Here is a 51,403-nt window from a genome sequence, read left to right as displayed (position 1 = left end):
CCCCCCCCCCCCCCCCCCCCCCCCCCCCCCCCCCCCCCCCCCCCCCCCCCCCCCCCCCCCCCCCCCCCCCCCCCCCCCCCCCCCCCCCCCCCCCCCCCCCCCCCCCCCCCCCCCCCCCCTTTCTTGAGGCAGAAGACGGCACCCCCGGTCCACCGGTGACTGGAGTCCAGACGTGTCCTCTCCCGATCCCCCAGGCGCGTCGTGGGGACCACCGCCCCGCCCGCGACCTGCTCGCCGCGACGCGCCTGGGCGGCGAGTGGGAGAACCGCGCCGTGTGGACCCCGCGGCTCGCCGCGTGCGCGCTGCAGAGCCCGGGGTGGCTCGACGACTGGCTCGCCGAGTCGCCCGACGACCCGGACGCGATGCTGGTGCGTGCGGGCGTGGCCCTGAAGCAGGCGTGGGCGGTGCGCACGGGGGCGCGCGCCAAGGACGTACCGCCCGACCAGTTCGAGGCGTTCTTCGCCCTGCTCGACGACGCCGCGCCGCTGATCAGCGACGCCGCGGAGGCGTGCTCGGACGACCCGGTGCCGTGGCAGTTCGCGCTGGAGCACGCGACGGGCAGCCAGTCGCCGCGCGAGGTGTTCGACGCGTACTGGGCGGAGGCCACGCTGCGTGCCCCGCACCACTACGGCTGCCACACCGCGGCGCTGCAGTACCTGTGCGAGAAGTGGCACGGCTCGCACGACGAGATGTTCGACTTCGCGGAGCGTGCGGCGGGCGCCGCGCTGCCCGGCTCCAAGCTGCACGCGCTGCCGCTGCTCGCGGCGTTCGAGCACGACGTGCTCGCCGATGCGACGAGCGGTGACGGCGTCCGCCGCTCGCGGATCTCCCGGGTGCGCGTCGGCGCGGCGGTGGAGCGCGCGCTCGCCCTCGTCTCGACGTACGAGGACGGCGACCCGGAGGTCGCGGACGTGCGCAACCACCTGGCGCTGATGCTGCTGCTCGGTCGGCGCCCCGAGGCCGCGCTCGCGCAGTTCGCCGCGATCGGCACGCACGCGACGGAGTACCCGTGGGCGTACTTCGGCCCCGCGCGTGAGCAGTTCCTCGAGTTCAGGGCGGGCGTACGGCTCCACGTGGCCGCGCAGGTGCCGTTCTTCACCGGGCGGACGATCCCCGCGCAGCGCACGCGCCCGCCGGACGAGGCGGGCGTCGCCGTGGTGTGCGCGTCCACCGGGCGGGTCGCGGAGGCCGCCAGGCAGGCGGGCGCGGAGCTGCGGATAGCCGCGCGCGGCGACGCGACGTACGCGGAGGTCCCCGCGGGCACGCCGGGGCGCGGGGCGACGGCGCGGCGGGCGACGATGATGGGCGAGGACGCCCTCACGGCGGTCACCGCGGGCCTGACGCGCTCGGTGCGCCGCCCGGCGCTGGTGCTGCGCAGGACGGGCGACCGCTACGGCTTCACGCTGCTGCGCCGCGGCCGCCGCCTCGCCGAGCACGAGTGGGACGCGACGGCGGCGATTCCCGACCACGAGAGCGCGTCGGCGACGGCCGACGCCCTCGCCGCCGCGTACGGCATCGCGGACAGCCGTCCGCTGACCGCGCTGCTGCGCGCCTGCGACGCCCCGGCGGCCCGCCTCGCGGCGCTCGTGGCGGCGCTCGGGCTGCCGCCGGTGCCCGCGGACTTCACCCTCGCGCACGACCCCGGCGCCGAACTCGTCACCCGCCGCACGAGGCGCCCGGGCCGCTGGTGGGCGGCCCGCATCGCCGCGATCCTGGTGTGCGCCCCGACGACGCTGTACGCCTGGTGGGCCCCGGGCGTCGGCCGCGTCCGCGCCTGCCTGGCCACGTTCGCCACGCTGTACCTCACCACCCGGCTCACCCGGGCCTGGCGCCACCGCCCACGCCACCTGACGGACGCCTGACGGGCGTCCGACGGGGGCCTGACGGGGGCCTCTGCGAGGCCGGCGCCCGTCCGACCGGCCGCGCGACCCGTTCGTGACCCGGTTGGTGGAGACTGGCACGTGGACGCGGCCGCCGTCGCGTCCGGCCGCCACTGACTGCCCACGGAAGGTGTGACCCATGCCGTCGCAGCACGACGCCCCGCGCGCGGGCGCCACCGAGGGCCGCGCGCTGCCCGTGGACGAGCCGTCCCCGGACGAGCCGATCCCGGACGGCCCGTTCTCCGACGAGCCCGGGGCCGCCGCCGAGCCCGGCGCCACGCGGCACCGGTCGCTGCGCGACGTCGACCAGCGGCTGTTCCTCTCCGGCAGCGCCGTCACGCTGGCCGCGTTCGAGGGCTACGCCACCGTACGGTTCGCCGACGCGGCCGAGGTCCTGGCTCACCCCGACGGCGGCCGGATCCTGACCGGGCCCGACGGGGTGCGCGTCGCCGTCGAGCCCACCCTGTACGCCATGCTGTCGCCCGAGCGCGTTGCCGCGATCGACGCGGCCGTCCCGCCCGCCGCCGTCGTGGCGACGGGGCCACGCGAGCCCGGCGCGATACCCAGGCCGCCCGAGGCGGGCGCCGACGGCGGGCCCGGCCTCAGCAGCCGCACCCGCACGCCCGCTCCCCCGCCCGGGCGCTCCCGGGCCCGCACCGCGGGCCTGTACGCGGCGTGCGTGGCGGTCGCGGCGGCGGCGCTGCTCGCCATCAGGACGACGTTCGCGCAGCTCGGCGCCGCGCACCCGCATTACACGGTCGCCGCGATGTTCTGGGTCCTCACGGCCGGCTTCGTCGTCGTGGCGCGCGACCTGCGCAATCCGCCGAAGGACCGCACGCACATCGCGCGCTGGTGGAACCTCCCGGACCAGTTCAAACGCTGAGGCCGCGCGGCAGGCCCGGCGGTGCGGGCCGCGACGTGACGAACGCGACCCGACGCCCCCGCGCGCCTGCCACCAGAATGGACCCCGTGATCAGCTCCCACGCGTCCCCGTCGTCACCCGCACCCCGCTACGAGCCAAGGCGCAGGACGGAGCACGGGCCGACCCCGTACGTCGACCTGACCCGCTCGCAGTGGAGCGCGCTGCGCGAGAAGACCCCGCTGCCGCTGACCGCGGACGAGGTGGAGCGGCTGCGCGGCCTCGGCGACGTGATCGACCTGGACGAGGTGCGCGACGTCTACCTGCCGCTGTCCCGCCTGCTGAACCTGTACGTGCAGGCCACGGCCGAGCTGCGCGGCGCGCTCAACACGTTCCTCGGCGACGCGGGCGGCGGGCAGGGCTCCCAGCGCGGCACGCCCTTCGTGATAGGCGTCGCCGGCTCCGTCGCCGTCGGCAAGTCGACGGTCGCACGCCTCCTGCAGGCCCTGCTGGCGCGCTGGCCGCAGCACCCGCGGGTCGAGCGGGTCACCACGGACGGCTTCCTGCTCCCCCTCAAGGAGCTCAAGGCCCGCGGCCTGGTGCACAGGAAGGGCTTCCCCGAGTCGTACGACCGCCGCGCGCTCACCCGCTTCGTCGCGGACATCAAGGCCGGCAGGGACGAGGTGACCGCGCCGGTCTACTCGCACCTGATCTACGACATCGTCCCGGCCGAGCGCCTCGTCGTGCGGCGCCCGGACATCCTGATCGTGGAGGGCATCAACGTCCTCCAGCCCGCCCTGCCGGGCCAGGACGGCAGAACACGCGTCGCGCTCGCCGACTACTTCGACTTCAGCGTGTACGTGGACGCGCGCGCCGAGGACATCGAGTCCTGGTACCTGAACCGCTTCCGCAAGCTGCGCGAGACGGCGTTCCAGGACCCGTCCTCGTACTTCACGAAGTACACCAAGGTCTCGGAGGGCGAGGCGCTGGACTACGCACGCGAGACGTGGCGCACGGTGAACGAGCCCAACCTCCAGCAGAACGTCGCCCCGACACGAGGCCGAGCCACCCTGATCCTCCGCAAGGCGGCAGACCACAAGGTCCAGCGCCTTTCCCTGCGCAAGCTCTGAATCGGGGCGGGGGTACGCGCAGGGGGCGCGGACCGAACGGCCCGCGCCCCCTGCCCGTACGTACGTGGCGCCGGCTCAGCCGAGCGCCGACTTCACCGCGTCCGCGAGGCGGGCCGCCACCGAGCGGGCCTGGTCGATGTCGGCCGCCTCGACCATGACCCGGACCAGCGGCTCCGTGCCCGAGGGGCGCAGCAGGACGCGGCCCGTGGTGCCGAGCTCGGCCTCGGCCTCGGCGACCGCGGAGGCGAGGTCCGCCGAGGTGGCGACGCGGGACTTGTCGACGTCCGGCACGTTCACCAGCACCTGCGGCAGCCGCAGCATGACGCCCGCCAGGTCGCCCAGCGAGCGGCCCGTCGCGGCGACGCGTGCCGCGAGCATCAGGCCGGTCAGGGTGCCGTCACCCGTCGTCGCGTGGTCGAGGATGATCACGTGTCCCGACTGCTCGCCGCCGAGCGCGTAGCCGTGCTCCTTCATGGACTCCAGCACGTAGCGGTCGCCGACCGCCGTCTGCACCACCGCCACCCCCTCGCGCTCCATCGCCAGCTTGAAGCCGAGGTTGGACATCACCGTCCCGACGACGGTGTTGTGCCGCAGCCCGCCCTGCTCGCGCAGCGCCAGCGCGAGGACCGCGAGGATCTGGTCGCCGTCGACCTCCGCGCCGGAACCGTCCACGGCGAGGCAGCGGTCGGCGTCGCCGTCGTGCGCGATGCCGAGGTCCGCGCCGTGCTCGACGACGGCGGCCTTGAGCTGGTCGAGGTGGGTGGAGCCGCAGTCCTTGTTGATGTTGAGCCCGTCCGGCTCGGCGCCGATCGTGACCACCTCGGCGCCCGCGCGCGCGAACGCCTCGGGCGACACGCGGGCCGCCGCGCCGTGCGCCTCGTCGAGGACGACCTTCAGCCCGTCGAGCCGGTTGGGCAGCACGCCGATCAGGTGCGCGACGTAGCGGTCGAAGCCCTCGTCGTACACGCGCACGCGGCCCACACCGCCGCCGGTCGGCCGCTCCCACGGCGCGCCCGTGCGGTGCTTGTCGTACAGCGCCTCGATGCGGTCCTCGAGATCGTCGGCGAGCTTGTGGCCGCCGCGCGCGAAGAACTTGATGCCGTTGTCCGGCATCGCGTTGTGGCTCGCGGAGAGCATCACGCCGAAGTCGGCACCCAGCGCGCCGGTGAGGTACGCCACCGCGGGGGTGGGCAGCACACCGACGCGCAGGACGTCCACGCCCGCGCTCGCGAGGCCCGCGACGACCGCGGCCTCCAGGAACTCTCCCGAGGCGCGCGGATCGCGCCCGACGACGGCCGTAGGCCGATGCCCCTCGAACGTCCCCACCTCGGCCAGCACGTGCGCCGCCGCGACCGAGAGGCCGAGCGCCAGCTCGGCCGTGAGGTCCGCGTTGGCGACGCCGCGCACGCCGTCCGTACCGAAGAGTCGTCCCACAGCTCTCCTCCGAATTTGTCCTCTGAGCGCTTGATGCTGTTATACGCCCGGACCTCTGGATAAAAACGAACGCCCCGGCGGCACTGACTGCCACCGGGGCGAACGATGTACGTCGTACGGGGGTCCACCGGTCCCGGTATCTCCCGACAAAGAGAGACACCGGGGAGCCGAATCCCCCGGGGGACGGTTTAGCGCTTGCTGTACTGCGGCGCCTTGCGGGCCTTCTTCAGACCGGCCTTCTTGCGCTCGACGGCACGGTCGTCGCGGCTCAGGAAGCCGGCCTTCTTCAGCGGGCCGCGGTTGTTGTCCACGTCCGCCTCGTTCAGCGCGCGGGCGACGCCGAGGCGCAGCGCGCCGGCCTGCCCGGAGACACCGCCACCCGCGATGCGGGCGACGACGTCGTAGCGGTTGTCGAGCTCGAGCACCTTGAAGGGCTCGTTGACTTCCTGCTGGTGCACCTTGTTGGGGAAGTAGTCCTCAAGGGTGCGACCGTTGATCTTCCACTTGCCGGAGCCCGGGATGATCCGGACGCGGGCGATCGCGTTCTTGCGACGGCCCAGGCCGGCGGCGGGCTGCGGGTCCCCGAAACGGGACGCCATCGACTCGGAGGTGTACTCGCCCTCCACGGGCGCCTCGGACTCGAAGGTCGTCACCTCGGCGAAGGTCTCTTCACCTTCGACAGGGGTCTGCTCAGCGGTGGTCTCGGCCACGATTCTCCTCAGATTTCTTTTCGTCTTAGGTGGTGGCCGGAACTACTGCGCGACCTGGCTGATCTCGTACGGGACGGGCTGCTGCGCCCCGTGCGGGTGGTGGTCACCCGCGTAGACCTTGAGCTTGCTGAGCATCTGGCGGCCCAGGGTGTTCTTCGGGAGCATGCCCTTGACGGCCTTCTCGACGGCCTTCTCGGGGCTCTTGGCAAGCAGCTCGTCGTACCGCACGGAACGGAGACCACCCGGGTACCCGGAGTGGCGGTACGCCATCTTCTGGGTGGCCTTGTTGCCGGACAGGTGCACCTTGTCGGCGTTGATGATGATGACGAAGTCACCGGTGTCGACGTGGGGCGCGTAGATGGGCTTGTGCTTACCCCGGAGAAGGGTGGCGGCGGTGGTCGCCAGACGGCCCAGGACGATGTCCTGCGCGTCGATGATGTGCCACTGGCGCGTGACATCGCCGGGCTTGGGGCTGTACGTACGCACGGTCGTAGCCTTCGCTTCTTCGTGAATGGGGTCCTGTACTGGGCCACCCGGACGATCACGACAGCCTGGAGACAGCAGGTGACGCAACCCGCTCGTGCTCCGCTGGTCATCGGCCCGGTGGACCGGCGTAAGGGCCCATCACGTGAGAATGAACAAGCCAATACGCACAACGAACCAGCAGGATACTCGGGCTGAGCCACACGGGTCAAAACGCCTCCGCCCGGCCCCAGGCCGGACGGGGTCCGCGCGCGCCCGCACTCGGGGGCATCCGCCCGCCCGGGGGCCCGGTCGCCGGGCCGCCCGGCGGGCCGGGCCACCCCGGACCCCTCGACAAGGCGCGGCAGGCACCCGGTAAGCCACAGCTACGCATCCCGCCGATGCCCGCCACGAACGGAGTCGCACGTTGTTCACAGTCGAAAACCGGCAACGAGTACGGGACCGCCTCCTCGCCCGGGCCCGGTCGGACCATGCCATCGTCGGCGCCGCTTTCACCGGATCCCTGTCGGTCGGCACGGCAGACCGATGGTCGGACACCGACATGGTCCTCGCCGTGCACGGCGACCTGACTACCACGCTGGAGCGCTGGACCCGCTGGTTCTACGAGGAACTCGACGCGCGACACCACTGGGATCTACCGGCGGGCGGCCGCAAGATCCGCGTCTTCCTGCTGGCCGGGTGGATCGAGGTCGACATGACTTTCGCGCCGCCTGCGGAGTTCGGCCCACGCGGCCCGCAGTGGCAGACGATCTTCGGCCAGGCCCGGTCGACCCTTGAGCCCTTCACCCCGCCCGACCGCGACACCCTTATCGGACTCCTCTGGCACCACGCCCTGCACAGCCGGATCTGCATCCGGCGACGCCGTTGGTGGCAGGCAGAGCACTGGATCAGCGCCCTGCGCGACCACGTGATCACCCTGGCCTGCCTGCGGCTGGGCCACGAGGCCGCGTACGCGAAGGGCGCGCACCTCTTGCCCGACGAGCTGATGGCACGGCTCGAAGGCACTCTCGTCGCCTCGGTCACGGAACCCGAACTCAACCGCGCACTCGCCGCGCTCACGGCAGTCGCGACGGAAGAGCTCCAACGATCCGCGCCCGCCCTCGCGGCTCGCCTCGGCCCCATGCTCGCGCAACTGGCGGACAGCGCGATGCCGTGACGGGGCACTAACGACTTGGTCCGCGATTGAGGTCGGAGCCCACTGGAACTGGTGATCAGCAGGCCATCCGCATAGCGAGCGCCAGTTCGGTGCTGATCCTCAGCAGATTGCCGAGCGGACGGAACGATCCAAGACCAGGGCAACCGCAGGGTGGGGCTCGTCGCAGCCATCGCGCTGGCGCCGGCACACCGTTGGCTCCGCGTTGGCGGCATCAGGAACTGTCTGAGATTGGAACGTCTCCGCAGGAGAGCTAACGCAACCGATGTCGCGCCGACCCAACCATCAGGGCCTCAGCAGTCCGCCCACCCACCAGTCGTGCGGCTTGCCGTCGTTCGCAACACCACGATTGCGCAGAGTCCCTTCGACGGTGAAGCCGAGCTTCTCGGCGACGGCTCGCGACCCGAGGTTCCCGGCCATGGCCCACCACTCGATGCGGTGCACGTCAAGTGTGGCCCAACCCCAGTCGCACAACGCTTGCGCCGCCTCCACCGAGAAGCCCTTGCCGCGCTGCTCCGCAACCGCCCAGTAGCCGAGCTCCCAGACCCCACGGCTGACCAGGGTCAGGCAGTACGAGCCGACCAGAGCGCCAGTGTCCTTACGGAACGCGCCGAGCGTGTAGTCCTTGTCCTCGGCCCACTGGGCGGGCAGCTTCTCACCGACGAGCCTCTCTGCGTCCGCACGCCGGTACGGCATTGGTACCGGCGTATAGAACTGAATGTCTTCGTCCTGGCAAGCTTCGTACACCGCATCCACGTCGGCAGAGGTGAAGGCTCGCAGCAGCAGACGGTCAGTCTCAATCGTCACCGGTTCCATTGCCGCAGTATGAACACGATGCCTGCGCAACCACCAGCGAATATCAGCCGGGAATCATCGACATCTCTCAGGCATCGTCGCAACAGCCCGGCTCAGCCTATCCATGAGAAGGAGCTACACCTATCAGGTATCGCGGACCGAGTCGTAACTCATACCGCCCCGATCTCCGGGGGCCTCGACTAAATGCGGATGCGCGTACGCCAAGATGTCGTCTCGCGTGCGGCGGCCGAGGTGCACCTATTCAGCTGGCGGACAGGGAAAGCCCGCCACCTTCTCTCCGCTGACCTATCTCCTCAGGAACGGTTCGCTCTTGCGTAGGCGTCTCCGGAGGCCGTGTTGGCCAACCAACATCCATCCCCCACGGGTCGCCAGTCGAGCGACTCACACAGTTCGACGACGCGCCCCGCGATCACGCCCGGTGCCCCGACCCACGCACGGAATCCTTCTTCCTCCAAGGCACCTGCCTCGATGTACTGATTTTTCAGCAGCCAATCGAGAAATAGCGGGAGAGGCTCTTGAACCGTTCCTCACCGCCGGCCTGACACGCCAACACAATTAGACTGTCAACGAGGTTCCAATCGTCCAAACCCTCTTCAAGGAGCTCCTTCGACACGGACATCGCGTGTTTCACCACAAGGGAGGAATGGGCTTCGATGGCGTCTCGCCTCATCAGCTCAGTCCTCGATGACGGGCCTCACTGGAGAGAGGAAGGGGTCCAACCGGATGTCGACCTTGCCGCGCGCCATGACTTTGACTCGGAAAGCTCCCTGCCCGGGCGGCTCTGGCATGTCGGCAGATCGTTCATACAACACCCCGTAGGAGCCAGGGAAGCGGGCTGCGATGTGGTCCAATAGGTCGCCGAGTTCCTCAGCTTCGTCTCGACGCCTGTTGACCAGGCCATTTACCACAACGAAGTACTCACCATTGTGGGTGTTGAGCGCGACATCGCCAGTACTCCAGTCCAGCTGTGAGATCCGTCCACGCAGCTCAATAATTCCCTCCTCAAGCTGTCCGGCGTCCGACTCCTCTGTCGATTCAGCAATACCAAACCAACCATGAAATTCATACATGCCTATCATCCCAATGGATTGGTATCGATTACAGGCTTGATGCCAAACCGTCGCCCGTACTCCAGGAGCTTAGCGACAACACCAGGACCCGACTCACCGTCAAAATGAAAATATGGAGTACGTCCGGATTGTATCGCGTATTCGAAAGTCGCTTTCGCCTGGTTCCGAAGAGCGCTACCCATCTGCATACCGCCAGGCTTCGACTGTGCCACGTACTGGTCGCTTACCGCGTCGATTTCGCGCCCCTTGGGATCGTTTTCAAACTTGACTCGCGACTCGCCACCGAGGCGCTCGGCCAGCGCGTCTGCTGCGGGGTCAGGCTTGTTCACCTTGACCAGGTCGCCGAGGCCGCCGTTGTCATCGTAAGGGCCGGCTTCACCATCGCCTGTCTCGTCTCCGCCACCGGTCGGTGGTTCGTCGCCTCCTCCGCCTCGGCCGCCGACGCCTGCGGGTTCGCGGGCTTCCGTTTCGGCGAGTTCGCGGTCGAGGGTCTGGCTGACCTCTGTCGTTTCAGCGTCGACTATTTCGATTTCGGGGACGCCGTCGGCCGCCGCCTGGAGGTAGGTCTCGACGTCGGCGATCATGTCAGCGCTGATGTCGGTGACGGCGGCGTCCAGGGTGACCTCGACGCTGCCGAGTATCGCGGTGGCTTCCGCGCCGTCCAGGGCTGCCGCGCCCACGTCGGAGCCGCCGCCGGTGAAGACGGTCAGGAGGATGCCGGCAGCCGACGTGAGGCCCGATGGCGATGCCCGCGCCGGCGAGTCTGTGCTCCGTGCTGCTGTGGGCCTCGTCGATGGCGTGGGCGAACTTGTCGCAGGCGGCCGCGAGTTTGTCGCAGGCCTCGCGGGCGGCCGAGAGGGGCGCGTTCTTGGCGCCCGCGCCGTCCTGCCAGATCTTGGCCCAGAAGGCGGCCATGGCGTGGACGGAGTCGTCGGAGTTGTTGTCGGTGAGGGTCATCACCTGCTGGTGCAGGGAGTGGCCGAGCGTGTGGAGCGCGGTGGACGCGGTGCGGTAGGCGGTGGCCGCGTCACGGAGTCTGTCCTGGTGTCCGTTGGGCCAGTACTTCGCGAGAACGGACGGCATGGAGGAGCTTCCGGCGCCGATCGCGGAGTCCGGGTCCGGGTACATGACGTCGGTGAACACCGGGGGCGGCGGGTAGAGCGCGGGCGCGCTCTTGCCGTGTTTCGGGTTGGAGTAGTGGTCGGCCTTGAGGTAGTTGTTCGCCGTCGTCACCAGCGCGCTGGATGCCTGGCCCACGGCGCGTACGGCGGCGGAGAGCGTGTGGAAGAGTGCCTTGGCCGCCGGGTCGTACTTCGCGCCGAACTTGTGGCCGTAGGAGTCGTTGCCTGCCATGCCGGCCGCGTTCTGCAGTGCGGTGTTGAGCGTCGTCGCGATCGTGTCCAGACGGCTCTGCCCCGTGGCGAACTTCCCCGCCACCGAGTCGAGGTCGTCCGGGTACAAGTCGATCGACTCCGGGGACCCGCCCCCGACCGCCGGGCGGCTCATCGCTGGTGCCCGAAGGGCGGGGCAAGGCGACCCGTCTCGTGACGCGCCACGTCCGGCATCGCTGCTTCTCCCCCCGGCTGCACGGTTGCTGGGCTCGCATGCAAGCGTCACAGCAACCAGGCCGACGGGCAAGGCAGTTGTGATCCACGAGACAGCGGGGATCGGCTCAGCAGATCAGGCTGCCGGGCCGCTTGCGTACGGCGCAGCGCATGCCTGATGGCGCGGCCTGCACGTAAGCGACCTCGTCCGACTCTGTGGGGGCACGCGTTCACATGGCCGTGCTCGTTCGCAAGTGGCCGATGAGCGCACTGAATGCACCCAAGCCTATTATCACGTGTTCCTCCGGGTGGACGCTGCTGCGTATGGCAACGCTGCCGCGCTCCCCGTCAATCGCGACTTCGACGCAATTGTTGCCGCCACCACCGCAGAACGTCGAGCGCTGCCACTTCAATCCGGGCACGATGTCAAATCCTCTCAGATCTCACGCGCGATGGATCTGATGAAATTCTGCGAAGCCTCCGGCGAAAGAGCCGTCTCTTCCATCAGATCCAGCAGCGAGCGGTAGTTGGCGAGTGGTGTCGGGGCGTCGACAAACGTTGCTCCAAGGGCCGTGTCAAGCTGGACGGTGTCCAGTTGCGGCACCTCGCCCTCCATGTAGAGGACGGACTGCCCCGCCCCGTGGAACGCTCCCGCGCTGAACGGAATCACCAACAGGGTGATGTTGGGACGATCCGCCGCTTTGGCCAGGTGTTCCAATTGGGCGCGGGCAACCTCCGGGCCGCCGAAGCCAAGACGCAAAGCGGCCTCGTGGATGATGCCGAGGTAGGGCGTCGACTGCTTGCCGAACAGGATGGCTTGCCTGCCCATGCGATGGGCGACCCGCAACTCGACGTCCAATCGGGACAGTTTCGGCACTGTGAACTCGAAGATCGCCCGTGCGTGCTCCTCGGTCTGGAGCAAGCCGGGCAAGTGCACCGTCTGCGCGGTACGGATAAGGGTGGCGTGGTGTTCCAACTCAGAGATATCGAGGTGCCCTTCGGGCAGCTTGCCCCGGTACTCGTGCCACCAGTGCGCAGCTCGCCGGCTGTCGGCGATGGAGGCGAGCGCCTCCACGAGCCCTTCGTCGGGGCACTGGTAATGGCAAGCGAGTTGGCGCACCCGCTCTGCGCTGACGGTTGTTCGCCCCGCCTCCATGTTGGACACCATGGTGCGGTCCGCGCCAAGCATCGCCGCTGCCTCTTGAATGGAGATGCCCGCGTGCTCCCGCAGGCGACGGAGCTCGATGGCCAACCGCAGTTGGCGGCCCGTGGGTGAGTTACGTACTGCCATGAGCCCTCTCTCGTGCGCGGCTCGCAGTCTGCCAGGGAGAGCGCCAAGCGGTCCAGTGAGCCATTGAGTAGTTCACTCATTCGTGAAAAGTAACTCACATATGAGTTGAAGTGCCTTACCTTGTGAGTCGTGCCCGTTCCACGACGACAGGAAGCGCACCGTGCATGCACGCCGTCCAGGCCTGACGGATGTGCGTGGACGGCAGGCCACCTCAGGTGTCGGGGTGTCGTGGCACACGACCATCGCAACCTTCTGCCGCCACCCGGCGCTGCCTTGACGCGCCCTCAAACCATAGGAGAAGCCACGTGAAGCACACAGATCGAGAGCACGACGAGCCACCTTCCCGTGGACACCGCGGACCCGTCGATGCCCCGTACGTCACGGGACCGGCCCCCATCCCGATCAACGAACCGTGGGAGTACGCACTCCGCTGCCCCCGCGACCCGCGCGGCCCCGCCGTGGCTCGGGCCATGGTGACGTCCGTGCTGCGGGCCCATGGGTTGGGCGAGCTCACCGACCGGGCCGAGTTGCTCGCCGCCGAGCTGACCACCAATGCCGTGCGTCACACGCAGGGGCCCGCGAGCATGCGGCTGTGCTGGGCCCATCCGGTACTCCGGGTCAGCGTCCTGGACGACAGCCCCGCCCTCCCCCTGCGCCCGGTGTCGGCCGAGCCGGATGACGAAGGCGGACGGGGGCTGTTCATCCTCGACCTGCTGGCCGACGCGTGGGGTGCGTGCCGTGTCGCGAAGCCGGCGTTCGGGGCGCGCGGCAAGTACGTCTGGTTCGAGCTGGTCCTCCGCGCCGCTCCCCCAGGGGCTCCTGGGAAGGCCAGCCTCGCGGCCTGAACCGCACGGCGCGCGCGAGCGCGGACGGCGTCAGCGGGCTCGGGCCACGCGGGCCTCGTCCCAGACCGGCTGCGCCGTCTCGCGGACCACCCCGTCCGCGCCGAAGACCAGGAAGCGGTCGAAGGAGCGGGCGAACCAGCGGTCGTGCGTGACCGCCACCACCGTGCCGTCGAACGCCTCGAGACCGTCCTGCAGCGCGGACGCCGACTCCAGGTCCAGGTTGTCCGTCGGCTCGTCGAGCAGCAGCGCCGTCGCCCCGCTCAGTTCGAGCAGCAGGATCTGGAACCGCGCCTGCTGCCCGCCCGAGAGGCGGTCGAAGGGCTGGTCGCCCGACGGGGCGAGCTCGTAGCGCCGCAGCGCGGACATCGCTCGGCCGCGGTCGCGCGCGTGCTCCGTCCACAGGATGTCGACGAGGGTGCGGCCGACGAGCTCTGGGTGTGCGTGCGTCTGCGCGAAGTGGCCAGGCACGACGCGCGCGCCCAGCCGCCAGGCGCCCGTGTGCGCGACGTCGCCCCCGGCGAGGAGCCGCAGGAAGTGGGACTTGCCCGAGCCGTTCGAGCCGAGCACCGCGACCCGCTCGCCGTAGTAGATCTCCAGCGAGAACGGCTTCATCAGCCCGGTCAGCTCCAGCCCCTCGCACACCACGGCCCGCACCCCCGTGCGCCCACCGCCGAGGCGCATGCGGATGTCCTGCTCGCGCGGCGGCTCCGGGGGCGGTCCCGCGTCCTCGAACTTCTTGAAGCGTGTCTGCATCGCGTGGTAACGCGACGCCATTTCGGGGCTGTTCGCCGCCTGCTGCCGCAGCCGCAGCACGAGGGCCTTGAGGCGCGCGTGCTCCTCGTCCCAGCGCCGCCGCAGCTCCTCGAACCGCGCGAAACGCTCCCTGCGCGCCTCGTGGTAGGTGGCGAAGCCGCCGCCGTGCACCCACACGTCAGAGCCCGCCGGTCCCGGCTCCACGCTGACGATCTTCTCGGCGGCGCGCGCCAGCAGTTCACGGTCGTGGGAGACGAAGAGCACGGTCTTACGGGTCTCCCGCAGGCGCTCCTCCAGCCATCGCTTGCCCGGTACGTCCAGGTAGTTGTCCGGCTCGTCGAGGAGCAGCACCTCGTCGGGGCCGCGCAGCAGCGCCTCCAGCACGAGCCGCTTCTGCTCGCCGCCGCTGAGCGTGCGCACGAGACGCCACTGCGCCTTCTCGTACGGCACGCCGAGGGCGGCGACCGTGCAGACGTCCCACAGCGTCTCGGCCTCGTAGCCGCGCGCCTCCGCCCAGTCGCTGAGCGCCTGCGCGTACCGCATCTGCGCGCGCTCGTCGTCGACGGTCATGATCGCGTGCTCCGCCGCGTCGACGGCACGCGCCGCGTCGCGGATCCTCGGCTGCGCGACGGATACGAGCAGGTCGCGCACGGTCCGCTCGTCGTCCCCGCCCGCCTCGCCGGCCACAGCGGAGCCGACGAACTGCGGCATCACGCCGAGCCCGCCGCTGACCGTCACCGTCCCGCCGTGCGGCTGGATCTCGCCCGAGAGGAGGCGAAGGAGCGTCGTCTTGCCCGCGCCGTTGGCGCCGACGAGGGCGACGACCGCGCCCTCGCCCACCCGGAACGAGGCGTCACCGAGCAGCACGCGCCCATCCGGCAGGTAGTACTCGAGGTGCGCGGCTTCCAGATGTCCCATGGTGCGCATTGTCGGGGGCTCGCGGCCGCGATGACCAATCGTTTTGGCGGCGGACGACACCCAGGGGCGTGGCCCGACGAGCCGCCGGAGGTCCCCTGGGGCCCAAGTCCCTTGCGCTCTCCGGGCCCTCGCGGGACTCGCGCCAGGCCGTAAACTCGCGGGCATGAGCTTCGGGCAGGGGGCGCCCCGGTGGGGCGGCGAAGGGGAGCCGCGGGACGAGAACCCGTACGGCGGTCAGAGCGGGCAGAGTGGGCACGGCGGGCAGCCGAATCCGTTCGGGCCCGCGTACGGCCAGGACACACGCGGGTCGGCGGGGCAGCTGCCGCAGCAGATGCCGTATGGCCAGGGGGCTCAGGGGTACCAGGGCGCGCAGGGGTATCCGGGAAGCCAGGGCGCGCAGGCCCAGACCCAGGGCCCGGGCCCCGGCGCGGAGCCGCCGTCGGCGACCCCCGACTGGTCGGCCATGGCCGACGCGTCCGCCGCGCAGGGCCGGCGCAAGCGGTGGTTCCTGATCGGCGGCATCGCCCTCGCGACATGCGCGGTCGGGGCCATCGTCGCGACCGCCGTCGTCTCCGCCGGCAACGGTGACAGTGACGCGAGCGCGTCCGGCAGCCCGGCGCCCGGCGGGTCGCGGGCGCTGCCACCGCTGCCCGAGCCGTCCACCTCGCAGCAGCCGTCGTTCTCCAGCGTCGCGCCGAAGCCGCCGCCGAACCCCAAGGACTTCATCGACAGCGCCGCGAAGGACAAGGCGCCGCTCAGCGCGGCGACGCTGTTCCCCGGCAAGAAGCTGACGATAGGCAACCGTACGTACGTCAAGGGCGCCACGGCCGCCACCGGCAGCTGCGCCGCCGCGACGCAGGGCGCCCTGGGCGCCTCCCTCACCGCGCACGGCTGCACGCAGGTCTTCCGCGCCACGTACAGCAAGGACGGCGTGGCGGTCACGGTCGGCGTCGCGGTCTTCGACAAGGAGGCCGAGGCGCTCGCGGTGAAGAAGCAGGAGGCGCAGGGCGGGGTCGCGTCGCTGTCGGGCGCCGGCGTGCCGACGTTCTGCCGGGTGACGGTGTGCCGCACGACGGCCAACTCGTACGGCAGGTACGCCTACTTCACCGTCGGCGGCTTCGAGACGCGCCGCGCGGTGACGGCCAAGGACAAGCAGGTGTTCACGGCGGGCGACGACATCGCGGAGTTCGCGTTCCGCCAGATCGCGGCACGCGGCCAGGCCCAGGCGTCGGCGGCCGCGGCGGCCCAGGACGGGTAGCGGCGCGGGAGGCCCTTTTCCGCGGCCCGGAAGCCGGGCGGCATAGAGTCGGGGAGAGCGAACGCCACCACGACCTTCCACGAGGAGCTCCCGTGACAGACCAGGCGCCCAGCACCGTGCAGCAGGAGATCGCCAGGACTCTCCAGGTGTCCGCGGGCTTCGACCCCGAGCAGGAGATCGAGCGCCGCGTGGCGTTCCTGGCCGAGCGGCTGACCTCCACGGGGCTGCGCTCCCTGGTGCTCGGCATCAGCGGCGGCGTGGACTCCACGACCGCGGGCCGGCTGTGCCAGCTCGCGGTGGAGCGGGCGCGCGACGCCGGGCACGACGCGACGTTCTACGCCATGCGCCTGCCGTACGGCGTCCAGGCGGACGAGAAGGACGCCCAGCTCGCGCTCGGGTTCATCGAGCCCGACCGCGTGCTGACCGTGGACGTGAAGGCCGCGAGCGACGCCATGCTGGCCGCGCTGCTCGAAGGCGGTGTGACCTTCCGCGACGAGCACCACCAGGACTTCGTCCAGGGCAACACCAAGGCACGGCAGCGCATGATCGCGCAGTACGCCGTCGCGGGCGCGCACAACGGCCTGGTCGTGGGCACCGACCACGCGGCCGAGGCGGTCTCCGGGTTCTTCACGAAGTACGGGGACGGCGCCGCCGACGTCGTGCCGCTGACGGGGCTGACCAAGCGCCGGGTGCGCGCCGTGGCGGAGGCACTCGGCGCGCCCGCCGAGCTGGTGGCCAAGAAGCCGACGGCCGACCTGGAGACGCTCGCTCCCGGCAAGCTCGACGAGGACGCCCTCGGGGTGACGTACGACGAGATCGACGACTTCCTTGAGGGCAAGCTCGTCAGCGAGGCGGCCTTCGAGTCGATCGTCCGCCGCTACCACGCGACCGAGCACAAGCGTCAGCTGCCCACCGGGCCGTGAGCGGCCACCGGGCACCGCCCGGAATGGCCCGGAACAGCCCGGAATGACCTGAAAAAGCCTCCCCGCGAGGTGTGTCCTGCCGCGAAACGGGCACCCCGTTGCACACCCGGCAAGCGCCATGGGACACGTCGGGAGGTCGATCACCGGTGCCCGAGCAGCAGAACCAGCAGCAGGAGCAGGAGCAGGACGGGGCCCCCGAGACGTACGAGTACATCGTCGTCGGGGCGGGCACGGCCGGATGCGTCCTGGCGCGGCGCCTCTCCGAGGACCGCACCCACCGCGTGCTGCTCCTCGAAGCCGGGCGTCCGGTCCCCGCGGAGCCTGACCCCGTGCCCGCGCCGGCCGCGTGGCCGTCGCTCCTCGGCACGGCGGCCGACTGGGGCGACACGACCGTCCCGCAGAACACCGGCGGCGCCCCCATCCCGTGGCCGCGCGGCCGAGGCCTCGGCGGTTCGTCCGCGATCGGCGGGATGACGTTCCTGCGCGGCCACAGGTCCGGCTGCGACGCGTGGCCGGAGGGTGGCGCCAAAGGCTGGGGCTACGACGACCTCCTCCCGTACTTCAAGCGCAGCGAGAACGTCACCGGGGTCCGGCGCCGCGACCCCGCCTCGCGCGGCACGGACGGTCCGCTGCGCGTCGCCCCGGCCGCGCGCCGCCACCGTCACCCGCTCGCCCAGGCGTTCCTCGCGGCGGCGGTCCAGGCGGGCCACCCCCGGGCGTGCGACCTGGCCGCGGGGTTGGAGACGGGCTTCGGCTGGGCGGACCTCGCCATCGCGGACGGCGCACGTCAGGACGCGGCCGGCGCGTACCTGCGGCCGGTACTCGGCGAGCGCACGAACATGCGGGTGATCACGGACGCGTTCGTGCAGCGGCTGCTGCTGGACGAGACGGGCACGTCGCCGCGGTGCACGGGCGTCGCCTACACGGTGGCGGACGGGACGCCGCCCGAGGACACGCCTGCCGAGGACACGTCTGCCGAGGACTCGCCGCAACACGCGGCGCCCTCGCGCACGGCGCGCTGCTCCCCCGGCGGCGAGGTGGTGCTCACGGCGGGCGCCGTGGGGTCGCCGAGGCTGCTGATGTCGTCGGGGCTCGGCCCGCGGGAGCACCTGGAGGACATCGGGATCACCGCGCACCTCGACCTGCCGGGCGTCGGCGGCAATCTCCAGGACCACGTCGTCTCGGGTGTCGTCTACCGCTCGGCCCGGCCGGTGCCGGAATCGGAGAACAACCATGCCGAGGTGCAGGGCCTGATCCGCAGCGATCCGCACGCGACGACGTGCACGGCACCGGACCTCCAGCTCGGGATCGCCGACCTCCCGGTGCGCGCCGGCGGCCTGCCGGGTCCTGGACCGGGCGCCGGGTACACGATCGTGGTCGCGCTGCTGTCCCCGTACAGCCGGGGCACGGTGCGCCTCGCGGACGCGGATCCGGCCACCCCGCCGTCCATCGACCCGTGCTACTACGCCGACCACCACGACCTCGACCTGATGACGGCGGGGCTGCGCGCGGCACGCGAGATCGGCATGGCGCCCGCGCTGACGCTGTGGCGCGGCGAGGAGGAGCTGCCGGGCCGCGACATCGCGGACGACGAGGAACTGCGCGCCTACCTCCGCCGCAACCTGCACAGCGCGCACGACTACGCGGGCACCTGCGCGATCGGCACGGACACGGACGCGGGCGCGGTCGTGGACACGGAGCTACGGGTACGCGGCGTGGAAGGCCTGCGAGTGGCGGACGCGTCCGTGATGCCGACGATCGTCTCGGCCAACGCGGAAGCGACGGTCTACGCGATAGCGGAACGCGCGTCGGACCTCCTGACCCACTGACCCCGCGAGCCACGTCCGCGCCAGGACGGCCCCCGGCCCGGCCGTGAGGAAGCCGCCACCTCCGGCGCCGCCCGTACCGGAAACGCGCCGCCCCCGGCGCGCCCCGGCGGCCCGCCGGTAGCGGCCCCGGGGGCGGGAGGTTTTCCGGGCGCCACCCCGGAGGCGGCCGACCCGGCGCGCCACGGAAGACGGCCCCGGCGGCCCGCCGATCGCAGGCGCGGGACACGGAGCCTAGCGCCGCGGGACCGACGCACCCACCGAGCGCAGGCTCGGCGACGCGGCCGCCCCGGCGGCCCCGGAGCCGGTGGCCCCGGAAGCCCGGAGACGGACAACCCGGCGCGCCCCGCCCCGGAGGCGGGCTCCCGGCGCACCGCCCCGGAGGAAGGCCCCGGCGGCCCGCCGATCGCGTGCAGCCGGCGCCGCCCGCCCGAGGGCCTAGCAGCAGCCGCTCGCCGCGGCCCCCGGGAGCGTGCGCCTGTTGCGTGCCTCGCGGTTGCGGGCCGCCAGCCGGTCGGCCGGTGGGTAGCCCACCTCCTCCAGCGTGAGGCCGTGCGGGCGTACGACGTGGACCGCCGAGTCGCGGACGCCCGCCGCGAGTACCTTCGCCGGCCACTCCGGGCCGCGGTGGCCGTCGCCGACGAAGAGCAGCGCGCCGACCAGCGACCGCACCATGTTGTGGCAGAAGGCGTCCGCCCTGACCGTCGCCGTGACGACGCCGTCGGCGCCGCGCGTCCAGTCGAGGCGCTGGAGCGTGCGGATCGTCGTCGCGCCCTCGCGCCGCTTGCAGAACGCGGCGAAGTCGTGCTCGCCCACAAGCCGGGCCGACGCCTCGTTCATGGCCTCGACGTCGAGCGTCCAGTCGTGCCAGAGCACGTGCCCGCGCAGCAGCGGGTCCACCCCGCCAGGGTGGTCGGTGACGCGGTACGCGTAGCGGCGCCACACCGCCGAGAAACGTGCGTTGAACCCGGCGGGAGCCGGCCGTGCCCGCCACACCCGCACGTCGTGCGGCAGCCGCCCCGCGAGCCGCCGCAGGAGCTTGTCCTCGTGGGCCTCCCACAGCGCCTCGGGCAGGTCGACGTGCGCCACCTGCCCGCGCGCGTGGACGCCCGCGTCCGTGCGTCCCGCGACCGTCAGGTCCCACGTCCCGGCCGACCTCGTCACCGTGCGCAGGGCGTCCTCGATCTCGCCCTGGACCGTGCGCCGCGCGGTCTGCTTCGCCCAGCCGGAGAAGCCGGCACCGTCGTAGGAGAGGTCGAGCCGCACCCGTACGAACCCGGGCGCCGGGCCCTCGCCACTCGCACCGCCGAGATCGTCCACACCGTCCACACCGTCCACACCGTTCAGACCGCTCACGCCCCCATCCTCCCAGGCGCGCGGCACGCTCGTTCGGCCTCCCGCACAGCGTTATGACATGTAAGGACGGTACGGTCAGCTCACCGGCACCGTCCGACCCCGCCAGTCCCTCTCGACCGCGAAAGAGACCACCACCCCATGGAGACCACCATCCGCAGGGCAGTGATCCCCGCAGCCGGCCTCGGCTCCCGCCTGCTGCCGCTGACCAAGGCCATCCCGAAGGAGATGCTCCCGGTCGGCGACAAGCCGGTGATCGAGCACACGGTGCGCGAACTGGTGGCCTCCGGCATCACCGACATCACCATCGTCGTCTCGGGCGGCAAGAACCTCATCCAGGACCACTTCCGCCCCAACCCCGCCCTGGTCGCGCAGTTGCGCGCCGACGGCAAGTCCGCCTACGCGGACGCCGTCGAGGAGGTCGGCGAGCTGTCCAGGTCGGGCCACATCACCTACCTCGACCAGCACGGCCCGTACGGCAACGGCACGCCGGTGCTGAACGCCGCACGAAACTTCGGTGACGAGCCGATGCTGGTGCTCTGGCCCGACGACGTCTTCGTCGCCGAGGTGCCGCGCGCCCAGCAGCTGATCCGCGCGTACGAGGCGACGAACTGCCCGGTCCTCGCGCTGCTGCCGATGCGCGCCGCCGACTCGGGGCGCTACGGCGTGCCCGTCGTCAAGGAGGACCTCGGCGAGGGTCAGCTGCGCATCACGGGCCTGGTCGAGAAGCCGGCCCCGGAGGACGCGCCGTCCCTGTTCGCCGCGATCGGCGGCTACGTGATCACGCCGGCCATCGTGGACGAGCTGCGGGAGCAGACGAACCGCTGGTACGAGCACAGGACGGGCGAGATCTACCTGACCGACGCGATCAACGCCTACGCGGCGACCCGGGCCGTGTACGGGCAGGTCATCCAGGGTCGCTGGTACGACACGGGCAACCCCGCCGACTACCTGGTCGCCCAGTTCGCGAGCGCCCTGTCGCACCCGGAGTACGGGCCCCTGCTGCGCGGACTGACGCAGGACCCGGACGGCGCCGCGCCCACTACGTGAGACGAACGGCAGAAGGCCCGTACCCGCTCCTGACGGAACGGGTACGGGCCTTCTCGCGAGCCCAGAGCCAGACGACGAGACCTACTTCGCCTCGTCCTCGGAGGAGGCGGCCTCGGCAGCGGCCTCCTCGGACTTCGCGTCCTCGGCCGGAGCGGCCTCGGCAGCGGCGTCCTTCTTGGCGCTGTCCTCCTTGACCGCGCGCTTCGTCGCGGCCTCGGCCTCGCCCGTCGCCTGCTGGGCGACGGTCAGGGCCTCCACCAGCTCGATGACCGCCATGGGCGCGTTGTCGCCCCTGCGGTTGCCGATCTTGGTGATGCGGGTGTAGCCACCCGGGCGGTTCTCGTAGCGCGGGCCGATCTCGGCGAAGAGCGTGTGCACGATGCTCTTGTCCGTGATCGTGCGCAGCACCAGGCGACGGTTGTGGATGTCGCCCTTCTTCGCCTTGGTGATCAGACGCTCCGCGACCGGACGCAGGCGGCGGGCCTTCGCCTCGGTCGTGGTGATGCGGCCGTGCTCGAAGAGCGACTTCGCGAGGTTCGCGAGGAGCAGCTTCTCGTGCGCGGCACTGCCGCCCAGTCGGGCACCCTTGGTGGGCCTCGGCATGGTGGTTCTCCTATCGGTCTGCACCGGCCGTGTCAGGTACCGGTGTCAGGTCCGGCGAGCGGTCGCCCGCCGAAGCTTTGTGCTCAGTACTGCTCGGTCTCCACGAACCCGGCGTCCGCGTCGTCCTCCGCGCCGAACGCGTCGGCGGCGGCGGTCGGGTCGAATCCGGGCGGGCTGTCCTTGAGCGCCAGGCCCATGCCGGCCAGCTTCGCCTTGACCTCGTCGATCGACTTCGCGCCGAAGTTGCGGATGTCGAGCAGGTCCGCCTCGGAGCGGGCGACGAGCTCGCCCACCGAGTGGATGCCCTCGCGCTTGAGGCAGTTGTACGAGCGGACCGTGAGCTCGAGCTCCTCGATCGGCAGCGCCAGGTCGGCGGCGAGCGCCGCGTCCGTCGGCGACGGGCCCATGTCGATGCCCTCGGCGTCGATGTTGAGCTCGCGCGCCAGGCCGAACAGCTCGACCAGCGTCTTGCCCGCGGACGCCATGGCGTCACGCGGCCGCATGGCCTGCTTGGTCTCGACGTCGACGATCAGCTTGTCGAAGTCGGTGCGCTGCTCGACACGCGTGGCCTCGACCTTGTACGTGACCTTCAGCACGGGCGAGTAGATGGAGTCGACCGGGATGCGGCCGATCTCCTGGCCCACCTGCTTGTTCTGGACGGCGGAGACGTAGCCGCGGCCGCGCTCGACGGTCAGCTCCATCTCCAGCTTGCCCTTGGCGTTCAGCGTGGCGAGCACCAGGTCGGGGTTGTGCACCTCGACGCCGGCGGGCGGCGCGATGTCCGCCGCGGTGACCAGGCCGGGGCCCTGCTTGCGCAGGTACATCACGACGGGCTCGTCGTGCTCCGAGGAGACGACGAGCTGCTTGATGTTGAGGATGAGGTCCGTGACGTCGTCCTTGACGCCCGGCACGGTGGTGAACTCGTGCAGGACGCCGTCGATCCTGATGCTGGTGACCGCGGCACCGGGGATCGACGAGAGGAGCGTGCGACGGAGGGAGTTGCCGAGGGTGTAGCCGAAGCCCGGCTCCAGCGGCTCGATGACGAACCGGGAGCGGTACTCGTCGACGACCTCTTCGGTCAGCGACGGACGCTGAGCGATAAGCATGGGTCAGTCCTTCTGTTGGGGGCGCCCGCTATTTGACGCCCTTCAGTACTGCCAAGGGTACGGGCGAGCCGGCGCATACGCGCCGTGCCCGCCCGTACCCGGTGGAGCTGTTCGCCTCAGACGCGGCGGCGCTTGGGCGGACGGCAACCGTTGTGCGGGGTCGGCGTCACGTCCTGGATCGAACCCACCTCGAGGCCGGTGGCCTGGAGGGAGCGGATCGCGGTCTCACGGCCGGAGCCGGGACCCTTGACGAAGACGTCCACCTTGCGCATGCCGTGCTCCTGCGCGCGGCGGGCGGCCGACTCGGCGGCCATCTGCGCGGCGAAGGGGGTCGACTTGCGCGAGCCCTTGAAGCCGACGTGGCCGGCGGAGGCCCAGGAGATCACGTTGCCCGTGGGGTCCGTGATCGAGACGATGGTGTTGTTGAACGTGCTCTTGATGTGCGCGTGGCCGTGAGCGACGTTCTTCTTTTCCTTGCGGCGCACCTTCTTGGCAGCGCCCTGACGTCCCTTAGGGGGCATGTCGGGTGTTCTCCTACGGAGGGGAGGTGGTCGGTCCTACAGCGAAGACCGCTGGTGAAGCGTGGTGTCCTGCTGCGGACTACTTCTTGCCCGGCTTCTTCTTGCCGGCGATGGCGCGACGCGGGCCCTTGCGGGTACGCGCGTTCGTGCTCGTGCGCTGACCGTGCACGGGCAGGCCACGGCGGTGACGGATGCCCTGGTAGCAGCCGATCTCCACCTTGCGGCGGATGTCGGCGGCGATCTCGCGACGGAGGTCACCCTCGGTCTTGAGGTTGGCGTCGACGTACTCGCGAATCTTGACGAGGTCTTCCTCGGCGAGGTCGCGGACACGGACGTCGGGGCTGACGCCGGTGGCGGCGAGCGTCTCCTGGGCGCGGGTGCGCCCGATGCCGAAGACGTAGGTGAGGGCGACCTCGACGCGCTTCTCGCGCGGGAGGTCAACGCCTGCGAGGCGTGCCATTCATGGCTCCTGATGGATGCGGAGGTCTGCCGCAGTGCCGCTCCCGGGTGGCGCCCGGGTCTCCGGCCTCCGCCGGAGGTGTCAGGGCCGCGCTGTGGGCCCTGGGCTCTGCGTTTCTACTGGGTGCTGTGCGTCGCGCGAAGACGTGCGAGAAGTGCGTACGGACGAGGGTCCGCGTCAGCCCTGGCGCTGCTTGTGGCGCAGGTTGTCGCAGATGACCATGACCCGGCCGTTACGGCGGATCACCTTGCACTTGTCGCAGATCTTCTTGACGCTCGGCTTGACCTTCATGGGATTGAGGTTCTCCGGGTCAGTGCGGGCGCTCCTGCGGACAGGGACCCACAAGATCTACTTGTATCGGTAGACGATCCGGCCGCGCGTGAGGTCGTACGGGGAGAGCTCCACGACGACCCGGTCATCCGGAAGGATACGGATGTAGTGCATCCGCATCTTGCCGCTGATGTGCGCGAGGACTTTGTGACCGTTCTGGAGTTCCACCTTGAACATGGCGTTCGGGAGGGACTCGATCACGGTGCCCTCAATTTCGATGGCACCTTGCTTCTTGGCCACGCTTCGCCCTTCGAATCGGCTGCCTTGATCGATTCCGGCCGCCGTGCGCGGACACACGGGCGCACCAGAGCCGACGCGTCAGTCTACGGCAGGCCCCTCGAAAAGACGAATCCGTTCAGTTTGCCCACGCGGAGAGATCCCTAAGCCACCCTTGGCGCCTCGTGGCGCGGGTCGCGGGCAGAAGGGCGCTCGCGCGGCGCGGGGCCGCGGGGCCTGCGGGCGCCGGCCGCTAGGACAGCGGGTCGGGGGCGGCCGTGACGCCGAGCTCCGCGAGCTTCGCGCGGCCGCCGTCGACGGCGGTCAGGACCAGCGGCCCCTCCTCCGTCAGCGCGATCGAGTGCTCCCAGTGCGACGACCAGGTGCGGTCGAGCGTCACGACCGTCCACTCGTCGGGCATGACCTCGGTCTTGGGCGTGCCGAGCGACACCATCGGCTCGATCGCGAGGCAGAAGCCGGGCACCAGCCGGGGACCCTTGCCGCGCCCGCGCGACACGTAGTTCAGCAGGTGCGGATCCATGTGCATGGCCGTGCCGATGCCGTGGCCGCCGTAGTCCTCGATGATCCCGTACTTGCCGCCGCCCGGCTTCGGCTGGCGGCGGATGTACGACTCGATCGCGCGCGACACGTCGACGAGGCGGTTGCCGCCGCGCATCGCCGCGATGCCGGCCCACATCGACTCCTCGGTCACCCGGGAGAGCTCGACGAGCTCCGGGGAGTGGCCGCTGCCGACGAACGCCGTGTACGCCGCGTCGCCGTGCCAGCCCTCCACGATGGCGCCCGCGTCGACGGAGATGATGTCGCCGTCCTTGAGCACGGTCTCGTCGTCGGGGATGCCGTGCACCACCACGTCGTTCACCGACGTGCAGATCGTGGCGGGGAAGCCGCCGTACCCGAGGAAGTTCGGCTTCGCGCCGTGCTCGGCGAGCACCTTGCGCGCGACCTGGTCCAGGTCCCTGGTGGTGGCGCCGGGCACCGCGGCCTGTGCCGTCGCCGCGTGGATCGCGGCGACGACCAGCCCCGCCTCGCGCATCTTCGCGATCTGCTCCGGGGTCTTGATCTCCACCATGTCCGTTCCTGCGCCTTCCCAGTACGTCCCTGCACCTGAGTGTGCACGTGTGTGCTCGTGCGACCGCAAACGTACGGCCGTGGTGCCCGGTAGGACACCACGGCCGCGGCGGGCCGGCCGACGGGCGCGCGGCTACGCGGCCGCGTCGCGCTTGAGCGCCTCCATGGCGCGGTCCGTCACCTCGGTGACCTTGCCGAGCGCCGAGATGGTGACCACCAGGCCCTGGGCCTTGTAGTAGTCGATGATCGGCTCGGTCTGCGTGTGGTAGATCTCGAGCCGCTTGCGGACCGTGTCCTCGTTGTCGTCCTCGCGCTGGTACAGCTCGCCGCCGCACGCGTCGCAGACACCGTCGCGCTTCGGCGGGTTGTAGCTCACGTGGAACACGTGCGAGCTGTCGTTGCGGCAGATCCGCCGTCCGGCGATCCGCTTGACGACCTCGTCCTCAGGGACCTCCAGGTCGAGGACCGCGTCGAGCGCGAGATCGTCCTCGCCGAGCGCCGCGTCCAGCGCCTCCGCCTGCGCCACGTTGCGCGGGAAGCCGTCGAGCAGGAAGCCGCCGACCGCGTCGGGCTGAGCCATGCGCTCGCGCGCCATGCCGATGGTCACCGAGTCGGGCACCAGGTCGCCGGCGTCGATGAACTGCTTCGCCTGCTTGCCCAGCGGCGTGCCCTGGCTGATGTTGGCGCGAAAGAGGTCACCCGTGGAGATGTGCGGGATCGACAGGTTCTTGGCGAGATACGCGGCCTGCGTACCCTTGCCGGCACCGGGAGGCCCGACGAGGACGATTCGCATCAGCGGAGGAACCCTTCGTAGTGCCGCTGCTGTAGCTGGCTCTCGATCTGCTTGACGGTCTCCAGGCCCACACCGACGATGATGATGATGCTGGTGCCGCCGATCGCGTTGCCGGCTCCGCCGTAACTCGCCAACGCCACTGTCGGCGCGAGAGCGATCAGCCCCAGGTACAGCGATCCCGGCCAGGTGATCCTGTTGAGCACGTAGCTCAGGTACTCGGCGGTGGGACGACCTGCCCGGATGCCCGGAATGAAGCCACCATACTTCTTCATGTTGTCGGACACTTCTTCGGGGTTGAACGAGATCGCCACGTAGAAGAAGGCGAAGAACACGATCAACAGGAAGTAGGCCGTCACGTAGTACGGGTGGTCGCCCTTGACGAAGTTGTCCTGGATCCACGTCTTCCAGCCCGAGGTGGAGCTGGAGAACTGCGCGATCAGGGCGGGGATGTACAGCAGCGAAGAGGCGAAGATGACCGGGATCACACCGGCCTGGTTCACCTTGAGGGGGATGTACGTCGACGTCCCGCCGTACGAGCGGCGGCCGACCATGCGCTTCGCGTACTGGACGGGGATGCGCCGCTGCGCCTGCTCCACGAAGACGATCAGGCCGACCATGACGAAGCCGATCAGGATGACGCCGCCGAAGTTGATCCAGCCGCCGGCCAGCGAACCGGCCTCCTTGATGGACCACAGCGTGCCGGGGAAGCCCGCGGCGATGGAGACGAACATCAGGATCGACATGCCGTTGCCGATGCCCTTGTCGGTGATCATCTCACCGAACCACATGACCACCGCGGTGCCGGCGGTCATCGTGATGACCATCGTGATGGTCGTGAACATCGAGTGGTTGGGGACGATGCTGGATGCGGTCGGGCAGCCCTGGAACAGCGCGCCGCTGCGGGCAGTGGCCACGAGGCCGGTGCCCTGCAGGATGGCGAGCGCGACCGTCAGGTAGCGGGTGTACTGCGTGATCTTCGTCTGCCCGGACTGGCCCTCCTTCTTGAGGGCCTCGAGCCGCGGGATGACCACGGTCAGCAGCTGGAGGATGATGCTCGCGGTGATGTACGGCATGATGCCGAGCGCGAAGAGCGTGATCTGCAGCAGCGCCCCACCGCTGAACATGTTGACCAGCCCGAAAAGGCTGCTGTTGCCCTTCTGGGCCGCGTCCACACACGTCTGGACGGCCTCGTAGCTCACCCCGGGGATCGGGATGTGGGCGCCGAGCCGGTACAGCACGATGATGCCGAGCGTAAAGAGCAGCTTCTTGCGCAGGTCGGGCGTCTTGAACGCCCGGGCGAACGCGGTGAGCACGGTGCCTCCTGCGACCCCCGCGCCAGTGCGTCAGAGGTGACGGTCTTGAGGATCGACGGATTCGGTGCCGGACCGCCCTGTGAGCGGACGGGAGGCCCGGTGGTTACAGCAACAATCCACGCCACCATACCGGGGGCAGTGGCTTCGGCGGAACGACCAACCGGGGATACCCCTTTCACAGAGGTATCCCCGGTCAGATGTTTCAGGCCACGAAGTCCGCTCAGGCGGACTCGGTGACGGTACCGCCGGCGGCGGTGATCTTCTCCTTGGCGGAGCCGGAGGCGGCGTTCACCGACACCGTCAGCGCCACGGAGACCTCGCCCTGGCCAAGAACCTTGACCGGGCTGTTCTTGCGCACCGCGCCCTTGGCCACGAGGTCGTCAACGGTGACCTCGCCACCCTCCGGGTAGAGGGCCGAGAGCTTGTCCAGGTTGACGACCTGGTACTCGGTGCGGAACGGGTTCTTGAAGCCCCGCAGCTTCGGGAGCCTCATGTGGAGGGGCATCTGCCCGCCCTCGAAGTTCTCCGGAACCTGGTAGCGGGCCTTCGTGCCCTTGGTGCCACGACCAGCGGTCTTACCCTTGGACGCCTCACCACGACCCACACGGGTCTTGGCGGTCTTGGCGCCCGGGGCAGGACGGAGGTTGTGGACCTTCAGCGGCTTCTGCTCCGCCATGTCAGTCGACCTCCTCGACCGTCACGAGGTGGCGGACGGTTCGCACCATGCCGCGGAACTCGGGGCGGTCCTCCTTGACGACGACGTCGTTCAGGCGCTTGAGCCCGAGCGAACGCAGCGTCTCGCGGTGGTTCTGCTTGCTGCCGATGTACGACTTCGTCTGCGTGATCTTGAGGCGGGCCATTACGCACCCGCTCCCGCACGCGCACGCAGCAGGGCCGCCGGGGCGACGTCCTCGAGGGGCAGACCGCGGCGGGCCGCGATCTCCTCGGGACGCTGCAGGCCCTGGAGGGCCGCGACCGTCGCGTGCACGATGTTGATCGCGTTGTCCGAGCCGAGCGACTTCGACAGGATGTCGTGCACGCCCGCGCACTCCAGGACGGCACGCACCGGGCCACCGGCGATGACGCCCGTACCGGGGGAAGCAGGCTTCAGCAGGACGACGCCCGCGGCCTTCTCACCCTGGATGGGGTGCGGGATGGTGCCCTGGATACGGGGGACCTTGAAGAAGTGCTTCTTGGCCTCCTCAACACCCTTGGCGATGGCGGCCGGCACCTCCTTGGCCTTGCCGTAGCCGACACCGACGGTGCCGTCACCGTCGCCCACCACGACCAGCGCGGTGAAGCTGAAGCGACGACCACCCTTCACAACCTTGGCGACACGGTTGATCGCGACGACGCGCTCAACGTATGCGGTCTTGTCGGCGGACGAGCCACCGTCACGGCCCTTCCGGTCCCGCCGCTCGCCGCCACCGGCACCGCTACCGCGGCGCTGGGGTCCAGCCATTGGAATTACCTCTCTCTGTTACGTCCGCTGTGCGTGGGAACCGGACTAGAACTTCAGACCGGCTTCGCGGGCGGCGTCAGCCAGAGCGGCGATGCGCCCGGCGTACTTGTTGCCACCACGGTCGAACACGACGGCCTCGATGCCGGCGGCCTTGGCGCGCTCCGCGACCAGGGAACCGACCTTCTTCGCCAGGTCGCTCTTGTCACCGTCCGTACCGCGGATGGAGGTGTCCAGGGTCGACGCCGACGCGAGCGTGTGGCCCGCGATGTCGTCGACGACCTGCGCCACCATGTGGCGGTTGGAACGCGTCACGACGAGGCGCGGACGCTCCGACGTACCCGAGATCCTCTTGCGGACGCGGATGTGACGGCGCTTGATGGCAGCGGCCTTGTACGCGTCGCCCTTGGCGATCTTCACACCGTATGCCATGGCTTACTTACCAGCCTTTCCGACCTTGCGGCGGATGACCTCGCCCGCGTACTTGACGCCCTTGGCCTTGTACGGGTCGGGCTTGCGCAGCTTGCGGATGTTGGCAGCGACTTCGCCGACCTTCTGCTTGTCGATGCCCTCGACCGAGAACTTCGTGGGCGACTCGACCTTGAAGCTGATGCCCTCGGGCGCCTCGACCGTGATCGGGTGGCTGTAGCCAAGCGCGAACTCCAGGTTGGAGCCCTTCGCCTGGACGCGGTAACCGACACCGCTGATTTCGAGCGCCTTGGTGTACCCCTGGGTCACGCCGGTGATCATGTTCGCCACCAGCGTGCGGGACAGGCCGTGCAGCGACCTGTTCTGACGCTCGTCGTTCGGACGCGTGACGCTGATGACGCCGTCGTCGTCCTTGGTGACCTCGATCGGAGCCGCAACGGTGTGCGCGAGGGAGCCCTTGGGGCCCTTCACGGAGACCGTACGGCCGTCGATGGTGACGTCCACACCGGCGGGAACCTGGATGGGGAGCTTGCCGATACGCGACATGAGCTTTCTCCTTCCGTTCCCGAGTTACCAGACGTAGGCGAGGACTTCCCCACCCACGCCCTTCTTGCCCGCCTGCTGGCCGGTCAGGAGACCGTGCGACGTGGAGATGATCGCCACGCCCAGGCCGCCGAGGACCTTCGGCAGGTTGGTGGACTTCGCGTACACGCGGAGACCCGGCTTGGAGATGCGCTTGATGCCGGCGATCGAACGCTCGCGGTTCGGGCCGAACTTCAGCTCCAGGACGAGGTTCTTGCCGACCTCGGCGTCCTCGGTCTTCCAGCCGGTGATGAAGCCCTCCTGCTGGAGGATCTCAGCGATGTGCGACTTGATCTTGCTGTGCGGCATCACGACGGTGTCGTGGTATGCCGAGTTCGCGTTACGCAGACGCGTGAGCATGTCTGCGATGGGATCAGTCATGGTCATGAATTGGCCTTCGGCCTCTCTCGCCGGGGTTTCCTGTATGCGTCGTCCCTCTCCCCGATCCGAGACGGGGCAGGTGTGACGCGGGGACCTACGGCGTAGTAAGCAGCACGTGCGGGACGGTGCCCGCTGATGTCGGGCGGCAGGGGCCCAACCCCACAAGCCTAAGCCATGCGGGGAAGGGCTCCTGCCAACCAGTTGCCTACCGAGAGACTCCGGGTGGTTCTCCGTACGAGGCGGAGGACTACCAGGAGCTCTTGGTCACGCCCGGCAGCTCGCCGCGGTGCGCCATCTCACGGAGGCACACGCGGCACAGGCCGAACTTGCGGTACACGGAGTGGGGCCGGCCACAGCGCTGGCAGCGCGTGTACGCGCGCACACCGAACTTCGGCTTGCGGGCGGCCTTAGCGATCAGAGCCTTCTTCGCCACGTCGGTCACATCTCCTTGAACGGGAAGCCGAGGTGACGCAGCAGGGCACGACCCTCGTCGTCATTGGTCGCCGTGGTGACCACGGTGATGTCCATGCCCCGGACCCGGTCGATCCTGTCCTGGTCGATCTCGTGGAACATGACCTGCTCGGTGAGACCGAAGGTGTAGTTGCCACGGCCGTCGAACTGCTTCGGGGACAGGCCGCGGAAGTCACGGATACGCGGCAGCGCGAGCGACAGCGTACGGTCCAGGAACTCCCACATGCGGTCGCCACGGAGCGTGACGTGGCAACCGATCGGCTGGCCCTCGCGCAGCTTGAACTGCGCGATGGACTTGCGGGCCTTGGTGACGGCGGGCTTCTGGCCGGTGATCGCGGTGAGGTCCCGGATCGCCCCGTCCATCAGCTTCGAGTCGCGGGCGGCGTCGCCCACACCCATGTTGACCACGATCTTGACGAGACCGGGGGTCTGCATGACGTTCTCGTACTTGAACTCGTCACGCAGCTTGCCCGCGATCTCCTCGCGGTAGCGCGTCTTGAGACGCGGCGCAGTGGTGGTAGCCATCAGATGTCCTCACCGGTCCGCTTGGCAACGCGGATCTTGTTGCCTTCGTCGTCGAAGCGGTAACCGACGCGGGTCACGACCTTGTTGCCGTCCTTCTCCACGACCAGCTGGACGTTGGAGACGTGGACGGGCGCCTCGGTGGTGATGATGCCGCCGGTCTGCGAACCGCGAGCGGTCTGGCCGGTCTTGGTGTGCTTCTTGACCCGGTTGACACCCTCGACGAGGACACGGTCCTGCTTGGGGTAGGCCACGATGACCTTCCCCTGCTTTCCCTTGTCCTTACCGGTGATGACCTGGACCAGGTCGCCCTTCTTGATCTTCATACCTACAGCACCTCCGGCGCGAGAGAGATGATCTTCATGAACTTCTTCTCGCGCAGCTCACGGCCCACGGGGCCGAAGATGCGGGTGCCGCGGGGGTCGCCGTCGTTCTTCAGAATGACGGCGGCGTTCTCGTCGAAGCGGATGTACGACCCGTCCTGACGGCGGCGCTCCTTGACGGTGCGAACGATGACCGCCTTGACGACGTCACCCTTCTTCACGTTGCCACCGGGGATCGCGTCCTTGACGGTGGCGACGATGACGTCACCGATGCCCGCGTAGCGGCGACCGGAGCCACCGAGAACACGGATGGTGAGGATTTCCTTCGCACCCGTGTTGTCGGCGACACGCAGTCGCGACTCCTGCTGGATCACGTCTATCTCCTGATCGTCTGCCGGTTCCCCGGGGGCTGCCGCAAACGGCGGCCCCCGGAGCCTGGCGGAACTGTTCCGAGGGGGCGAACTCCCCCTCGGAGGGGGTTACTTGGCCTTCTCGAGGATCTCGACGACGCGCCAGCGCTTGGTCGCCGACAGCGGCCGGGTCTCCATGAGGAGTACGCGGTCGCCGACGCCGGCGGCGTTCTGCTCGTCGTGGGCCTTGAGCTTGTTCGTACGGCGGATGACCTTGCCGTACAGGGCGTGCTTGACGCGGTCCTCGACGGCGACGACGACGGTCTTGTCCATCTTGTCGCTGACGACCAGGCCTTCACGGCTCTTGCGGAAACCGCGCTCGGCGGTGTTCGTCTCAGTCACGTTGCTCTCGCTCATCAGGCGCTCTCCACCACTGTCTCGATGCCCAGCTCGCGCTCACGCATCAGGGTGTAGATCCGCGCGATGTCCTTACGCACGGCCTTGAGGCGGCCGTGGTTCTCAAGCTGCCCCGTCGCCGCCTGGAAGCGGAGGTTGAACAGCTCTTCCTTGGACTCCCGGAGCTTGCCGACAAGCTCCTCGTTGCCCAGCTCGCGCAGCTCAGAGGCCTTGGTGCCGACCGACATCACGCTTCACCTGCCTCGCGCCGCACGATCCGGCACTTCATCGGGAGCTTGTGAGCAGCGCGGGTGAGCGCCTCACGAGCGGTCTTCTCGTTCGGGTACGACAGCTCGAACATCACCCGACCGGGCTTGACGTTCGCGATCCACCACTCGGGCGAACCCTTACCTGAACCCATGCGGGTCTCGGCGGGCTTCTTGGTGAGCGGGCGGTCCGGGTAGATGTTGATCCAGACCTTGCCGCCACGCTTGATGTGGCGGGTCATGGCGATACGAGCGGCCTCGATCTGGCGGTTCGTCACGTACGCCGGGGTCAGCGCCTGGATGCCGTACTCGCCGAACGTGACCTGCGTACCACCCTTGGACATACCGCTGCGCTTCGGGTGGTGCTGCTTGCGGTGCTTGACCCTACGCGGGATCAGCATGGCGGTCAGGCCTCCGTTCCGGTGCTCTCGGCAGGGGCCGGCGCGGCAGCGGTGGCTTCCTCGGCCTTGGGGGCCTCGGTCGCCTGGCTCTGCCGGTCACCCTGCTGCTGCGGCCTGCGGCCACGGCCGCCGCGCTCGCCACCGCGGCCACCACGGCCGGCCGGGCGGTCGCCGCCACCACGGGCCGGGCGGTTGCCGGCGCGAGCCGCGGCGTTCTCCGCGCGGACCTCAGCGATGTTCTTGACGTCGCCCTTGTAGATCCAGACCTTCACGCCGATGCGGCCGAAGCTGGTCTTGGCCTCGAAGAAGCCGTAGTCGACGTTGGCGCGGAGCGTGTGCAGGGGCACGCGGCCCTCGCGGTAGAACTCCGAGCGGGACATCTCGGCGCCGCCGAGGCGGCCACCGCACTGGATCTTGATGCCCTTGGCGCCGGCCTTCATCGTCGACTGCATGCTCTTGCGCATGGCGCGACGGAAGGAGACGCGGGAGGACAGCTGCTCGGCGACGGCCTGCGCGACCAGCTGGGCATCCGTCTCGGGGTTCTTGACCTCGAGGATGTTCAGCTGGACCTGCTTGCCGGTGAGCTTCTCCAGCTCGCCGCGGATGCGGTCGGCCTCCGCGCCGCGGCGGCCGATGACGATGCCAGGCCTGGCGGTGTGGATGTCGACGCGGACGCGGTCGCGGGTGCGCTCGATCTCCACCTTGGAGATGCCGGCACGCTCCATGCCCTTCGTCATCATCCTGCGGATGGCGACGTCTTCCTTGACGTAGTCCTTGTACAGCTTGTCGGCGTACCAGCGGGACTTGAAGTCCGTGGTGATGCCGAGCCGGAACCCATGCGGGTTTACCTTCTGGCCCATTACCGGGTTCCTTCCTTGCTGCTGAGGACCACGGTGATGTGGCTGGTCCGCTTACGGATCCGGTACGCGCGACCCTGGGCGCGCGGCCGGAACCGCTTCAGGGTCGGGCCCTCGTCGACGTACGCCTCACTGATGAACAGCGAGGTGGCGTCGGTGTGGTCGTAGTTGTGGGCCGCGTTGGCGATGGCGCTGTTCAGCACCTTGCCAACGGGCTCGCTCGCGGCCTGCGGGGCGAAACGCAGGACCGCCTGAGCCTCCGTGGCGTCCATGCCACGGATGAGGTCCACCACACGGCGGGCCTTCATGGGCGTGACGCGGATGTACCGCGCCTGGGCCCTGGCTTCCATGGTTGTCCCTTCGGTGTTTGTCATGATCGGTTCCACCCCGCTGCTAGCGGCGCTTCGACTTCCGGTCGTCCTTGACGTGGCCGCGGAAGGTGCGAGTCGGCGAGAACTCGCCGAGCTTGTGGCCGACCATCGACTCGGTGATGAACACCGGGACGTGGATCTTGCCGTTGTGCACCGCGATCGTGTGGCCCAGCATGGCCGGGACGATCATCGAGCGACGGGACCAGGTCTTGATGACGTTCTTGGTGCCTGCCTCGTTCTGCACGTCCACCTTCTTGATCAGGTGGTCGTCGACGAAGGGCCCCTTCTTGAGACTGCGCGGCATCTTGAAACCCGCTCCTAGCGCTTCTTGTTCGTCTTGCGGCGGCGGACGATGTACTTGTTGCTCGCCTTCTTGGGAGCCCGAGTACGACCTTCCTTCTGACCCCACGGGGAGACCGGGTGGCGGCCACCGGAGGTCTTGCCCTCACCACCACCGTGCGGGTGGTCGACCGGGTTCATGGCGACACCGCGGACGGTCGGGCGGACGCCCTTCCACCGCATGCGGCCGGCCTTGCCCCAGTTGATGTTCGACTGCTCGGCGTTGCCGACGGAGCCGATGGTGGCGCGGCAGCGCACGTCGACCATGCGGACCTCGCCCGACGGCATGCGAAGGGTGGCCATGGAGCCCTCCTTCGCGAGCAGCTGCACCGAGGAGCCCGCGGAGCGGGCGAACTTGGCGCCGCCGCCGGGGCGCAGCTCGATGGCGTGCACCGTGGTACCGACGGGGATGTGGCGCAGCGGCAGGTTGTTGCCCGCCTTGATGTCGGCGCCTGCGCCGGCCTCGATGCGGGCGCCCTGCTCCAGGCCCGCGGGGGCGAGGATGTAGCGCTTCTCGCCGTCCGCGTAGTGCAGCAGCGCGATGCGCGCGGTGCGGTTGGGGTCGTACTCGATGTGCGCGACCTTGGCGGGGACGCCGTCCTTGTCGTGCCGACGGAAGTCGATGACACGGTAGGCGCGCTTGTGGCCGCCGCCCTGGTGGCGGACGGTCACACGACCGGCGTTGTTGCGGCCGCCCTTGCTGTGCAGGGGGCGGACCAGCGACTTCTCCGGCGTGGACCGCGTGATCTCGACGAAGTCGGCGACGCTTGAGCCACGACGGCCCGGGGTCGTCGGCTTGTACTTGCGGATACCCATTCTTAAGTCCTCGGAAGATTCCGGACTTCGAAACGATCCGGCCTCCGTCAGGAGGTCGGGCCGCCGAAGATGTCGATGCGGTCGCCCTCGGCGAGGGTCACGATGGCGCGCTTGGTGTCAGCCCGCTTGCCGAAACCGGTGCGGGTGCGCTTGCGCTTGCCCTGCCGGTTGATCGTGTTGACGCCGGTGACCTTGACCTGGAAGACCGCCTGGACGGCCTGCTTGATCTGGGTCTTGTTGGCGCGCGGGTCGACGACGAACGTGTACTTGTTCTCGTCGAGCAGGGCGTAGCTCTTCTCCGAGACGACCGGCTTGACGAGGATGTCGCGCGGGTCCGCGAGGGACTTGCTCAGCGGGGTCTCGACGACCGGGCCCTTGACGCCGCTCCTGGCCTTGGCCAGGCGCTTCGCCTTGGCGGCCTTGGCCGCCTTGGGCGCGATGCTGGGGTGACGCGTAGCCATCAGGCCTCGCTCCCTTCGGTTTCGTTGGCCTTGTTCGGGCCGGCGACGAAGGACTCGAAGGCGGCCTTGGTGAAGACCACGTCGTCCGAGACGAGCACGTCGTACGTGTTGAGCTGGCCCGGCTCCAGGATGTGGACCTGGGGCAGGTTGCGCGCGGACAGCCACGCGGCCTCGTCGGCGCGCTCGACGACCAGGAGCAGGTTCTTGCGCTCGCTGATCTTGCCGAACAGGGTCCTCGCGGCCTTGGTGGACGCGGTGTCGCCCTCGATGACGCCGGAGACGACGTGCACGCGTGCGTTGCGGGCACGGTCGGTGAGGGCGCCACGCAGCGCGGCGGCCTTCATCTTCTTCGGGGTCCGCTGCGAGTAGTCACGCGGCACGGGGCCGTGGACGACGCCACCGCCGGCGAACTGCGGCGCGCGGGTCGAACCCTGGCGGGCGCGGCCCGTGCCCTTCTGGCGGTACGGCTTCTTGCCGCCACCGCGGACCTCGCCACGCGTCTTGGCCTTGTGCGTGCCCTGGCGGGCGGCGGCCAGCTGCGCGACGACGACCTGGTGGATCAGCGGGATGCTGACCTTGGCGTCGAAGATCTCCGCGGGAAGCTCGACGCTGCCCGACTTCTCGCCCGCGGGCGAAAGGATGTCAATGGTGCTCATGGTTTACCTCAGGCCCCCTTGGCCGCGGTACGAACCAGAACGAGACCGCCGTTCGGACCGGGGACCGCGCCCTTGATGAGCAGCAGGCCCTTCTCCGCGTCCACGGCGTGCACGGTCAGGTTCTGGGTGGTGACCCGCTCGTTGCCCATGCGGCCCGCCATGCGGAGGCCCTTGAACACGCGGCCCGGGGTGGCGCAGCCACCGATGGAGCCGGGAGAGCGGTGCTTGCGCTGGGTACCGTGACCGGCGCCGAGGCCCTTGAAGTTGTGACGCTTCATGACACCGGCGAAGCCCTTGCCCTTGCTCTTGCCGGTGACGTCGACCTTGATCCCGGACTCGAACACGTCGGCCTTGACCTCCTGGCCGAGCGTGTACGTGGACGCGTCCGAGGTGCGGAGCTCCACGAGGTGGCGGCGGGGGGTCACGTCGGCCTTGGCGAAGTGGCCCTTGAGGGGCTTGTTCACCTTGCGCGGGTCGATCTCGCCGAAGGCGATCTGGACCGACTCGTAGCCGTCGGAGTCATTCGTACGGACCTGGGTCACGACACAGGGTCCGGCCTTGACGACGGTCACCGGGACGACACGGTTGTTCTCGTCCCAGACCTGGGTCATGCCGAGCTTCTCGCCCAGGACGCCCTTGATCTGCTTGGTCATCTCTTCCGCGCCTCTCAGAGCTTGATCTCGATGTCGACGCCGGCCGGAAGGTCCAGGCGCATCAGCGAGTCAACGGTCTTGGGCGTCGGGTCGAGGATGTCGATCAGGCGCTTGTGCGTGCGCATCTCGAAGTGCTCGCGCGCGTCCTTGTACTTGTGCGGCGACTTGATGACGCAGTACACGTTCTTCTCTGTGGGCAGCGGCACCGGGCCCGCGACCGACGCACCAGTGCGGGTCACCGTCTCGACGATCTTCTTCGCCGAGGAGTCGATGACCTCGTGGTCGTAGGCCTTGAGCCGGATGCGGATCTTCTGTCCCGGCATGCTTCTTCGAATTCCTGTCTCTGTCTTACCGCTCTGCCGCCACTGGCCGACCCACGCGGTCGGGCGTGTCGCGTTCCCCTTACGGCTGAGTCCCTTGCGGGAACCCATCGAGCGGGGGAAACGGAACCCGGTCGATCAGAGGAGACCGACCACCACCGGCGCCTGGCTGGTACCCCGCGACGCTTCCCGGAAGATTCCCGTACGTCCGCCCCAGCGCTGCCCGAGAGGCAGTTGAGGCGACGAGTACTGTGGGACTCGCTTCCGGTCCCCCCGGCGGGAGGCGCGCAGCATCGGCACTCAACCGAGCAACCGGACCAGTGTGCCATAGCGCCCCGGGGCCTGGCCAATCGCGGCGGAGAACCTTACCCCACGCGCACACGTCCGAATCGTCAGCGCCCCGCGGGGTGCCCTTTCGGACGCGGCGCGGGCGTGGCCGGCTCGCCCTACGCTTCGTCGTCGTCCGCGCGAGGCGCCTCGAAAGCGGTGAGGGGCTTGCTCATCAGATCGCGCGCGCGAGCCACGGCCGACGTCTCCCCGCTGTCCTTGGGGCTGGACATCTTCAGCCCGTTGCCCTGGTCGGTGCCGGGTACCTCGCCCTCCTCCTGATCGAGGGCGTGCACGATCTCGTGGGCGACGGTCTCCTTGTTCTGCATGGCAGCCGGGGTGAAGACCATGTGGTGCCCCGACGTGTACGCCTCGGCGTCGATCTCGTGCGCCGATCGCTGGGCCGCGGCGTCCGTGTGGTGGCGCAGGTGGGACAGAGGCCTGCCGAAGCGCGTCTCCATCTCCGGGCGGAAGGGGTGGTCCGCGAACGACTGCCCCGGCATGCCCAGCACCTGCGGCACGGTGGTCGACCGCTGCACGGCCGGGGCGTGGCCGCAGTCACCGGAGTGCTCGTGCTGCTCCTGCTCCCCGTCCCGCGCCAGGCGCTGCACGACGGCCGCGTTGCCCGCCATGCCCTGCAGGGCCCCCACCTGGTGCGGCGACATGCGGCCACCGGACGCCAGAAGCCGCTGCACGGCGCCGGTCGCGATGGCCGGAGCGGGCTTCCGGGGACCGGCCTGTGCCTGGTCCTTGTCCGGTCGTTCTTGTGCACGCATGCGTCGTCCTCCAGTTGCCGGGCAGCGAGCGCCAATTCTTCTGTCTACACGCGACCCGGCGGCGGCGACAGAGACGACGGGGCAATCCCCGATGGCCTCTCGGGCACACTCGCCTGCCCGGCGCGCGGCCTGCCGGCGCGCGGCCTGCGGCGCGCGGCCGCTCAGGCCTTCCAGCACACGTCGAGCGCGGGCGGCTTGCGGAAGACCAGACCGCGCGGGCCGCTCGGCGGCCGGTCGGGGTCGAGGCGCAGCCCCGGCAGCCGCTCGAAGCAGGCGCGCAGCGCGACGACGGCCTCCAGGCGGGCCAGGTGGGCGCCGAGGCAGTAGTGCGGGCCGTACGCGAACGCCAGGTGCAGGCGCGCGTTGGCGCGGCGCGGGTCGAACCGGTCGGGCTCGGGGAACACCTCGGGGTCGCGGTTGGCCCCGGCCAGCGACACCGTGACGAGATCGCCGGCGCCGATCCTGGCCCCGGCGAGTTCGACGTCGCGTGTCGCGTACCGGTCCACGACGGCCGCGCCCGGCTCCAGCCTCAGCGACTCCTCCACGGCGCCGTCCAGCAGGCCCGGGTCGCCCTGCACCTCGTCGGCGAGCGCGGGCTCGGACAGCAGGTGGAACAGCGCGTTGGCGATCATGCCCTCGGTCGTCTCGATGCCGCCGAACAGCAGCACCGCCGCGTTGGACGCGATCTCCGGCAGGCCGAGCCGGCCGGCGGCGCTCACCAGCAGCGACTCGGCGCGCTCGGCGCGCAGGGTGGCCGCGACGGCGTCCCGCAGCGCGGCGTACGCGGCGGGCCCCCCGTCCCCGGCGTCCGCGCCGTGCGTCAGCCGGTCGACGGCCCGCACGATCTCGTCGTACCAGCCGAGCACGTCGGCGACGGGCACGTCGGCGAGCCCCAGCACGTCGGCCATGACGACGGCCGCGAGCGGCCCGGCGAACCCGCGCCGCAGCTCGCCGCGGCCGTGCGGGACGAGCCCGTCGAGCAGCCGCGCCGCCTCGCGCTCGGTCGACTCGGCGAAGGCGGCGCGGACGGCCCGCGGCTTGAACGGCTCGACGAACGGCTCGCGGTGGCGGGCGTGTTCGGCCCCGTCGAGGGAGAGCATGCTCGGGCCGACGACCCGTGCGGTGGTGAAGCGCGGATCGTCCACGGTGAAGGTGTCCGCGTCCCGCATCACGTCGACGGCGGTCTCCCGCCGCGTCACGACCCACCCACCGAGCGCGTCCAGCCACACGACGGGCCCCTCGGCACGCAGCCGGGCGAGGTGGGGATGGGGGTCTGCCGCGAGATCGGCGAGGGTGGGCGAGTCGACCATCGGACGAGCGTATTACGGTCCCGCCTCGCGTCCCGTCCCGCGTGCCTCTTGTGACGAGCGGTAGGTGCGGTGTCCGCATGAGCAAGAAGGACGCGCTGACCCAGGCCATGTCCGAGCTGCTGTGGGAGCGCGGATACACGGGCACGAGCCCGGCCATGGTCCTGGAGCACGCGCACGCGGGCCAGGGCAGCATGTGCCACCACTTCTCCGGAAGGCGGGTCTCGCGGTCGCCGCCATGACCCGCAATGGGACGCTTGGCGCAGGACCACGAGGTCGTCGCCGACGACGACCTCCGCGCGGCGGCGGCGAACTACTTCACCTGGCTCGGCGAGCGCCTGACCACGGTGTTCCGCGCCGGACGCGGCCGTGCAGGGCGGCTACGTCCTGGCCCGCGCCCAACAGGACGCCGGGGCGTTCGACCGGGCGGTCGAAGGCGCCAAACGCTCCGTGGCGCGACTGGTGACCGACCCCGTCAAGGGCTGACAGCCCCGGGCGCGGCACTTGGCGCGGCACACGTTTGGGATGCTGGCGCGATGGACCTCTCCCGGCAGGTGGTCGGTTCCGGCTCACCACTCGAACCGCAGATCGGCTTCTCTCGCGCAATCCGCAAGGGAGCGCACGTCGCGGTCGCCGGCACCGCTCCCATCGGGGACGACGGGACGACCGTGGGACAAGGCGATGTCCATGCCCAGACGGTCAGGTGCCTGGACATCGCGGAGGCCGCGTTGGAAGCAGCAGGGGCCTCGCTGCGGGATGTCGTACGCACCCGCATCATGCTGACGGACGTGACCCGCTGGCGCGACGCCGCCCGCGCGCACGGAGAACGATTCGCGTCCGTCCGGCCTGCCTGCACCTTCGTCGAGGTCTCGCGCTTCATCGACCCCGACTGGCTGGTCGAGGTCGAGATCGACGCCATCGTCGACTGAGCCTGGCGGGTCGCCGGGGCCACCGGCCGAACCCGGCGCCTCAGCCCCCGTGCGTCGACCTGCGCAGGAACCGCTCCGTGAGCCGGGCAGCCGCCGACGCGGTCAGCAGGCGGCCGAAGACCCAGGTCTGGAGGGCGTTGAGACGTCCGTCGACGACGGCCGGGCCCCGGCCGCGCAAGGCGGACATCACGGTGTCCGCGACGGAACCGGGTGCGCGCTTGCCCCGAATACGTCCCATGCCCATCGCGGTGTCGGTCGGGCCGGGGCTGACCGCCACGACCCGCACCCCCGTGCCCCTCGTCTCCGCCCACACCCCCTGGGTGAAGGACAGTACGAACGCCTTCGATGCCGCGTAGGCGGCCAAGTAAGCGGCGGGCGCGTACGCTCCGGTGCTCGCGATGTTGACGATCGCCCCGCGTCCCCGCGCGACCATGGCGGGCAGCAGGAGCGCCGTGAGCTCGGCCACCGCTCCGGCATTGAGGTCGACCAGGCCCCGCATCCGCACGGGCGTGCTGTCCACGACCGGCTCCCTGAAAGCGACGCCGGCGTTGTTGACCAGCATGTCGACCTCGGTTCCCGCGCCCGCCAGCCACTCGGCCAGCCGGGAGGGAGCACCCGGGTGCGACAGGTCAAGCGCAAGCGTCGACACCTGGACCCCGTGCTCGGCGCGCAGCCGCTCGGCCGCCGCCTCCAGGCGCGCGCCGTCCCGCGCCACCAGGACCACGTCCATGCCCTGTCCGGCCAGCCGCTCGGTGATCGCGGCCCCGATGCCCGTCGCGGCGCCGGTCACGACCGCGGTCCGCCGCCTCGGCTCTTCTTTCGTCGTCATGCCAGGAACGGTAAACTTTGACATTAACGTCAATGTCAAGCTTGGTTTCAGGGCATCGAGGGAGGTACGGCGTGCGCGTCGGAGAACTCAGCAGAGCCACCGGGGCCAGCACCCGCTCGCTCCGGTACTACGAGGACCGGGGGCTGCTCTCCAGCGAGCGCCGTCCCAACGGATACCGGGAGTACGGCGAGGAGGCCGTGCGCCAGGTCGCCTTCATCCAGGACCTCTACCGCGCGGGGCTGCCGTCCCGGATCATCCGGGACATCCTCCCGTGCACCGCCCCGGAACCGCCCGCGGGCGACTGCACGCGACTCCTGGCCCGCGTCCGGGAGGTCCGCGACGAACTCGCCCGCCAGGAGCGGCAGATCGCCCAGCGCCGCGAGATGCTCGACCGTTACCTCGCGGGCACCGCGACCCCGGCCGGCCTCGGCGACCTCGGCCGCCCAGGCGGCGACCTCGGCTGCGGGCCCCGGTAGCGGGCGGCGACCGGTGGTGGCTCAGACGGTGAGGACGAGCTTGCCCCGCAGGTGGCCGCCGTCGAGCAGCCGGTGCGCGTCCGCGACGCGCTCGAACGGGAACGTCTCCTGCACGTGCACCCGGAGCCTGCCCTGTTCGACGAGGTCGACGAGGCCTCGCAGGGCGACCGGGTCGGGGTCGACCGCGATGCCGCTGAAGCGCATGCCGGCCGCCGCGTACCTGGCGGCGAGCACCACGTCCTCCTCGGCGACCGCCGTCACCAGGTGGCCGCCCGGCCTGAGCACGCCGAGCGAGCGCTCGACGGTGTCGCCGCCGATCGTGTCGAGTACGAGGTCGATGTCACGCACCGACTCGGCGAAGTCGACGGCCGCGTAGTCGATCACCTCGTCGGCGCCGCAGCCCTCGACGAACTCCCGCTTGCTCGCGCCCGCGGTGGTGATCACGTGCGCCCCGAGCGCCTTCGCGATCTGGATGGCGACATGCCCTACCCCGCCACCACCGCCGTGCACCAGGACCCGGTCGCCCTCTTTCACGCCGCCCAGATCGACGAGGCCCTGCCACGCCGTCAGCCCGACGACCGGCAGCGCCGACGCCTCGACGTGCGAGAGCGACGCCGGCTTGCGCACCAGGTGCAGCGCGGGCGCCGCCACGGCCTCGGCGTACGCGCTCGCCATCCGCGGGAACAGCGGCATCCCGAACACCTCGTCGCCGGGCCTGAACCGCCACGTCTGCGCCTCCTCGACCACGCCGCTGATGTCCCAGCCGAGGACGAACGGCGGCGGGCCCATCAGCGGGGGGATCTCGCCGGCGCGCAGGAGCGCCTCTATCGGGTTCAGCCCGATCGCCTTGACGCGGACGAGGACCTCGGTCGGCAGGGGCCGGGGCTCGGGCGCGTCCACGATGGTGAGCACCTCGGGACCGCCGAGCGTGTGCTGGGTGATGACTCGCATGACTCTCCTTGCACAAGCGGAGGGGGAGAGAACCCAGGCTAGATTTTCGATAGGAACCGGCAGGTACCGTTGGCGCCATGAGCGGTTACGGTCCCGGTGATCTCTTTCTCGCCGACTGTCCGGGGCGTATGGCGGTCGAGTTGATCGCCGACAAGTGGACGGTGGTCGTGCTCTACGGCCTCAGCGAGGGCCCCGTGCGCCACGGGGATCTGATCGAGCTGATCGGCGGCGGCATCTCCCGCAAGATGCTCACCCAGACGCTCCGGCGTCTCCAGGCGCACGGACTCATCCACCGCCACGCCTACGCCGAGGCGCCGCCCCGCGTCGAGTACGAGCTCACGCCGCTCGGGGTGACGCTGATCGATCCGATCCACACGCTGACGGAATGGGCGAGGGCGAACGGCGAAGCGGTCCTGGACGCGCTCGACGCGGACGCCGGCGCCGGCGGGGCGTAGCCGCCCGCCTGAAGCCGCTGGCACAGACCGGCCGGCACCGGGCAGCCGGGGTCGTCGTCGTACTCTGCTCGACCGCCGCGCACCACGGCCTGACCGTCCTGCACCGTGACAACGATTTCGCCACCGCCGCCCGCGTCCTGGCCGACGTGGACCACCACGACGTACAACGCTGATGCCCCGGAACCCGCCTGGATCACGCCCGCCGAGGCCGAGCCCGCGCAGGGCGCGGCCCCACGGGTGCACCGTCTACTTGCCGTAGTGATACCGGCAGCCGCCGATCCGCACTTCGCCCTCCGACGCCTCTGGATCACTCCGTCCAGGCTTGTGGTCAACGGGGCCTTCACACAGGGTGGCTCTCCCTGTCGCCGTCGCCGTCTTCATCGAGCTCGTGGAGGGTGACGTCCCCTCCACGGTCCTGGGCGATGCTCTCGGCCAGCCATCGGGCGTTGGCCGGGGAACGGAGAAGGTAGTCCGTCTCGTTCGGACTCCTGCTGGTCGACGTACCAGCGCCCACCGCCCGAAACGGTCCGGGCGGCGGGCGCGAGGCGCGGGCTTACCCGCAGTACGGTCAGCGCCTGGACGCGTACGACACGAACTCGGCCCACGCGCGCGGCGCGAAGCCGAGGCGCGCGCCCTCGACATCCTTCGAGTCACGCACCAGCACCGCCGCCGTGGCCGAGGCCACCTCAACGCAGTTGGCGTTCTCGTTGCCGCTGTAGCTGCTCTTGAACCAGATCGGCCCATTCGCTGTCGCCACAAGGACCCCCTCCGTCAGCGCTCGGACGCGTACGACACGAACTCGGCCCACGCGCGCGGCGCGAAGCCGAGGCGCGCGCCCTCGACATCCTTGGAGTCACGCACCAGCACCGCCGCCGTGGCCGAGGCCACTTCAACGCAGTTGGCGTTGTCGTTGCCGCTGTAGCTGCTCTTGAACCAGATCGGCTCAGTCATTCTTCTCCCACCACTTTCTCGATGAACGCCAGTGATTCGCGTGGGGTGAGCGCCTGCGCCCGGAGCATTCCATAGCGCAGTTCGAGCACGCGCACTCGCTTCGGCACCGAACTCACCGGCGTAGGCAGCTGCCCCTCGCAGTAGCCGACGGTGGCGCCGTCATCGAGGGTGAGCAGTCGCAAGTCGCCGCTCATGCCAGCATGCACCTCGACATCTGTCGGCATCACCTGGATAGTTACGTTCCTCAATCTACCCGCGTCCAGCAGATGTTCGAGCTGCTCCTTCATCACCTGTCGACCGCCGAGAGGCCGCCTCAGCACGACCTCCTCAATGATGAACGACAGCATCGGCAAGGGCTTGCGTTCAAAGATGACCTGCCGGGACAGCCGCGCCTCGACCAACCGGTCGACCTCATCGGGCGAGTACGCGGGCAGCCGCATCTCGTACAGTGCCCGCGCGTGCGCAGCCGTCTCCAGCAACCCGGGCACGTTGTGGTTGCTGTACTCCCCCAGCTCGACGGCCTCCGCCTCGACCTTCGCCAGTTGCCGCACCTTCTTCGGGTACTTCGCCTGCGCCAAGTCCCGCTGCATACCCGCGATCTTTCCGCCCGCGCCCAGGACCTCGTCCGCCTTCGTCAGGTACTCGGGCTGCGGGATCCGCGTGCCCGCCTCCACCTTGTACACGAGGTTGTCGCTGTACCCGAGGGCGTTCGCCAGCTCCTGCGGTTTGAGCCCGGCGCCCTCGCGCCAAAGCTTCAACTGCCGCCCCACCGCCGCGATCACCGCGTTCGACTCGTCGTCGTCCGGGTCGACGGACCCGCCGCCCCGCTCGTCCAGATCGTCACGCATCGCCTACGCACGCGCCTTTCGTGTACCCCGTGGACAGGCAGTCCTGCCCCGAGGACTGCCACTGTCCGTACCCCCGTGCACCCTTCACAGCGTACGCACACCCCACCACGCTGAGTGACGTGAATGACGAAATCAGCGCTCCCCGGCTCGCGGGCCGCCAGTTCAGCGTGCAGCTCTCATCGACCCGGCGCGGCGCGCGTCTTGCCCGGTTGCTCGCCGTCGAGCAGCTGCGGGCCTGGGGGCTGGCGCTCTGCCTGGAGCCGGCCGCGCACATCGTGGCCGAGCTCGCCGCCAACGCGGTCAGTCACGGGCTGGTGCCCGGACGCGACTTCAGGCTGGCGCTCCGGCTCGCCGGCGAGCCCGGCAACGTCACCCTGCGCATCGGCGTGACGGACACGCGGCACGACGCCCTACCCGCCGCGTGCGCTCCGCAGGAGGACAGGACCGGCGGGCGTGGGCTGTTGCTCGTGACGGCCCTGGCCGACCGGTGGGGCGTCGAGCAAGGGCGCCCGCCCCACAAGACGGTGTGGGCGGAAATCGATCTTCGAGAGCCCGCCGCCGTACCGCTCAGCACCGGCGTCCGGTTTTCTGGCTTCCGGTGAACCGGACGCCGGGCGGCCGGGCCGTAAGAAGACCAAAGAACCCGGGAGAAAGAACCCACCGACCCACCCACCCGACCTCCCGGCGGCCCCGGCCCTCCAGGTCACCCGGGAGAGTGATCATTCCCGGAATACTCGCTTCCGGCGCGACTCGGCAGGCAAGCTCGGCCGCAACGGCACCTGCCGAGCACCTCGGATCAGCGTTCCGAGGCGCACGACCCCAACAACCAAAAACGGCCCCCGCCGGGCTGTCATCCCGGACGAGGGCCTGACCACTCAGGAAGAATGAGGCTTCCCCATGGCTTTGAAGCAGCTTAACGCGCCACGGCGCGCACGTTCCGCGGATCGCCGATCCCCATCCGGATTGGTGAAGATCAGCGAGCCCCACTCGCGGGGCTTCACCGTCGTGGGCAACCACCTCGCCCAGCACCCGCACCTCTCGGGCCTCGCGATCGGGCTCGCCACACACCTTCAGTCGCTGCCGGACGGCGCCCGCGTGGACATCCGCACACTGTCCACGCGCCTGCGCGAGGGCCGTGTCCGAGTGGCCGCCGCGCTCCGGGAGTTGGAGCAGTACGGCTATCTGGCGCGGCCGCGCGAACGCACGGCGGACGGGCGCGTCATCACACGCATCTACGTCTACGACAACCCGACCGCGACGCGCTCGAAGTGTGATCCCACGGCGGCCTCAACGCGTCGTAGACGTCCGCCCGTTCGGAGGCCCGCCGGTCCGCCGGTCGACCCGGGCAACTCGGCCGCCCCGGCCACCCCGGCCACCCCGGCCACCCCGGCCGCCCCGGTCACGACGGACACGACGGACACGACGGACACACCGTCAGCGCCACCAGAGGCGCCCACAGAGCCGCCCGCAGAGGCGGCCGGGCCCCCGGCAGCGGTGCCGACCCAGCTGCCGGAACACGCCCCCGCCGCCGCGCTCCTCGCGGGCCTGCGCACGCACGATCCCCGGCTCATGCTCTCCGAGCGCGACATCCGCCGCCTCGCGCCCGCCGTCGCGGAGTGGCTCGCGCGGGACGCGTCGCCCGAGGCCGTGCGTATCGCGCTGACCGCCGGGCTCCCGTCCGAGCTGCACAGCCCCGTGGCCGTCCTGCGCTACCGGCTCGCGGAGCTCGTACCGCCGCCGCTCCCCGTGCCCACGCCGGAGGCGGTGCGCGGCGGCGGGCCGCCGCCGTTCCAGACGTGCGACGCGTGCGACCGCGCGTTCCGCTCGCCCGAACCTGGGCTGTGCGGTGAGTGCCGCCCTGACGAGGCGAACGAGGCGGCGGTCAGCCCTCTCGCGCGCGCAGGTCTCCGTGGAGACGGACGGCCACCGTGCACGCCGGCGGCATGACGATCGGGGTCAGCAGGAGAAAGGCCACGACCGTGGGCAGGACCTTGACCAGCACGCCCGTGATCCACACGTTGCCGTCGCTGAGCCACAGCATGCCGAGTCCGGCGAAGTGGGCAAGAGGCGCCGCCGCGAGCCTGCCCGCCAGGAAGACGAGCACGGCAGCGGTGGTGACCAGCGCGCCCAGGTAGAAGGCGCGCCATCGTGCGCGGCGCGTCAGCACCCAGGAGCGGTACAGCGCCACGAACGGGTTGCGGCGCTCCAGCACCGTCTCCGCGGTGGCCGCCGAGAGCCGGAAGTACAGCACTGGCGCGAGACACCAGACGGCGACCGGCAGCGCCCAGCCCACCAGCGCGTACTGCGGGGTCGCGGTCTCGTGCAGGGGTGTGGGGTGGATGCCGGGCACGTCGTCGCTCTCGACGAAGACCCACCAGGCGTAGGCCGCCACCTCCACGGCCCCGACGATCAGTCCCGTCAGCGCGTTGACCACGAGGGCTGCCGGAAAGCGCCGGCGTATGCACCGCCACAACTCACGGCGGGCCGGCGGCTGCCCGTCGTGCGTGGAGCGCGCGGCGGCGTACCCGGTGTGCAGGACGGTGAGGGTGAGGAGCGCGAGGACGAGCGCCAGCGCGAACACGACGAGCCCGACCCTCACCAACGGCCACCAGTCGCCGTCGGCGTAGGCCTCGTAGGAGTCCTCGTTGGCGATGTTCTCGTCGGCGTACCGCCGGACGTGCTCGAAGTCGCCCCACGTCGCCGCGAACCCGCCGGCCAGGATCGCGCAGCTCAGCACGGCCGTCGCGGCGGACACGAGGAGGGTGAAACCGTACAGCCCGCCGCGAGGGCAACCGCGGTAGCACCTGGCGACTCCGAGTGCGGCTCTCCTGACACTGCTGCCGTTCGCGTCCTGTGCCATGCCCTGGCGTTTCCTCCGTGCGGCGGTGTGATGTGGTGACGGTGATGACAATGGTGACTGGCAGGCAAGACGCCGTGACATGCGCACGAGGTTCCCTGAGCGGGCGGACTCGGTGTCCCGCACGGTGGGCGAGAACCATATGCGCCCCTTGGTGGTCATAGCCTCTTCCCCCAGTGAGGGTCAACCGCGTTTGCTACGCCCTCTAACGAAGTGATGACCCGTCGGCCGTGTGCCGGCCTGCCCGCCGATGGTTCCCGAAGCGGGCAGCCGAGGCGTAGACGCAGGTCAGACCCGCCGGAGCGGATGTCATGAGCGCCATGGGCAGCCGCGATCACCCCACACAGGAGGACCGGGAGTGCCGTGCGGCTCGCGCCTCATGGAGCGACCGCGGCGATTCGGTGCCGTGGCACTGCCGGAGAGGTGAGACACCATGGCGGCGGAGCGGAGGTGACCTCGCCCCATGGCCCACCACCGGCTACCGGTGCCCCGCCTCACAGGGCCTGCCAGAACTACGAAGCGACAGGAGGCCGGGCCGATGACCGATGATGAACGAAAGCCGCACCGGGTCGAGGAGGACCGGTCGGAGGGTTTCGGGGAGCGCCTGCTGGGTGTGCTGCTCGACCGCGCCCACGAGATGGCCCCGCAGCTGATCGCCCCGCTGATCGCGGAAGAGATCGCCAGCATCGGCGGACGTGACGTCTCCATCCTTCTGCAGGACTACGAGCAGCTGCTCCTGGTGCCCCTGCCCGGCAAGCGGCTGGTCGTCGGCGACCCCGAACCGGTCGACGACTCCCCGGCGGGCGAGGCGTTCCTGCACCGCAGGACCGTGGAGGTCCCCCTGGACGGCGCTGTCCGCGTGTACCTGCCCCTGCTGGACGGCAGCGACCAGGTCGGGGTCATGATCGTCACCCTCGACGACATCGACGACGACGAGCGGCGGCTGCTGCGCCGCCTCGCGGGCCTGGTCGCCGACATGATCGTCACCAAGGACGCCTACACCGACCAGTTCTTCGTGGCCCGCCGCCGCGCCCCCATGGATGTGGCCGCCGAGATCCAGTGGTCGCTGTTGCCTCCGCTGTCGATGATCGTCCCGCAGGTCGAGGTCGCCGGGATTCTGGAGCCCGCCTACAACGTGGCAGGGGACAGCTTCGACTACGCGCTCAACGACGACGTCCTGCACGTGGCCATGATCGACGCCATGGGCCACGGCCTGGATGCCGCGACCATGGCGACGGTGGCCATCGGCGCCTACCGCCACGCCCGCCGCGCGGACACCGAACTGGCCCAGATCTACGCCTTCATGGACCAGGCCATCGGCGAGCAGTTCGGCCCCGACCACTTCGTCACCGCGCAGATGATGTGCCTGGACATCACCACAGGCCAACTGCAATGGGTCAACGCCGGGCACCCCGCGCCGCTGCTGATCCGCGACCGCGCCGTGCTCGACCGGCTGGAGAGCCCCACCACCCTGCCCGTCGGCTTCGGCGGTGAACAGCCCCATGTCAGCGAACGGACGCTGCGGCGCGGAGACCGGCTCCTGTGCTTCACCGACGGCCTGATCGAGGAGCACCAGCCCGGTGGAGAGGAGTTCGGCGAGGAGCAGCTCATCGAGTGGACCAACCAGATCCTGCGAGAACACACCCCGTTGCGCGCGGTGGCCAGGAAGCTCTCCCACACCCTCAAGCGCGAACGGGGCGGCGTCACCAGTGACGACGCGACCGTCTTCCTCATCGAATGGCGCGGCGGCGAAGCAGGCCACCTCGCGCGCCTCGAATGAGCCGGCAGTCTGGTTCACCGCCCGTCGCGCGGCGCGAACGTCGTGAGCGCCTCGGTGTCGGAGGCGCGCGCGTTCAGGAAGTAGTCGGCCCACTCGGCCGCGTCCGGGTAGGACGAGCCGTCAGTGATGTCGGCGATCTCCGCGATCGCGGCCTCGACGTCGTATCCGGTGACGCGCAGCTCGACGCCCCGGCCGAGCAGCGCCCAGTGCGCGCCGGTGCGCCCGTACGGCATGCCGACGCTGCCGGGGTTGACGACGAGGCGGCCGTGCGCGAGCCGCACGAACGGCATGTGGCTGTGGCCGCAGACGATGGTGCGCACGGCGGGCGGCACCCCGTCGAGTACCTCGGACCAGCGGTCGAGTGACGAGTCGACGAGGACGACCTCCTCGTCGTCGCGCGGTGTGGCGTGGCAGAAGAGGACGTCGCCGAGCGTGACGGAGGTGGGGAGCGCCTGGAGGCGGTCGAGGTGGGCGTCGTCCAGCTGCCGTGCGGCCCACGGCGAGACGGGGTCGCCGGGGTCCACGCCCGCCCGTGGCCCGCGGCGGAACTCGACCAGCTCGCGGTCGGCGTTCCCGCGCACCCACACCACGCGCTCGCCGAGCCCTTCGAGCAGGTCGAGCACCTCGCGGGGCTGCGGCCCCGCGGCGATGTCGCCGGTGACGACGAGGCGATCGGCGGCCCGTACGTCGGGCTCGTCGAGGACGGCGCGCAGGGCGGGCAGCACACCGTGGATGTCGGACAGGACGGCGATGGAGTCGGTCATGCCTTCAGCATGCCCGGCGGGGCGGCCCCGCCGGGCGCGTCCGGCCCGATGCCTCAGGACAGGCGCACCCGGGCCCCGCAGGCCCGGCCCAGCGAGGAAGCCTTCCCGCGTCGAACACCGCCCGCTGCCCGCAGGCGCCGGCGCGGGGCGCGCCCAACCGCCGGCACAGTCGGGCACGACCCGAAGAAGGCGCCCCGCGGCCGGCGCCCCCTGGGGCAGGCAGTTTCGTCGCGCACGCCCGCCGGCGCCCGGCTCCGCCAGCGGCCTCCGCGGCGCAGCCCACAGCGGCTTCCGGCACGGCCCCAGGCTCCGGGCCCGGGACCGCCGGGGCGAGCACGCCTCGCCCCGCTGCACGCGCCCGCCGGGGCCGGCG

General features: G+C 70.3%; 66 protein-coding genes. 16 read left to right on the top strand and 50 right to left on the bottom strand.

Features of this window, described 5'->3' with window-relative positions:
* The first annotated feature begins 155 nt into the window (after window positions 1–155).
* The 3 genes from JFN87_RS11500 (at window position 156) to coaA (ending at window position 3,869) form a co-directional block, all read left to right on the top strand.
* Complete coding sequence (locus JFN87_RS11500; protein WP_209339885.1) at window positions 156–1,862, top strand: hypothetical protein; 1,707 nt, start codon at window positions 156–158, stop codon at window positions 1,860–1,862.
* A gap of 157 nt (window positions 1,863–2,019) precedes the next feature.
* On the top strand, window positions 2,020–2,763 hold the full coding sequence (locus JFN87_RS11495) for a hypothetical protein (RefSeq protein ID WP_209339884.1): 744 nt from the start codon (window positions 2,020–2,022) through the stop codon (window positions 2,761–2,763).
* 77 nt (window positions 2,764–2,840) lie between these two features.
* Window positions 2,841–3,869, top strand: coding sequence for a type I pantothenate kinase (gene coaA, locus JFN87_RS11490; RefSeq protein WP_209339883.1), 1,029 nt, complete (start codon window positions 2,841–2,843; stop codon window positions 3,867–3,869).
* A gap of 75 nt (window positions 3,870–3,944) precedes the next feature.
* Here the strand turns inward: coaA and glmM are convergent, their stop codons facing one another.
* From glmM to rplM, 3 genes are all read right to left on the bottom strand, one after another.
* Window positions 3,945–5,303, bottom strand: coding sequence for a phosphoglucosamine mutase (gene glmM / locus JFN87_RS11485; protein WP_209339882.1), 1,359 nt, complete (start codon window positions 5,301–5,303; stop codon window positions 3,945–3,947).
* 188 nt (window positions 5,304–5,491) lie between these two features.
* Window positions 5,492–6,013, bottom strand: coding sequence for a 30S ribosomal protein S9 (gene rpsI, locus JFN87_RS11480; protein WP_209339881.1), 522 nt, complete (start codon window positions 6,011–6,013; stop codon window positions 5,492–5,494).
* Window positions 6,014–6,055: 42 nt separating this feature from the next.
* On the bottom strand, window positions 6,056–6,499 hold the full coding sequence (rplM, locus tag JFN87_RS11475) for a 50S ribosomal protein L13 (protein WP_030903771.1): 444 nt from the start codon (window positions 6,497–6,499) through the stop codon (window positions 6,056–6,058).
* Window positions 6,500–6,902: 403 nt separating this feature from the next.
* Between rplM and JFN87_RS11470 the strand changes: the two genes are divergently transcribed.
* Entirely contained in the window at window positions 6,903–7,652 is a 750-nt protein-coding gene (locus JFN87_RS11470) for a hypothetical protein (RefSeq protein WP_209339880.1), read from the top strand.
* 282 nt (window positions 7,653–7,934) lie between these two features.
* Here the strand turns inward: JFN87_RS11470 and JFN87_RS11465 are convergent, their stop codons facing one another.
* The 6 genes from JFN87_RS11465 to JFN87_RS11440 form a co-directional block, all read right to left on the bottom strand.
* Window positions 7,935–8,465, bottom strand: a complete 531-nt coding sequence (locus tag JFN87_RS11465) for a GNAT family N-acetyltransferase (RefSeq protein WP_209339879.1) — start codon at window positions 8,463–8,465, stop codon at window positions 7,935–7,937.
* Between the two features lie 674 nt (window positions 8,466–9,139).
* On the bottom strand, window positions 9,140–9,535 hold the full coding sequence (locus tag JFN87_RS11460; protein WP_209339878.1) for an Imm7 family immunity protein: 396 nt from the start codon (window positions 9,533–9,535) through the stop codon (window positions 9,140–9,142).
* Between the two features lie 5 nt (window positions 9,536–9,540).
* Window positions 9,541–10,119, bottom strand: a complete 579-nt coding sequence (locus JFN87_RS33610; RefSeq protein WP_245179232.1) for a restriction endonuclease fold toxin — start codon at window positions 10,117–10,119, stop codon at window positions 9,541–9,543.
* A 1-nt stretch (window position 10,120) separates the two neighbouring features.
* Window positions 10,121–11,041, bottom strand: a complete 921-nt coding sequence (locus JFN87_RS11450; RefSeq protein ID WP_209339877.1) for a WXG100-like domain-containing protein — start codon at window positions 11,039–11,041, stop codon at window positions 10,121–10,123.
* 268 nt (window positions 11,042–11,309) lie between these two features.
* Window positions 11,310–11,501, bottom strand: coding sequence for a DUF397 domain-containing protein (locus tag JFN87_RS11445; RefSeq protein ID WP_209339876.1), 192 nt, complete (start codon window positions 11,499–11,501; stop codon window positions 11,310–11,312).
* A gap of 14 nt (window positions 11,502–11,515) precedes the next feature.
* Window positions 11,516–12,370 (bottom strand): helix-turn-helix domain-containing protein, encoded by an 855-nt coding sequence (locus tag JFN87_RS11440; RefSeq protein WP_209339875.1) that lies wholly within the window; start codon window positions 12,368–12,370, stop codon window positions 11,516–11,518.
* A gap of 305 nt (window positions 12,371–12,675) precedes the next feature.
* Between JFN87_RS11440 and JFN87_RS11435 the strand changes: the two genes are divergently transcribed.
* Window positions 12,676–13,215, top strand: a complete 540-nt coding sequence (locus JFN87_RS11435; protein ID WP_307865405.1) for an ATP-binding protein — start codon at window positions 12,676–12,678, stop codon at window positions 13,213–13,215.
* A 30-nt stretch (window positions 13,216–13,245) separates the two neighbouring features.
* On the opposite strand, the gene JFN87_RS11430 is transcribed toward JFN87_RS11435, so the two are convergent.
* Window positions 13,246–14,886, bottom strand: coding sequence for an ABC-F family ATP-binding cassette domain-containing protein (locus tag JFN87_RS11430; protein ID WP_209339873.1), 1,641 nt, complete (start codon window positions 14,884–14,886; stop codon window positions 13,246–13,248).
* 331 nt (window positions 14,887–15,217) lie between these two features.
* On the opposite strand from JFN87_RS11430, the gene JFN87_RS11425 reads away from it, so the two are divergent.
* The 3 genes from JFN87_RS11425 (at window position 15,218) to JFN87_RS11415 (ending at window position 18,896) form a co-directional block, all read left to right on the top strand.
* Complete coding sequence (locus tag JFN87_RS11425; RefSeq protein ID WP_372449217.1) at window positions 15,218–16,144, top strand: hypothetical protein; 927 nt, start codon at window positions 15,218–15,220, stop codon at window positions 16,142–16,144.
* Window positions 16,145–16,236: 92 nt separating this feature from the next.
* Window positions 16,237–17,067 (top strand): NAD(+) synthase, encoded by an 831-nt coding sequence (gene nadE, locus JFN87_RS11420; RefSeq protein ID WP_209339871.1) that lies wholly within the window; start codon window positions 16,237–16,239, stop codon window positions 17,065–17,067.
* A 146-nt stretch (window positions 17,068–17,213) separates the two neighbouring features.
* Window positions 17,214–18,896: a GMC family oxidoreductase gene (locus JFN87_RS11415; protein WP_209339870.1), complete on the top strand. Its 1,683-nt coding sequence runs from the start codon at window positions 17,214–17,216 to the stop codon at window positions 18,894–18,896.
* Between the two features lie 435 nt (window positions 18,897–19,331).
* On the opposite strand, the gene truA is transcribed toward JFN87_RS11415, so the two are convergent.
* A complete protein-coding gene (truA, locus tag JFN87_RS11410) occupies window positions 19,332–20,213 on the bottom strand; it encodes a tRNA pseudouridine(38-40) synthase TruA (protein WP_209339889.1) in 882 nt (293 codons plus the stop codon).
* 174 nt (window positions 20,214–20,387) lie between these two features.
* On the opposite strand from truA, the gene JFN87_RS11405 reads away from it, so the two are divergent.
* Window positions 20,388–21,296, top strand: coding sequence for a UTP--glucose-1-phosphate uridylyltransferase (locus JFN87_RS11405; protein ID WP_209339869.1), 909 nt, complete (start codon window positions 20,388–20,390; stop codon window positions 21,294–21,296).
* Window positions 21,297–21,377: 81 nt separating this feature from the next.
* Here JFN87_RS11405 and rplQ read toward each other — a convergent pair whose 3' ends face one another.
* The 32 genes from rplQ to JFN87_RS11245 form a co-directional block, all read right to left on the bottom strand.
* Window positions 21,378–21,899 carry a 50S ribosomal protein L17 gene (gene rplQ / locus JFN87_RS11400; RefSeq protein WP_209339868.1) on the bottom strand — a complete coding sequence of 174 codons (522 nt, stop codon included), beginning with the start codon at window positions 21,897–21,899 and terminating at the stop codon, window positions 21,378–21,380.
* A gap of 83 nt (window positions 21,900–21,982) precedes the next feature.
* Window positions 21,983–23,005, bottom strand: coding sequence for a DNA-directed RNA polymerase subunit alpha (locus JFN87_RS11395; RefSeq protein ID WP_030903820.1), 1,023 nt, complete (start codon window positions 23,003–23,005; stop codon window positions 21,983–21,985).
* 116 nt (window positions 23,006–23,121) lie between these two features.
* Window positions 23,122–23,526: a 30S ribosomal protein S11 gene (gene rpsK / locus JFN87_RS11390; RefSeq protein WP_003948617.1), complete on the bottom strand. Its 405-nt coding sequence runs from the start codon at window positions 23,524–23,526 to the stop codon at window positions 23,122–23,124.
* Between the two features lie 79 nt (window positions 23,527–23,605).
* The gene (gene rpsM, locus JFN87_RS11385) at window positions 23,606–23,986 is read right to left on the bottom strand and encodes a 30S ribosomal protein S13 (RefSeq protein ID WP_030903822.1); all 381 of its coding nucleotides are present in this window, start codon (window positions 23,984–23,986) and stop codon (window positions 23,606–23,608) included.
* A 177-nt stretch (window positions 23,987–24,163) separates the two neighbouring features.
* Entirely contained in the window at window positions 24,164–24,277 is a 114-nt protein-coding gene (rpmJ, locus tag JFN87_RS11380) for a 50S ribosomal protein L36 (RefSeq protein ID WP_030903823.1), read from the bottom strand.
* A 57-nt stretch (window positions 24,278–24,334) separates the two neighbouring features.
* Window positions 24,335–24,556: a translation initiation factor IF-1 gene (infA, locus tag JFN87_RS11375; RefSeq protein ID WP_003956442.1), complete on the bottom strand. Its 222-nt coding sequence runs from the start codon at window positions 24,554–24,556 to the stop codon at window positions 24,335–24,337.
* Window positions 24,557–24,785: 229 nt separating this feature from the next.
* On the bottom strand, window positions 24,786–25,622 hold the full coding sequence (gene map / locus JFN87_RS11370; protein WP_209339867.1) for a type I methionyl aminopeptidase: 837 nt from the start codon (window positions 25,620–25,622) through the stop codon (window positions 24,786–24,788).
* 132 nt (window positions 25,623–25,754) lie between these two features.
* The gene (locus JFN87_RS11365) at window positions 25,755–26,414 is read right to left on the bottom strand and encodes an adenylate kinase (protein ID WP_209339866.1); all 660 of its coding nucleotides are present in this window, start codon (window positions 26,412–26,414) and stop codon (window positions 25,755–25,757) included.
* Window positions 26,414–27,727 carry a preprotein translocase subunit SecY gene (secY, locus tag JFN87_RS11360; RefSeq protein WP_209339865.1) on the bottom strand — a complete coding sequence of 438 codons (1,314 nt, stop codon included), beginning with the start codon at window positions 27,725–27,727 and terminating at the stop codon, window positions 26,414–26,416. The genes JFN87_RS11365 and secY overlap by 1 nt, the downstream gene beginning before the upstream one ends.
* A gap of 220 nt (window positions 27,728–27,947) precedes the next feature.
* Complete coding sequence (gene rplO / locus JFN87_RS11355; RefSeq protein ID WP_209339864.1) at window positions 27,948–28,403, bottom strand: 50S ribosomal protein L15; 456 nt, start codon at window positions 28,401–28,403, stop codon at window positions 27,948–27,950.
* A gap of 1 nt (window position 28,404) precedes the next feature.
* Window positions 28,405–28,587 (bottom strand): 50S ribosomal protein L30, encoded by a 183-nt coding sequence (gene rpmD / locus JFN87_RS11350; protein ID WP_209339863.1) that lies wholly within the window; start codon window positions 28,585–28,587, stop codon window positions 28,405–28,407.
* A complete protein-coding gene (rpsE, locus tag JFN87_RS11345) occupies window positions 28,587–29,189 on the bottom strand; it encodes a 30S ribosomal protein S5 (RefSeq protein WP_209339862.1) in 603 nt (200 codons plus the stop codon). The genes rpmD and rpsE overlap by 1 nt, the downstream gene beginning before the upstream one ends.
* A 45-nt stretch (window positions 29,190–29,234) precedes the next feature.
* A complete protein-coding gene (gene rplR, locus JFN87_RS11340) occupies window positions 29,235–29,618 on the bottom strand; it encodes a 50S ribosomal protein L18 (protein WP_209339861.1) in 384 nt (127 codons plus the stop codon).
* 3 nt (window positions 29,619–29,621) lie between these two features.
* Complete coding sequence (gene rplF, locus JFN87_RS11335) at window positions 29,622–30,161, bottom strand: 50S ribosomal protein L6 (RefSeq protein ID WP_209339860.1); 540 nt, start codon at window positions 30,159–30,161, stop codon at window positions 29,622–29,624.
* Window positions 30,162–30,185: 24 nt separating this feature from the next.
* Window positions 30,186–30,584, bottom strand: coding sequence for a 30S ribosomal protein S8 (gene rpsH, locus JFN87_RS11330; RefSeq protein ID WP_209339859.1), 399 nt, complete (start codon window positions 30,582–30,584; stop codon window positions 30,186–30,188).
* Between the two features lie 241 nt (window positions 30,585–30,825).
* Window positions 30,826–31,011, bottom strand: coding sequence for a type Z 30S ribosomal protein S14 (locus JFN87_RS11325; protein ID WP_003956452.1), 186 nt, complete (start codon window positions 31,009–31,011; stop codon window positions 30,826–30,828).
* A 5-nt stretch (window positions 31,012–31,016) separates the two neighbouring features.
* Entirely contained in the window at window positions 31,017–31,574 is a 558-nt protein-coding gene (rplE, locus tag JFN87_RS11320) for a 50S ribosomal protein L5 (RefSeq protein ID WP_209339858.1), read from the bottom strand.
* The gene (gene rplX, locus JFN87_RS11315) at window positions 31,574–31,897 is read right to left on the bottom strand and encodes a 50S ribosomal protein L24 (protein WP_209339857.1); all 324 of its coding nucleotides are present in this window, start codon (window positions 31,895–31,897) and stop codon (window positions 31,574–31,576) included. The genes rplE and rplX overlap by 1 nt, the downstream gene beginning before the upstream one ends.
* A gap of 2 nt (window positions 31,898–31,899) precedes the next feature.
* Window positions 31,900–32,268 carry a 50S ribosomal protein L14 gene (rplN, locus tag JFN87_RS11310; RefSeq protein WP_003966950.1) on the bottom strand — a complete coding sequence of 123 codons (369 nt, stop codon included), beginning with the start codon at window positions 32,266–32,268 and terminating at the stop codon, window positions 31,900–31,902.
* A gap of 105 nt (window positions 32,269–32,373) precedes the next feature.
* Complete coding sequence (rpsQ, locus tag JFN87_RS11305) at window positions 32,374–32,661, bottom strand: 30S ribosomal protein S17 (RefSeq protein ID WP_030903851.1); 288 nt, start codon at window positions 32,659–32,661, stop codon at window positions 32,374–32,376.
* A complete protein-coding gene (gene rpmC / locus JFN87_RS11300; RefSeq protein WP_030903853.1) occupies window positions 32,661–32,888 on the bottom strand; it encodes a 50S ribosomal protein L29 in 228 nt (75 codons plus the stop codon). The genes rpsQ and rpmC overlap by 1 nt, the downstream gene beginning before the upstream one ends.
* Window positions 32,888–33,307, bottom strand: coding sequence for a 50S ribosomal protein L16 (rplP, locus tag JFN87_RS11295; RefSeq protein WP_030903854.1), 420 nt, complete (start codon window positions 33,305–33,307; stop codon window positions 32,888–32,890). Before rplP ends, rpmC begins: the two co-directional genes overlap by 1 nt.
* Before the next feature lie 5 nt (window positions 33,308–33,312).
* Window positions 33,313–34,167, bottom strand: a complete 855-nt coding sequence (gene rpsC / locus JFN87_RS11290) for a 30S ribosomal protein S3 (protein WP_209339856.1) — start codon at window positions 34,165–34,167, stop codon at window positions 33,313–33,315.
* A complete protein-coding gene (gene rplV, locus JFN87_RS11285) occupies window positions 34,167–34,514 on the bottom strand; it encodes a 50S ribosomal protein L22 (RefSeq protein ID WP_209339888.1) in 348 nt (115 codons plus the stop codon). The genes rpsC and rplV overlap by 1 nt, the downstream gene beginning before the upstream one ends.
* A 43-nt stretch (window positions 34,515–34,557) precedes the next feature.
* Entirely contained in the window at window positions 34,558–34,839 is a 282-nt protein-coding gene (gene rpsS / locus JFN87_RS11280; RefSeq protein ID WP_030742199.1) for a 30S ribosomal protein S19, read from the bottom strand.
* 14 nt (window positions 34,840–34,853) lie between these two features.
* Window positions 34,854–35,690 (bottom strand): 50S ribosomal protein L2, encoded by an 837-nt coding sequence (gene rplB / locus JFN87_RS11275; protein WP_209339855.1) that lies wholly within the window; start codon window positions 35,688–35,690, stop codon window positions 34,854–34,856.
* A gap of 47 nt (window positions 35,691–35,737) precedes the next feature.
* Window positions 35,738–36,151 carry a 50S ribosomal protein L23 gene (gene rplW / locus JFN87_RS11270; protein WP_030903869.1) on the bottom strand — a complete coding sequence of 138 codons (414 nt, stop codon included), beginning with the start codon at window positions 36,149–36,151 and terminating at the stop codon, window positions 35,738–35,740.
* Complete coding sequence (gene rplD / locus JFN87_RS11265) at window positions 36,151–36,807, bottom strand: 50S ribosomal protein L4 (protein WP_209339854.1); 657 nt, start codon at window positions 36,805–36,807, stop codon at window positions 36,151–36,153. Before rplD ends, rplW begins: the two co-directional genes overlap by 1 nt.
* Window positions 36,808–36,815: 8 nt before the next feature.
* The gene (rplC, locus tag JFN87_RS11260; protein ID WP_030903873.1) at window positions 36,816–37,460 is read right to left on the bottom strand and encodes a 50S ribosomal protein L3; all 645 of its coding nucleotides are present in this window, start codon (window positions 37,458–37,460) and stop codon (window positions 36,816–36,818) included.
* Between the two features lie 14 nt (window positions 37,461–37,474).
* The gene (rpsJ, locus tag JFN87_RS11255) at window positions 37,475–37,783 is read right to left on the bottom strand and encodes a 30S ribosomal protein S10 (RefSeq protein ID WP_030903875.1); all 309 of its coding nucleotides are present in this window, start codon (window positions 37,781–37,783) and stop codon (window positions 37,475–37,477) included.
* Between the two features lie 443 nt (window positions 37,784–38,226).
* On the bottom strand, window positions 38,227–38,883 hold the full coding sequence (locus JFN87_RS11250; RefSeq protein ID WP_209339853.1) for an eCIS core domain-containing protein: 657 nt from the start codon (window positions 38,881–38,883) through the stop codon (window positions 38,227–38,229).
* 161 nt (window positions 38,884–39,044) lie between these two features.
* Window positions 39,045–40,193, bottom strand: a complete 1,149-nt coding sequence (locus JFN87_RS11245) for a cytochrome P450 (RefSeq protein WP_209339852.1) — start codon at window positions 40,191–40,193, stop codon at window positions 39,045–39,047.
* A 77-nt stretch (window positions 40,194–40,270) separates the two neighbouring features.
* Between JFN87_RS11245 and JFN87_RS11240 the strand changes: the two genes are divergently transcribed.
* Both JFN87_RS11240 and JFN87_RS11235 read left to right on the top strand, forming a co-directional pair.
* Window positions 40,271–40,432 carry a TetR family transcriptional regulator gene (locus tag JFN87_RS11240; protein WP_209339851.1) on the top strand — a complete coding sequence of 54 codons (162 nt, stop codon included), beginning with the start codon at window positions 40,271–40,273 and terminating at the stop codon, window positions 40,430–40,432.
* 294 nt (window positions 40,433–40,726) lie between these two features.
* On the top strand, window positions 40,727–41,119 hold the full coding sequence (locus JFN87_RS11235) for a Rid family hydrolase (RefSeq protein WP_209339850.1): 393 nt from the start codon (window positions 40,727–40,729) through the stop codon (window positions 41,117–41,119).
* A gap of 40 nt (window positions 41,120–41,159) precedes the next feature.
* Here JFN87_RS11235 and JFN87_RS11230 read toward each other — a convergent pair whose 3' ends face one another.
* Window positions 41,160–41,948, bottom strand: a complete 789-nt coding sequence (locus JFN87_RS11230) for an SDR family NAD(P)-dependent oxidoreductase (RefSeq protein WP_245179231.1) — start codon at window positions 41,946–41,948, stop codon at window positions 41,160–41,162.
* Between the two features lie 71 nt (window positions 41,949–42,019).
* Between JFN87_RS11230 and JFN87_RS11225 the strand changes: the two genes are divergently transcribed.
* Window positions 42,020–42,424 (top strand): MerR family transcriptional regulator, encoded by a 405-nt coding sequence (locus JFN87_RS11225; protein ID WP_209339848.1) that lies wholly within the window; start codon window positions 42,020–42,022, stop codon window positions 42,422–42,424.
* Window positions 42,425–42,445: 21 nt separating this feature from the next.
* Here JFN87_RS11225 and JFN87_RS11220 read toward each other — a convergent pair whose 3' ends face one another.
* The gene (locus tag JFN87_RS11220; protein ID WP_209339847.1) at window positions 42,446–43,375 is read right to left on the bottom strand and encodes an NADP-dependent oxidoreductase; all 930 of its coding nucleotides are present in this window, start codon (window positions 43,373–43,375) and stop codon (window positions 42,446–42,448) included.
* 77 nt (window positions 43,376–43,452) lie between these two features.
* On the opposite strand from JFN87_RS11220, the gene JFN87_RS11215 reads away from it, so the two are divergent.
* Window positions 43,453–43,830 (top strand): winged helix-turn-helix transcriptional regulator, encoded by a 378-nt coding sequence (locus JFN87_RS11215; RefSeq protein ID WP_209339846.1) that lies wholly within the window; start codon window positions 43,453–43,455, stop codon window positions 43,828–43,830.
* Between the two features lie 568 nt (window positions 43,831–44,398).
* On the opposite strand, the gene JFN87_RS11210 is transcribed toward JFN87_RS11215, so the two are convergent.
* Genes JFN87_RS11210 through JFN87_RS11200 form a run of 3 tightly spaced genes read right to left on the bottom strand, consistent with a single transcriptional unit; the run spans window position 44,399 to window position 45,629 of the window.
* Window positions 44,399–44,587, bottom strand: coding sequence for a DUF397 domain-containing protein (locus JFN87_RS11210; protein ID WP_209339845.1), 189 nt, complete (start codon window positions 44,585–44,587; stop codon window positions 44,399–44,401).
* A gap of 14 nt (window positions 44,588–44,601) precedes the next feature.
* Entirely contained in the window at window positions 44,602–44,781 is a 180-nt protein-coding gene (locus JFN87_RS11205; protein ID WP_209339844.1) for a DUF397 domain-containing protein, read from the bottom strand.
* Window positions 44,778–45,629 (bottom strand): helix-turn-helix domain-containing protein, encoded by an 852-nt coding sequence (locus JFN87_RS11200; RefSeq protein WP_209339843.1) that lies wholly within the window; start codon window positions 45,627–45,629, stop codon window positions 44,778–44,780. Before JFN87_RS11200 ends, JFN87_RS11205 begins: the two co-directional genes overlap by 4 nt.
* A 119-nt stretch (window positions 45,630–45,748) precedes the next feature.
* On the opposite strand from JFN87_RS11200, the gene JFN87_RS11195 reads away from it, so the two are divergent.
* Both JFN87_RS11195 and JFN87_RS11190 read left to right on the top strand, forming a co-directional pair.
* Window positions 45,749–46,231 (top strand): ATP-binding protein, encoded by a 483-nt coding sequence (locus JFN87_RS11195; RefSeq protein WP_372449216.1) that lies wholly within the window; start codon window positions 45,749–45,751, stop codon window positions 46,229–46,231.
* Between the two features lie 364 nt (window positions 46,232–46,595).
* A complete protein-coding gene (locus JFN87_RS11190) occupies window positions 46,596–47,576 on the top strand; it encodes a helix-turn-helix domain-containing protein (RefSeq protein WP_307865404.1) in 981 nt (326 codons plus the stop codon).
* On the opposite strand, the gene JFN87_RS11185 is transcribed toward JFN87_RS11190, so the two are convergent.
* The gene (locus tag JFN87_RS11185) at window positions 47,512–48,489 is read right to left on the bottom strand and encodes a hypothetical protein (RefSeq protein ID WP_245179228.1); all 978 of its coding nucleotides are present in this window, start codon (window positions 48,487–48,489) and stop codon (window positions 47,512–47,514) included. The genes JFN87_RS11190 and JFN87_RS11185 overlap by 65 nt on opposite strands.
* A gap of 535 nt (window positions 48,490–49,024) precedes the next feature.
* On the opposite strand from JFN87_RS11185, the gene JFN87_RS11180 reads away from it, so the two are divergent.
* Window positions 49,025–50,266, top strand: coding sequence for a PP2C family protein-serine/threonine phosphatase (locus JFN87_RS11180; protein ID WP_209339842.1), 1,242 nt, complete (start codon window positions 49,025–49,027; stop codon window positions 50,264–50,266).
* A gap of 14 nt (window positions 50,267–50,280) precedes the next feature.
* Here the strand turns inward: JFN87_RS11180 and JFN87_RS11175 are convergent, their stop codons facing one another.
* Window positions 50,281–51,030: a metallophosphoesterase family protein gene (locus JFN87_RS11175; RefSeq protein ID WP_209339841.1), complete on the bottom strand. Its 750-nt coding sequence runs from the start codon at window positions 51,028–51,030 to the stop codon at window positions 50,281–50,283.
* Window positions 51,031–51,403 lie beyond the last annotated feature (373 nt).

The sequence above is a fragment of the Streptomyces montanisoli genome, assembly GCF_017813245.1.
Lineage (GTDB): Bacteria > Actinomycetota > Actinomycetes > Streptomycetales > Streptomycetaceae > Streptomyces > Streptomyces montanisoli.
The sequence above is the reverse complement of the archived record's forward strand: the minus strand, read 5'-3'. Positions and strand labels throughout refer to the sequence as shown.

Coding starts and splice junctions, on each gene's coding strand:
- JFN87_RS11495 (WP_209339884.1), top strand. CDS start 2,020: ATGCCGTCGCAGCACGACGCCCCGCGCGCGGGCGCCACCGAGGGCCGC.
- coaA (WP_209339883.1), top strand. CDS start 2,841: ATGGACCCCGTGATCAGCTCCCACGCGTCCCCGTCGTCACCCGCACCC.
- JFN87_RS11465 (WP_209339879.1), bottom strand. CDS start 8,465: ATGGAACCGGTGACGATTGAGACTGACCGTCTGCTGCTGCGAGCCTTC.
- JFN87_RS11460 (WP_209339878.1), bottom strand. CDS start 9,535: ATGTATGAATTTCATGGTTGGTTTGGTATTGCTGAATCGACAGAGGAG.
- JFN87_RS33610 (WP_245179232.1), bottom strand. CDS start 10,119: ATGATCGCCGACGTCGAGACCTACCTCCAGGCGGCGGCCGACGGCGTC.
- JFN87_RS11450 (WP_209339877.1), bottom strand. CDS start 11,041: ATGAGCCGCCCGGCGGTCGGGGGCGGGTCCCCGGAGTCGATCGACTTG.
- JFN87_RS11440 (WP_209339875.1), bottom strand. CDS start 12,370: ATGGCAGTACGTAACTCACCCACGGGCCGCCAACTGCGGTTGGCCATC.
- JFN87_RS11430 (WP_209339873.1), bottom strand. CDS start 14,886: ATGGGACATCTGGAAGCCGCGCACCTCGAGTACTACCTGCCGGATGGG.
- JFN87_RS11425 (WP_372449217.1), top strand. CDS start 15,218: ATGCCGTATGGCCAGGGGGCTCAGGGGTACCAGGGCGCGCAGGGGTAT.
- JFN87_RS11405 (WP_209339869.1), top strand. CDS start 20,388: ATGGAGACCACCATCCGCAGGGCAGTGATCCCCGCAGCCGGCCTCGGC.
- rplQ (WP_209339868.1), bottom strand. CDS start 21,899: ATGCCGAGGCCCACCAAGGGTGCCCGACTGGGCGGCAGTGCCGCGCAC.
- JFN87_RS11395 (WP_030903820.1), bottom strand. CDS start 23,005: ATGCTTATCGCTCAGCGTCCGTCGCTGACCGAAGAGGTCGTCGACGAG.
- rpsK (WP_003948617.1), bottom strand. CDS start 23,526: ATGCCCCCTAAGGGACGTCAGGGCGCTGCCAAGAAGGTGCGCCGCAAG.
- rpsM (WP_030903822.1), bottom strand. CDS start 23,986: ATGGCACGCCTCGCAGGCGTTGACCTCCCGCGCGAGAAGCGCGTCGAG.
- rpmJ (WP_030903823.1), bottom strand. CDS start 24,277: ATGAAGGTCAAGCCGAGCGTCAAGAAGATCTGCGACAAGTGCAAGGTG.
- map (WP_209339867.1), bottom strand. CDS start 25,622: ATGGTGGAGATCAAGACCCCGGAGCAGATCGCGAAGATGCGCGAGGCG.
- JFN87_RS11365 (WP_209339866.1), bottom strand. CDS start 26,414: ATGCGAATCGTCCTCGTCGGGCCTCCCGGTGCCGGCAAGGGTACGCAG.
- rplO (WP_209339864.1), bottom strand. CDS start 28,403: ATGGCGGAGCAGAAGCCGCTGAAGGTCCACAACCTCCGTCCTGCCCCG.
- rpmD (WP_209339863.1), bottom strand. CDS start 28,587: ATGGCCCGCCTCAAGATCACGCAGACGAAGTCGTACATCGGCAGCAAG.
- rpsE (WP_209339862.1), bottom strand. CDS start 29,189: ATGGCTGGACCCCAGCGCCGCGGTAGCGGTGCCGGTGGCGGCGAGCGG.
- rplR (WP_209339861.1), bottom strand. CDS start 29,618: ATGGCATACGGTGTGAAGATCGCCAAGGGCGACGCGTACAAGGCCGCT.
- rplF (WP_209339860.1), bottom strand. CDS start 30,161: ATGTCGCGTATCGGCAAGCTCCCCATCCAGGTTCCCGCCGGTGTGGAC.
- rpsH (WP_209339859.1), bottom strand. CDS start 30,584: ATGACCATGACTGATCCCATCGCAGACATGCTCACGCGTCTGCGTAAC.
- rplE (WP_209339858.1), bottom strand. CDS start 31,574: ATGGCTACCACCACTGCGCCGCGTCTCAAGACGCGCTACCGCGAGGAG.
- rplX (WP_209339857.1), bottom strand. CDS start 31,897: ATGAAGATCAAGAAGGGCGACCTGGTCCAGGTCATCACCGGTAAGGAC.
- rpsQ (WP_030903851.1), bottom strand. CDS start 32,661: ATGAGCGAGAGCAACGTGACTGAGACGAACACCGCCGAGCGCGGTTTC.
- rpmC (WP_030903853.1), bottom strand. CDS start 32,888: ATGTCGGTCGGCACCAAGGCCTCTGAGCTGCGCGAGCTGGGCAACGAG.
- rplP (WP_030903854.1), bottom strand. CDS start 33,307: ATGCTGATCCCGCGTAGGGTCAAGCACCGCAAGCAGCACCACCCGAAG.
- rpsC (WP_209339856.1), bottom strand. CDS start 34,167: ATGGGCCAGAAGGTAAACCCGCATGGGTTCCGGCTCGGCATCACCACG.
- rplV (WP_209339888.1), bottom strand. CDS start 34,514: ATGGAAGCCAGGGCCCAGGCGCGGTACATCCGCGTCACGCCCATGAAG.
- rpsS (WP_030742199.1), bottom strand. CDS start 34,839: ATGCCGCGCAGTCTCAAGAAGGGGCCCTTCGTCGACGACCACCTGATC.
- rplB (WP_209339855.1), bottom strand. CDS start 35,690: ATGGGTATCCGCAAGTACAAGCCGACGACCCCGGGCCGTCGTGGCTCA.
- rplW (WP_030903869.1), bottom strand. CDS start 36,151: ATGGCTACGCGTCACCCCAGCATCGCGCCCAAGGCGGCCAAGGCCGCC.
- rplD (WP_209339854.1), bottom strand. CDS start 36,807: ATGAGCACCATTGACATCCTTTCGCCCGCGGGCGAGAAGTCGGGCAGC.
- rplC (WP_030903873.1), bottom strand. CDS start 37,460: ATGACCAAGCAGATCAAGGGCGTCCTGGGCGAGAAGCTCGGCATGACC.
- rpsJ (WP_030903875.1), bottom strand. CDS start 37,783: ATGCCGGGACAGAAGATCCGCATCCGGCTCAAGGCCTACGACCACGAG.
- JFN87_RS11250 (WP_209339853.1), bottom strand. CDS start 38,883: ATGCGTGCACAAGAACGACCGGACAAGGACCAGGCACAGGCCGGTCCC.
- JFN87_RS11245 (WP_209339852.1), bottom strand. CDS start 40,193: ATGGTCGACTCGCCCACCCTCGCCGATCTCGCGGCAGACCCCCATCCC.
- JFN87_RS11240 (WP_209339851.1), top strand. CDS start 40,271: ATGAGCAAGAAGGACGCGCTGACCCAGGCCATGTCCGAGCTGCTGTGG.
- JFN87_RS11235 (WP_209339850.1), top strand. CDS start 40,727: ATGGACCTCTCCCGGCAGGTGGTCGGTTCCGGCTCACCACTCGAACCG.
- JFN87_RS11230 (WP_245179231.1), bottom strand. CDS start 41,948: ATGACGACGAAAGAAGAGCCGAGGCGGCGGACCGCGGTCGTGACCGGC.
- JFN87_RS11220 (WP_209339847.1), bottom strand. CDS start 43,375: ATGCGAGTCATCACCCAGCACACGCTCGGCGGTCCCGAGGTGCTCACC.
- JFN87_RS11215 (WP_209339846.1), top strand. CDS start 43,453: ATGAGCGGTTACGGTCCCGGTGATCTCTTTCTCGCCGACTGTCCGGGG.
- JFN87_RS11205 (WP_209339844.1), bottom strand. CDS start 44,781: ATGACTGAGCCGATCTGGTTCAAGAGCAGCTACAGCGGCAACGACAAC.
- JFN87_RS11200 (WP_209339843.1), bottom strand. CDS start 45,629: ATGCGTGACGATCTGGACGAGCGGGGCGGCGGGTCCGTCGACCCGGAC.
- JFN87_RS11185 (WP_245179228.1), bottom strand. CDS start 48,489: ATGGCACAGGACGCGAACGGCAGCAGTGTCAGGAGAGCCGCACTCGGA.
- JFN87_RS11180 (WP_209339842.1), top strand. CDS start 49,025: ATGACCGATGATGAACGAAAGCCGCACCGGGTCGAGGAGGACCGGTCG.
- JFN87_RS11175 (WP_209339841.1), bottom strand. CDS start 51,030: ATGACCGACTCCATCGCCGTCCTGTCCGACATCCACGGTGTGCTGCCC.